Origin of the sequence: Klebsiella sp. JN_Kp122, assembly GCF_040062085.1 — a bacterium.
Lineage (GTDB): Bacteria > Pseudomonadota > Gammaproteobacteria > Enterobacterales > Enterobacteriaceae > Klebsiella > Klebsiella aerogenes.
Window position 1 is genome coordinate 1 of the sequence record NZ_JBEAHW010000023.1, and the last position, 56,038, is coordinate 56,038.

Annotated in this window: 54 protein-coding genes, 2 tRNA genes and 1 pseudogene; 28 read left to right on the forward strand and 29 right to left on the reverse strand. The window is 55.6% G+C overall.

Going from position 1 to position 56,038, the window contains the following annotated elements:
• Positions 1 to 104: 104 nt before the first annotated feature.
• Both ABLU78_RS10755 and dkgB read left to right on the forward strand, forming a co-directional pair.
• Positions 105 to 181: transfer RNA gene (locus ABLU78_RS10755), tRNA-Asp, on the forward strand.
• Between the two features lie 167 nt (positions 182 to 348).
• Positions 349 to 1,152 carry a 2,5-didehydrogluconate reductase DkgB gene (gene dkgB / locus ABLU78_RS10760; RefSeq protein ID WP_045366734.1) on the forward strand — a complete coding sequence of 268 codons (804 nt, stop codon included), beginning with the start codon at positions 349 to 351 and terminating at the stop codon, positions 1,150 to 1,152.
• Between the two features lie 48 nt (positions 1,153 to 1,200).
• Here the strand turns inward: dkgB and yafC are convergent, their stop codons facing one another.
• Positions 1,201 to 2,103: a DNA-binding transcriptional regulator YafC gene (gene yafC, locus ABLU78_RS10765; protein ID WP_015368133.1), complete on the reverse strand. Its 903-nt coding sequence runs from the start codon at positions 2,101 to 2,103 to the stop codon at positions 1,201 to 1,203.
• Positions 2,104 to 2,207: 104 nt separating this feature from the next.
• Between yafC and ABLU78_RS10770 the strand changes: the two genes are divergently transcribed.
• The 3 genes from ABLU78_RS10770 (at position 2,208) to ABLU78_RS10780 (ending at position 5,156) form a co-directional block, all read left to right on the forward strand.
• Positions 2,208 to 3,398, forward strand: coding sequence for an MFS transporter (locus tag ABLU78_RS10770; protein ID WP_015368132.1), 1,191 nt, complete (start codon positions 2,208 to 2,210; stop codon positions 3,396 to 3,398).
• Between the two features lie 103 nt (positions 3,399 to 3,501).
• Positions 3,502 to 4,299 carry an endonuclease/exonuclease/phosphatase family protein gene (locus ABLU78_RS10775; RefSeq protein ID WP_015704463.1) on the forward strand — a complete coding sequence of 266 codons (798 nt, stop codon included), beginning with the start codon at positions 3,502 to 3,504 and terminating at the stop codon, positions 4,297 to 4,299.
• A gap of 86 nt (positions 4,300 to 4,385) precedes the next feature.
• Entirely contained in the window at positions 4,386 to 5,156 is a 771-nt protein-coding gene (locus ABLU78_RS10780) for a class I SAM-dependent methyltransferase (RefSeq protein WP_032707483.1), read from the forward strand.
• A 54-nt stretch (positions 5,157 to 5,210) separates the two neighbouring features.
• On the opposite strand, the gene mltD is transcribed toward ABLU78_RS10780, so the two are convergent.
• Both mltD and gloB read right to left on the reverse strand, forming a co-directional pair.
• On the reverse strand, positions 5,211 to 6,578 hold the full coding sequence (mltD, locus tag ABLU78_RS10785) for a murein transglycosylase D (protein ID WP_032705449.1): 1,368 nt from the start codon (positions 6,576 to 6,578) through the stop codon (positions 5,211 to 5,213).
• Between the two features lie 71 nt (positions 6,579 to 6,649).
• A complete protein-coding gene (gene gloB, locus ABLU78_RS10790) occupies positions 6,650 to 7,405 on the reverse strand; it encodes a hydroxyacylglutathione hydrolase (RefSeq protein WP_032712668.1) in 756 nt (251 codons plus the stop codon).
• Positions 7,406 to 7,438: 33 nt separating this feature from the next.
• Between gloB and ABLU78_RS10795 the strand changes: the two genes are divergently transcribed.
• Entirely contained in the window at positions 7,439 to 8,161 is a 723-nt protein-coding gene (locus ABLU78_RS10795) for a class I SAM-dependent methyltransferase (protein ID WP_015704466.1), read from the forward strand.
• Here the strand turns inward: ABLU78_RS10795 and rnhA are convergent.
• Positions 8,158 to 8,625, reverse strand: coding sequence for a ribonuclease HI (rnhA, locus tag ABLU78_RS10800; protein WP_015368126.1), 468 nt, complete (start codon positions 8,623 to 8,625; stop codon positions 8,158 to 8,160). The genes ABLU78_RS10795 and rnhA overlap by 4 nt on opposite strands.
• A gap of 64 nt (positions 8,626 to 8,689) precedes the next feature.
• Here rnhA and dnaQ point away from each other — a divergent pair, with 64 nt between their 5' ends.
• Both dnaQ and ABLU78_RS10810 read left to right on the forward strand, forming a co-directional pair.
• Positions 8,690 to 9,421 carry a DNA polymerase III subunit epsilon gene (gene dnaQ / locus ABLU78_RS10805; protein WP_015368125.1) on the forward strand — a complete coding sequence of 244 codons (732 nt, stop codon included), beginning with the start codon at positions 8,690 to 8,692 and terminating at the stop codon, positions 9,419 to 9,421.
• A gap of 133 nt (positions 9,422 to 9,554) precedes the next feature.
• Positions 9,555 to 9,631: transfer RNA gene (locus ABLU78_RS10810), tRNA-Asp, on the forward strand.
• A gap of 60 nt (positions 9,632 to 9,691) precedes the next feature.
• Here the strand turns inward: ABLU78_RS10810 and ABLU78_RS10815 are convergent.
• Positions 9,692 to 10,573, reverse strand: coding sequence for a LysR family transcriptional regulator (locus tag ABLU78_RS10815; RefSeq protein WP_048228393.1), 882 nt, complete (start codon positions 10,571 to 10,573; stop codon positions 9,692 to 9,694).
• A 103-nt stretch (positions 10,574 to 10,676) separates the two neighbouring features.
• Here ABLU78_RS10815 and eamB point away from each other — a divergent pair, with 103 nt between their 5' ends.
• A complete protein-coding gene (eamB, locus tag ABLU78_RS10820; RefSeq protein WP_032707488.1) occupies positions 10,677 to 11,267 on the forward strand; it encodes a cysteine/O-acetylserine transporter in 591 nt (196 codons plus the stop codon).
• Between the two features lie 30 nt (positions 11,268 to 11,297).
• Here the strand turns inward: eamB and ABLU78_RS10825 are convergent, their stop codons facing one another.
• Both ABLU78_RS10825 and fadE read right to left on the reverse strand, forming a co-directional pair.
• Positions 11,298 to 12,068 (reverse strand): amidohydrolase, encoded by a 771-nt coding sequence (locus tag ABLU78_RS10825; protein ID WP_032712938.1) that lies wholly within the window; start codon positions 12,066 to 12,068, stop codon positions 11,298 to 11,300.
• A 167-nt stretch (positions 12,069 to 12,235) separates the two neighbouring features.
• The gene (gene fadE / locus ABLU78_RS10830; RefSeq protein WP_032712669.1) at positions 12,236 to 14,680 is read right to left on the reverse strand and encodes an acyl-CoA dehydrogenase FadE; all 2,445 of its coding nucleotides are present in this window, start codon (positions 14,678 to 14,680) and stop codon (positions 12,236 to 12,238) included.
• Between the two features lie 240 nt (positions 14,681 to 14,920).
• Between fadE and lpcA the strand changes: the two genes are divergently transcribed.
• Positions 14,921 to 15,502, forward strand: a complete 582-nt coding sequence (lpcA, locus tag ABLU78_RS10835) for a D-sedoheptulose 7-phosphate isomerase (RefSeq protein WP_004099149.1) — start codon at positions 14,921 to 14,923, stop codon at positions 15,500 to 15,502.
• A 96-nt stretch (positions 15,503 to 15,598) separates the two neighbouring features.
• Complete coding sequence (locus ABLU78_RS10840) at positions 15,599 to 16,366, forward strand: class II glutamine amidotransferase (RefSeq protein WP_015368120.1); 768 nt, start codon at positions 15,599 to 15,601, stop codon at positions 16,364 to 16,366.
• Here the strand turns inward: ABLU78_RS10840 and dpaA are convergent.
• Positions 16,337 to 17,077: a peptidoglycan meso-diaminopimelic acid protein amidase gene (gene dpaA / locus ABLU78_RS10845; RefSeq protein WP_015704469.1), complete on the reverse strand. Its 741-nt coding sequence runs from the start codon at positions 17,075 to 17,077 to the stop codon at positions 16,337 to 16,339. The two genes, ABLU78_RS10840 and dpaA, sit on opposite strands and share 30 nt — an antisense overlap.
• A gap of 409 nt (positions 17,078 to 17,486) precedes the next feature.
• On the opposite strand from dpaA, the gene ABLU78_RS10850 reads away from it, so the two are divergent.
• The 7 genes from ABLU78_RS10850 to nqrM are packed head-to-tail and all read left to right on the forward strand — an operon-like array spanning position 17,487 to position 23,550.
• Positions 17,487 to 18,833 carry a Na(+)-translocating NADH-quinone reductase subunit A gene (locus ABLU78_RS10850; protein ID WP_045388399.1) on the forward strand — a complete coding sequence of 449 codons (1,347 nt, stop codon included), beginning with the start codon at positions 17,487 to 17,489 and terminating at the stop codon, positions 18,831 to 18,833.
• 3 nt (positions 18,834 to 18,836) lie between these two features.
• Positions 18,837 to 20,075, forward strand: a complete 1,239-nt coding sequence (locus ABLU78_RS10855; RefSeq protein ID WP_042895755.1) for an NADH:ubiquinone reductase (Na(+)-transporting) subunit B — start codon at positions 18,837 to 18,839, stop codon at positions 20,073 to 20,075.
• A complete protein-coding gene (locus ABLU78_RS10860; RefSeq protein ID WP_015704472.1) occupies positions 20,068 to 20,862 on the forward strand; it encodes a Na(+)-translocating NADH-quinone reductase subunit C in 795 nt (264 codons plus the stop codon). Before ABLU78_RS10855 ends, ABLU78_RS10860 begins: the two co-directional genes overlap by 8 nt.
• Positions 20,855 to 21,493 carry an NADH:ubiquinone reductase (Na(+)-transporting) subunit D gene (locus ABLU78_RS10865; protein ID WP_002889716.1) on the forward strand — a complete coding sequence of 213 codons (639 nt, stop codon included), beginning with the start codon at positions 20,855 to 20,857 and terminating at the stop codon, positions 21,491 to 21,493. The genes ABLU78_RS10860 and ABLU78_RS10865 overlap by 8 nt, the downstream gene beginning before the upstream one ends.
• Positions 21,494 to 21,499: 6 nt before the next feature.
• On the forward strand, positions 21,500 to 22,096 hold the full coding sequence (gene nqrE / locus ABLU78_RS10870; protein WP_015368115.1) for an NADH:ubiquinone reductase (Na(+)-transporting) subunit E: 597 nt from the start codon (positions 21,500 to 21,502) through the stop codon (positions 22,094 to 22,096).
• A gap of 12 nt (positions 22,097 to 22,108) precedes the next feature.
• A complete protein-coding gene (gene nqrF / locus ABLU78_RS10875) occupies positions 22,109 to 23,332 on the forward strand; it encodes an NADH:ubiquinone reductase (Na(+)-transporting) subunit F (RefSeq protein WP_015368114.1) in 1,224 nt (407 codons plus the stop codon).
• Positions 23,333 to 23,334: 2 nt separating this feature from the next.
• Positions 23,335 to 23,550, forward strand: a complete 216-nt coding sequence (nqrM, locus tag ABLU78_RS10880; protein ID WP_015368113.1) for a (Na+)-NQR maturation NqrM — start codon at positions 23,335 to 23,337, stop codon at positions 23,548 to 23,550.
• A 56-nt stretch (positions 23,551 to 23,606) separates the two neighbouring features.
• Here nqrM and ABLU78_RS10885 read toward each other — a convergent pair whose 3' ends face one another.
• Positions 23,607 to 24,467: a glycerophosphodiester phosphodiesterase family protein gene (locus tag ABLU78_RS10885; protein WP_045388405.1), complete on the reverse strand. Its 861-nt coding sequence runs from the start codon at positions 24,465 to 24,467 to the stop codon at positions 23,607 to 23,609.
• A 159-nt stretch (positions 24,468 to 24,626) separates the two neighbouring features.
• On the opposite strand from ABLU78_RS10885, the gene dinB reads away from it, so the two are divergent.
• Positions 24,627 to 25,682 (forward strand): DNA polymerase IV, encoded by a 1,056-nt coding sequence (dinB, locus tag ABLU78_RS10890; protein ID WP_015704475.1) that lies wholly within the window; start codon positions 24,627 to 24,629, stop codon positions 25,680 to 25,682.
• 2 nt (positions 25,683 to 25,684) lie between these two features.
• On the forward strand, positions 25,685 to 26,146 hold the full coding sequence (locus ABLU78_RS10895; RefSeq protein ID WP_032712674.1) for a GNAT family N-acetyltransferase: 462 nt from the start codon (positions 25,685 to 25,687) through the stop codon (positions 26,144 to 26,146).
• Between the two features lie 205 nt (positions 26,147 to 26,351).
• Here the strand turns inward: ABLU78_RS10895 and pepD are convergent, their stop codons facing one another.
• Entirely contained in the window at positions 26,352 to 27,809 is a 1,458-nt protein-coding gene (pepD, locus tag ABLU78_RS10900) for a cytosol nonspecific dipeptidase (protein ID WP_032712675.1), read from the reverse strand.
• A 257-nt stretch (positions 27,810 to 28,066) separates the two neighbouring features.
• On the opposite strand from pepD, the gene gpt reads away from it, so the two are divergent.
• From gpt to ABLU78_RS10920, 4 genes are all read left to right on the forward strand, one after another.
• On the forward strand, positions 28,067 to 28,525 hold the full coding sequence (gene gpt / locus ABLU78_RS10905) for a xanthine phosphoribosyltransferase (protein ID WP_002889733.1): 459 nt from the start codon (positions 28,067 to 28,069) through the stop codon (positions 28,523 to 28,525).
• Positions 28,526 to 28,632: 107 nt separating this feature from the next.
• Entirely contained in the window at positions 28,633 to 29,877 is a 1,245-nt protein-coding gene (gene frsA, locus ABLU78_RS10910; protein WP_015368041.1) for an esterase FrsA, read from the forward strand.
• A gap of 57 nt (positions 29,878 to 29,934) precedes the next feature.
• Positions 29,935 to 30,333, forward strand: a complete 399-nt coding sequence (gene crl, locus ABLU78_RS10915) for a sigma factor-binding protein Crl (RefSeq protein ID WP_015368042.1) — start codon at positions 29,935 to 29,937, stop codon at positions 30,331 to 30,333.
• A 410-nt stretch (positions 30,334 to 30,743) separates the two neighbouring features.
• Positions 30,744 to 33,008: an FdhF/YdeP family oxidoreductase gene (locus ABLU78_RS10920; RefSeq protein ID WP_048228395.1), complete on the forward strand. Its 2,265-nt coding sequence runs from the start codon at positions 30,744 to 30,746 to the stop codon at positions 33,006 to 33,008.
• Between the two features lie 77 nt (positions 33,009 to 33,085).
• Here the strand turns inward: ABLU78_RS10920 and ABLU78_RS10925 are convergent, their stop codons facing one another.
• The 4 genes from ABLU78_RS10925 to ABLU78_RS10940 all read right to left on the reverse strand — a co-directional run bounded on the left by ABLU78_RS10925 (position 33,086) and on the right by ABLU78_RS10940 (position 35,757).
• Positions 33,086 to 33,298: a DUF1471 domain-containing protein gene (locus ABLU78_RS10925; protein WP_045388411.1), complete on the reverse strand. Its 213-nt coding sequence runs from the start codon at positions 33,296 to 33,298 to the stop codon at positions 33,086 to 33,088.
• A 157-nt stretch (positions 33,299 to 33,455) separates the two neighbouring features.
• Positions 33,456 to 33,872 (reverse strand): SRPBCC family protein, encoded by a 417-nt coding sequence (locus tag ABLU78_RS10930; RefSeq protein ID WP_047042456.1) that lies wholly within the window; start codon positions 33,870 to 33,872, stop codon positions 33,456 to 33,458.
• A gap of 32 nt (positions 33,873 to 33,904) precedes the next feature.
• Positions 33,905 to 34,702 carry an SDR family oxidoreductase gene (locus ABLU78_RS10935; RefSeq protein ID WP_015704492.1) on the reverse strand — a complete coding sequence of 266 codons (798 nt, stop codon included), beginning with the start codon at positions 34,700 to 34,702 and terminating at the stop codon, positions 33,905 to 33,907.
• A gap of 44 nt (positions 34,703 to 34,746) precedes the next feature.
• A complete protein-coding gene (locus ABLU78_RS10940; protein WP_015704493.1) occupies positions 34,747 to 35,757 on the reverse strand; it encodes an aldo/keto reductase in 1,011 nt (336 codons plus the stop codon).
• A gap of 149 nt (positions 35,758 to 35,906) precedes the next feature.
• Between ABLU78_RS10940 and ABLU78_RS10945 the strand changes: the two genes are divergently transcribed.
• Both ABLU78_RS10945 and ABLU78_RS10950 read left to right on the forward strand, forming a co-directional pair.
• Entirely contained in the window at positions 35,907 to 36,800 is an 894-nt protein-coding gene (locus ABLU78_RS10945; RefSeq protein ID WP_048228397.1) for a LysR substrate-binding domain-containing protein, read from the forward strand.
• A 180-nt stretch (positions 36,801 to 36,980) separates the two neighbouring features.
• A complete protein-coding gene (locus tag ABLU78_RS10950) occupies positions 36,981 to 37,277 on the forward strand; it encodes a hypothetical protein (protein ID WP_226925546.1) in 297 nt (98 codons plus the stop codon).
• 1 nt (position 37,278) lies between these two features.
• Here ABLU78_RS10950 and csiR read toward each other — a convergent pair whose 3' ends face one another.
• The 12 genes from csiR to ampR form a co-directional block, all read right to left on the reverse strand.
• Positions 37,279 to 37,971: a DNA-binding transcriptional regulator CsiR gene (gene csiR, locus ABLU78_RS10955; protein WP_015368060.1), complete on the reverse strand. Its 693-nt coding sequence runs from the start codon at positions 37,969 to 37,971 to the stop codon at positions 37,279 to 37,281.
• Between the two features lie 45 nt (positions 37,972 to 38,016).
• On the reverse strand, positions 38,017 to 39,417 hold the full coding sequence (gene gabP, locus ABLU78_RS10960) for a GABA permease (RefSeq protein WP_015704496.1): 1,401 nt from the start codon (positions 39,415 to 39,417) through the stop codon (positions 38,017 to 38,019).
• Positions 39,418 to 39,530: 113 nt separating this feature from the next.
• Entirely contained in the window at positions 39,531 to 40,814 is a 1,284-nt protein-coding gene (gene gabT, locus ABLU78_RS10965; protein WP_015368062.1) for a 4-aminobutyrate--2-oxoglutarate transaminase, read from the reverse strand.
• A 14-nt stretch (positions 40,815 to 40,828) separates the two neighbouring features.
• Complete coding sequence (gabD, locus tag ABLU78_RS10970) at positions 40,829 to 42,277, reverse strand: NADP-dependent succinate-semialdehyde dehydrogenase (RefSeq protein ID WP_015368063.1); 1,449 nt, start codon at positions 42,275 to 42,277, stop codon at positions 40,829 to 40,831.
• A gap of 22 nt (positions 42,278 to 42,299) precedes the next feature.
• Positions 42,300 to 43,568 (reverse strand): L-2-hydroxyglutarate oxidase, encoded by a 1,269-nt coding sequence (gene lhgO, locus ABLU78_RS10975; RefSeq protein ID WP_032712685.1) that lies wholly within the window; start codon positions 43,566 to 43,568, stop codon positions 42,300 to 42,302.
• A 27-nt stretch (positions 43,569 to 43,595) separates the two neighbouring features.
• Complete coding sequence (gene glaH, locus ABLU78_RS10980; protein ID WP_032707504.1) at positions 43,596 to 44,573, reverse strand: glutarate dioxygenase GlaH; 978 nt, start codon at positions 44,571 to 44,573, stop codon at positions 43,596 to 43,598.
• Between the two features lie 261 nt (positions 44,574 to 44,834).
• The gene (locus ABLU78_RS10985) at positions 44,835 to 45,539 is read right to left on the reverse strand and encodes an EAL domain-containing protein (RefSeq protein ID WP_015704499.1); all 705 of its coding nucleotides are present in this window, start codon (positions 45,537 to 45,539) and stop codon (positions 44,835 to 44,837) included.
• Positions 45,540 to 45,548: 9 nt separating this feature from the next.
• Positions 45,549 to 46,589 (reverse strand): fimbrial protein, encoded by a 1,041-nt coding sequence (locus tag ABLU78_RS10990; RefSeq protein WP_015368067.1) that lies wholly within the window; start codon positions 46,587 to 46,589, stop codon positions 45,549 to 45,551.
• A gap of 19 nt (positions 46,590 to 46,608) precedes the next feature.
• Entirely contained in the window at positions 46,609 to 49,134 is a 2,526-nt protein-coding gene (locus tag ABLU78_RS10995) for a fimbria/pilus outer membrane usher protein (RefSeq protein ID WP_048228399.1), read from the reverse strand.
• 90 nt (positions 49,135 to 49,224) lie between these two features.
• On the reverse strand, positions 49,225 to 49,908 hold the full coding sequence (locus ABLU78_RS11000) for a molecular chaperone (protein WP_045388707.1): 684 nt from the start codon (positions 49,906 to 49,908) through the stop codon (positions 49,225 to 49,227).
• A gap of 55 nt (positions 49,909 to 49,963) precedes the next feature.
• Entirely contained in the window at positions 49,964 to 50,491 is a 528-nt protein-coding gene (locus ABLU78_RS11005) for a fimbrial protein (RefSeq protein WP_015368070.1), read from the reverse strand.
• Between the two features lie 444 nt (positions 50,492 to 50,935).
• A complete protein-coding gene (ampR, locus tag ABLU78_RS11010; protein WP_045413093.1) occupies positions 50,936 to 51,826 on the reverse strand; it encodes a LysR family transcriptional regulator AmpR in 891 nt (296 codons plus the stop codon).
• A 142-nt stretch (positions 51,827 to 51,968) separates the two neighbouring features.
• Between ampR and ampC the strand changes: the two genes are divergently transcribed.
• Positions 51,969 to 53,114: a CMY2-MIR-ACT-EC family cephalosporin-hydrolyzing class C beta-lactamase gene (gene ampC / locus ABLU78_RS11015; RefSeq protein ID WP_048228401.1), complete on the forward strand. Its 1,146-nt coding sequence runs from the start codon at positions 51,969 to 51,971 to the stop codon at positions 53,112 to 53,114.
• A gap of 686 nt (positions 53,115 to 53,800) precedes the next feature.
• The gene (locus ABLU78_RS11020; RefSeq protein WP_048228402.1) at positions 53,801 to 54,427 is read left to right on the forward strand and encodes a helix-turn-helix domain-containing protein; all 627 of its coding nucleotides are present in this window, start codon (positions 53,801 to 53,803) and stop codon (positions 54,425 to 54,427) included.
• A gap of 27 nt (positions 54,428 to 54,454) precedes the next feature.
• On the opposite strand, the pseudogene ABLU78_RS11025 reads toward ABLU78_RS11020, so the two are convergent.
• The 3 genes and pseudogenes from ABLU78_RS11025 to ABLU78_RS11035 all read right to left on the reverse strand — a co-directional run.
• Positions 54,455 to 54,589, reverse strand: a pseudogene (locus ABLU78_RS11025) (IS3 family transposase); the annotation flags it as partial.
• 149 nt (positions 54,590 to 54,738) lie between these two features.
• Positions 54,739 to 55,065 carry a DUF1493 family protein gene (locus ABLU78_RS11030; protein WP_015704508.1) on the reverse strand — a complete coding sequence of 109 codons (327 nt, stop codon included), beginning with the start codon at positions 55,063 to 55,065 and terminating at the stop codon, positions 54,739 to 54,741.
• A complete protein-coding gene (locus ABLU78_RS11035) occupies positions 55,059 to 55,523 on the reverse strand; it encodes an STM2901 family protein (protein ID WP_015704509.1) in 465 nt (154 codons plus the stop codon). The genes ABLU78_RS11030 and ABLU78_RS11035 overlap by 7 nt, the downstream gene beginning before the upstream one ends.
• Between the last annotated feature and the right edge of the window lie 515 nt (positions 55,524 to 56,038).

Consider the following 56,038-nt stretch of genomic DNA (forward strand, 5'->3'; position numbering starts at 1 on the left):
CGATGGTAGTGTGGGGTCTCCCCATGTGAGAGTAGGGAACTGCCAGGCATCAAATTTGCAGTAAAACCGGGGCATTAAACCGGTAGATGTAGAAAAAATTCGGTGGAGCGGTAGTTCAGTCGGTTAGAATACCTGCCTGTCACGCAGGGGGTCGCGGGTTCGAGTCCCGTCCGTTCCGCCACTTATTAAAAGCCCTGAGCATTTGCTCAGGGCTTTTTTGTTTTATCCATTCCAATTATTGCTAAATCAGCAAAAATCCTCTGCATTTATCGATCTTTTTCCCAACCCAACCTTCACCCATAATGGCCTCAGTTAAGCGAAACGAATAATTAACGAGGAACATCAATCATGACAATCCCTGCATTTGGTCTTGGCACTTTCCGTCTGCAAGACGACGTAGTCATCAACTCTGTAAAAATGGCGCTGGAGCTGGGCTATCGTACTATCGATACCGCACAGATCTATGAAAACGAAGCCGCTGTTGGCCAGGCTATCGCGGAAAGCGGCGTGCCGCGTGATGAACTGTTCATCACCACCAAAATCTGGATCGAAAACCTGACTAAAGACAAGCTGATCGCCAGCCTGAAAGAGAGCCTGCAGAAGCTGCGCACCGATTATGTTGATCTGACGCTGATTCACTGGCCGTCGCCGAACGATGCGGTTGCTGTTGAAGAGTTTATGGCTGCGCTGATGGAAGCGAAGAAGCTGGGTCTGACCCGACAGATCGGTATCTCTAACTTCACTATTCCACTGATGGAACGTGCGATCGCTGCCGTTGGCGCTGAAAATATCGCGACCAACCAGGTTGAACTGTCTCCGTACCTGCAGAACCGTAAAGTGGTCGATTGGGCGCGTGAACATGGGATCCACATCACCTCTTACATGACGCTGGCCTACGGTAAGGCGCTGAAAGATGAAGTGATTGCCCGTATCGCGGCGAAACATAATGCGACCCCGGCACAGGTTATTCTGGCGTGGGCGATGGGAGAAGGTTATGCGGTTATTCCATCTTCCACCAAGCGTGAAAATCTGGCGAGCAACCTGAAAGCGCTGGATCTGAAGCTGGATGATGAAGATCGTAAAGCGATTGCCGCGCTGGATTGCAACGACCGTCTGGTAAGCCCGGAAGGTCTGGCGCCGAAGTGGGATTAATCCACCGATTCCGGCAGGCGGTTGACGCCGCTGCCGGACGATAGTTTCTTACAGCTCCTTCGGGAGCTGTTTGACGTGCTCACTCAGAAAGTCAATAAATGCCCTGATACGCGTGCTGACGGCTCTGTCGCTGTAATACACCGCACTGAAAGGCATCTCCACCGGCAAGCGCTTGTCGGCAAGTAGCTCCACAAACTCCCCGCTGGCAATCTCTTTATCCACCATATAATCCGATAGACAGGCAATACCATTGCCGCCAAGACAGAGCTGTTTTAGCGTTTCGCCACTGTTAGAGGTAATTTCGCAACCGACTTCCAGTAATTGGCCATCGCTGGCGGCAATAGGCCAGGTATTTAACGAGACAGGCTCGGTGAACCCCAGGCAGAGATGATCCGCAAGATCTTCCGCATTCACCGGCGTGCCGTAGCGGGCGATATAATCAGGCGAGGCGATGATCTTGCGATAGCTGGTGAACAGCGGGCGGGCGCGCAGGCTGGAATCGGTTAGGGTACCCACGCGGATCGCGACATCGACTTTACGTTCTATAAGATTAATGAAGGTTTCCGAGGAGACCAGCGAGAGCGTCATTTCTGGATAACGTTCGCGAAACGGTTTTACCAGCGGCATTAAAAAATGCAGCATCACCGGGGTGGCGGCATCAACGCGAAGCAATCCGCGAGGGGTGGTGCGCGTCTCCAGAAGCTCGTTCTCAGCAGCCGCCATCTCCTGCAACACCACCTGCATGCGGCGGAAATAACGCTCGCCTTCTTCTGTCAGGCTCAGCTGGCGCGTGGTCCGGTTTAACAAACTAACGCCTAGCTTTGATTCCAGCTTTTTGACTGCCCGGCTGACGGCAGAGTTTGCCTGCCCGAGCTGCTCGGCCGCCCGGCTAAAACTGCCGCTTTCCACTACGGCGACGAAGATAGCGATCTCTTCTGACGTGGCTCTCATTGTTGCACCTATAGCAAAATTCTATTGAGATTTTGATGGTTTTTGTTATTTAAACATCCCTTCATACTACGTGTCATCTTAATCCTGATGCTACGGAGTAAATTATGCCACTGGCGCTACTTGCATTAACCATCGGTGCCTTTGCTATTGGCACTACCGAATTTGTGATCGTCGGTCTGGTACCGACCATCGCCGAACAACTGGCTATCTCGCTGCCGTCTGCGGGCCTGCTGGTTTCCATCTATGCGCTAGGCGTGGCGATTGGCGCCCCGGTGCTGACCGCGCTAACCGGGCGCATGCCGCGTAAGCAGCTCCTGCTGGCGTTAATGGTGTTGTTTACCGCCGGTAACCTGCTAGCGTGGCAGGCTCCGGGTTATGGCACTTTGATTATGGCCCGCCTGCTGACCGGCCTGGCGCATGGCGTATTCTTTTCTATCGGCTCGACGATTGCCACCAGCCTGGTGCCAAAAGAGAAAGCCGCCTCGGCCATTGCTATCATGTTCGGCGGCCTGACGGTCGCGCTGGTAACCGGGGTGCCTTTCGGGACGTTCATCGGTCAGCATTTTGGCTGGCGGGAAACGTTCCTCGCGGTATCGATTCTGGGCGTCATTGCGCTTATCAGCAGCCTGATCCTGGTGCCGAATAATATTCCGGGCCGCGCCGGCGCCAGCCTGCGCGATCAGATGAAAGTCTTGACCCATCCGCGCCTGTTGATGATCTACGCGATTACCGCGCTGGGCTATGGCGGCGTGTTTACCGCATTTACTTTCCTCGCGCCGATGATGCAGGAGCTGGCTGGCTTTAGCCCGTCTGCGGTCAGTTGGATCCTGCTGGGTTACGGTATCTCTGTCGCTATCGGTAACGTGTGGGGCGGTAAGCTCGCCGATAAACATGGCGCCGTCGCCGCGTTGAAATTTATCTTCGCTGCGTTGGTGGTGCTGTTGCTGGTCTTCCAGTTCACGGCCAATCTGCACTACGCCGCTCTGGCAACGGTACTGGTGATGGGCATTTTCGCCTTCGGCAACGTTCCGGGTCTGCAGGTCTATGTGGTGCAAAAGGCTGAACAATACACGCCGGGCGCCGTTGATGTCGCCTCTGGTTTGAACATCGCTGCCTTCAATATTGGTATTGCCCTCGGTTCGGTCATTGGTGGACAGACGGTCGAGCTGTACGGTCTGGCGCAGACGCCGTGGATTGGCGCGCTGATTGTGCTGGTTGCTTTGCTACTGGTCGTACTGAGCGGTCGTTTAGATAAATCTCCACGCCGTTCGGCAGCCGTTTCTCTCGAAGGATAAGGCTTTCTCGCAAATTGCATTGAAAGTGTATGGGAAAATCCCTATAACAGAAGAACCAGCCGCAGTCGGGCTGGTTTCCTGTTATCGAGGTTGAATGCCCAAATTGCGAAAGAATACCTATGCCATGCGCTATGTCGCCGGACAACCCGCGGAGAGAATCTTGCCTCCGGGGGCGTTTGCGGGCGTCAGTCCGGTTTATCCCGCCGGCGCGCCATTAAGCAGCGATGAGAAAATTCGCGTGCTGGTGTGGAATATCTTTAAGCAGCAGCGTGCAGAATGGCAGTCAGTGCTCAAAAATTTCGGCAAAGACGCGCATCTGGTCCTGTTGCAGGAGGCGCAAACCACCCCAGAACTGGTCAGGTTCGCGACTTCAAACTATCTGGCCGCCGATCAGGTGCCGGCGCTGGTATTGCCGCAGCATCCTTCCGGCGTGATGACGCTGGCCTCCGCTCACCCCATCTATTGCTGTCCCTTGCGCGAGCGCGAACCTATTTTACGTTTGCCTAAATCGGCGTTAGTGACCGTTTATCCGCTGCCCGATGCACGGCTGTTAATGGTGGTGAATATCCATGCGGTTAATTTTAGTCTTGGCGTCGATGTCTATAGTAAACAGCTGCTGCCAATTGGCGATCAGATTGCCCATCACAGCGGGCCGGTAATCATGGCTGGTGATTTCAACGCCTGGAGCCGCCCGCGGATGAATGCGTTGTACCGCTTTGCGCGTGAGATGTCGTTACGCGAGGTTCGTTTCTCTGACGATCAGCGCCGCCGCGCGTTTGGTCGCCCGCTCGATTTTGTGTTCTACCGCGGCTTAAGCGTGCACGATGCCTCCGTGCTGGTGACCCGCGCCTCCGATCACAACCCGCTACTAGTCGAATTCAGTCCCGGCAAGCCTGATTAATTAAGGTATGTCAGGCCTGCCATCGGGCAGGTCTGCGTTCAGCACGATGCTGCCCTTTATTACTCAAACCACCGAAGGACAACACAATGACAACACGCTCTCATCATGACAACGTCGAAAAGCAGTTTGGCTCACAGGCAAGCGCCTATCTGACCAGCGCCGTACACGCCTCCGGGCGCGATCTGCAGCGTCTGGCGGAACGGCTGGCGGATTTCCCGCAGGCAACGTTGCTGGATATGGGATGCGGGGCAGGGCACGCCAGTTTTACCGCTGCCGGCCAGGTAGCGCAGGTTACCGCGTATGATTTATCGAGCCAGATGCTGGAGGTTGTCGCTCAGGCGGCAAAAGACAAAGGCTTTACCAACATCGTCACTCAGCAGGGATATGCTGAAATGCTGCCGTTTGCCGACGCCAGTTTTGATGTGGTGATTAGCCGCTACTCCGCTCACCATTGGCATGATGTCGGCCAGGCGCTGCGCGAGGTGAAACGCGTGCTGAAGCCGGGCGGGGTGATGATCATGATGGACGTAATGTCTCCGGGGCATCCGGTACGTGATGTCTGGCTGCAGACCGTAGAGGCCCTGCGCGACACCTCGCACGTGCGTAATTACTCCAGCGGCGAGTGGCTGGCGCTGGCCAACGACGCAGGCCTGGCGATCAATCATTTATTGACCGATCGTCTGCCGCTGGAATTTAGCTCCTGGGTCGCGCGGATGCGCACGCCAGAAGCGCTGGCGGAGGCGATTCGCTTATATCAGCAGAGTGCATCGGCGGAGGTTAAAGCCTACTTCGAATTACAGCAGGATGGATCGTTTACCAGCGATACCATCATGTTTGAAGCGCATAAAGCAGTGTAGCGCTGGCAATAAAAAAGGCACCGGGGAATCGGTGCCTTTCTCATTATTCTGAAATCAGGATTCAGGTCTGTCGTTGTTCTTCACAAACAGCGTTAGCTGATCCCCAGGCTTCAGGTTATCGGTATCGCTGTTCCAGCGCATAACGTCGCGGATATTGACGCCGTGGCGTTTTGCGATGCTCGATAGCGAGTCGCCCTTACGAACACGATAGGTGATGCTATCATTGTTGTTCGCCAGACGTTGCGCGCTGCTGCCTGCGCCGACAACCAGATTCTGTCCAACTTTCAACCCTGAACCGCGCAGGTTGTTCCACTGCTGCAGATCCCGGGTGGTGACGCCGAGACGCGAAGCAATCCCGGAAATCGTATCGCCAGAACGTACCTTGTAGCTATGGCTGGTCAGCGGCGTATTGTCAGCTAGCTGCGTCGGCTGTACGGCGGCAATGTCGCCAGAGGCCAGAGACTCACGCAGTTGAGCCGCGTGCTTCTGAGGCACCATAACGTACTTTGGCCCGCTAGCGCCAAGCGTTGAACCCTTTACGCCGGCGTTAAAGGTTTTCAGCTTGCTGACCGGCATTCCTGCCATGTCCGCGAGCTGAGAAATCTCAACCGGACTATCGAGGCGAACGCGCGCCAGCGCACGGCTTTCATCAGCCGTTGGCAGCTTCACGCCGTAACGCTTGCTGTTTTTGAGAATATCGCTCAAAGCCAGCATTTTTGGCACGTAGACCTTGGTTTCACGCGGCAGCGAGAGCGACCAAAAATCGGTGGGTTTACCACGCGAACGGTTCGCCTTCACGGCCTTCATTACCCGGCCTTCGCCGCTGTTATATGCCGCGACGGTCAGTAACCAGTCGCCGTCGAACATTTTGTTCAGACGTTGCATCATGTCCAGCGCCGCGGTAGTAGACGCAACGACATCACGACGCGCATCGTAACTGCGGGTCTGTTTTAAACCATAATTGCGCCCTGTGCTCGGAATGATCTGCCAAATGCCTGCGGCATTGGCGCCAGACGTCGCGTGTGGGTCAAAAGCGCTCTCCACTATGGGTAGTAATACCAGTTCCATTGGCATGTTACGTTTCTTAACTTGCCCGGCTATCCAGTACATATACGGTTCAGCCCGTAAAGTTACATCGTGGAGATAGCTCTTATTACGTAAGTACTTCTGTTTCTGTTCGCGAATCCGGGGGTTTTCCGGAATTCCCATCTTTAGCTCGTCGCTTATGGAAGTCCACAGATCCTGGTCTTGCGCGTAGAGGGTTCCATCATCTAACCATCGCGCCTGACTTGTGAACTTGCCTGCTTCCCCTTGACCAGCTGCAGAAAGGCTCTGTGCTCGCTGTTCTACGGTGCCGTCGTGCTTCGACGCCTGGCACCCTACCAGCAGGACAGAGGCGAGTAATATCGCTCGTGCCTTCATGTGTGTGTCAATAGTTGCTTAAAAGACGAGCAAGGATAACGGTGAAGGCCGAGGATGACAAGCGTTAAATCTCAGAAGTCATCTTTCTTTGACCTTAACCATGCAAATCTCTGCGCTGAGTGTTGCAAATTTGTTTCTTTGGATATTTCTTTAATTAAATCATTGTCATCCGTACGTAAAAATAAATTTATACGGCGTTCATTTTTCAGAGTAACGGGTAGTGTCTTTTGGTTTTTTGCGCGTAACTCCTTAACTTTATGGTAGTAATCCTTTATATCCATATCATCTGGCAGGATACTCAATGCAAACTTCATGTTTGCTAAAGTGTACTCATGTGCGCAACAAATTAGGGTGTCAGCGGGAAGGGCATTTATTTTCATAAATGATTGATACATTTGATCTGCTGTACCTTCGAACAGCCTGCCGCAGCCGCCGGAAAACATTGTATCGCCACAAAATAGATAAGGTTTGCTGTAGAAACAGATATGTCCTAATGTGTGACCTGGCGTGGCGAAAATAGAAAATTCGTGACCCAAAAGAGTAATGCTATCGCCATCAGATACAATATCCGTGCTTCCCTTATCCTGGGTTTCTGCCGGCCCGTAAACCACAAGTTGCGGAAATTTTTGCCGCAGTTCTTTCACGCCGCCAACATGATCATGGTGGTGGTGGGTTAACAAAATCGCTTCTGGCTGCCAGTTGTTTTCTTCAATGGCCGCGAGTACCGGCGCGGTTTCACCGGGATCGACTATCACACAACGACGGCTATCGTCGCTAACAACCCAGATGTAGTTGTCCTGAAATGCAGGAATACTGATAAGATTCATAAATTACCTCTCAAAGCGTTGCGGAAGGTTGCGATGAAGCCGGCAAGGATACCTCATACAATTACAGCTCCAGAGCATTGGTCCAGTATGCCGTGGGGTGAATACTATCGCGAGTCGCTGGAACGGCATATGAAACCGTGGCTGGCTAAATTATATGGCTTTCATCTACTTAAGATTGGCAATCTGAGCGCGGAAATCAATACCGAAGCCTGCGCGATCTCCCATCAGGTGAACGTTTCGCTGGGGGGAAGTCCGATCCAGGTCAAAGCCGACCCGCTGTCTCTTCCTTTCGCCGCCAAATCGGTGGATGCCTGTTTACTGGCGCATACTTTGCCATGGTGCAGCGATCCGCACCGGCTGTTGCGCGAAGCTGACCGCGTGCTGATTGACGATGGCTGGATGATTTTGACTGCTTTTAACCCGCTGAGCCTGATTGGATTGCGCAAAGTGACGCCGGTTCTGCGAAAAACTATCCCCTATAACAGCCGGATGTTTACCATGACGCGACAGCTTGACTGGCTGGCGCTGCTCAATTTTGAGGTGCTGCACTACGGTCGCTATCAGGTGCTGCCCTGGTCGAAGCAGGGGGGAAAAATGCTAAGTACTCATCTGCCTGCTTTGGGATGTTTGCAAATGATCGTCGCGCGGAAAAGAACCATTCCGTTGACGCTAAATCCGATGAAGTCCGGGAAGGCGAAGACGCAGCTGCGTCCGGCCGTTGGCGCCACCAGGCAGTGGCGCGACGGGGGGAATTAGCTTTCCGGCTGGTAGCCGACGTCGTCCAGCGTGGGGTTAGACGCAGCGGCGCGCGCAAGTTCGTCGCAGCGTTCGTTTTCCGGGTGTCCGGCATGGCCTTTGACCCATTCCCATTTAATCTGATGCTGGCCGAGAGCGGCATCAAGGCGTTTCCACAGATCGACATTTTTAACCGGCTTTTTGTCCGCCGTTTTCCAGCCGCGTTTCTTCCAGTTATGGATCCACTGGGTTATCCCCTGGCGGACGTACTGGCTATCGGTACTTAGCACCACTTCGCAGTGCTCTTTAAGCGCTTCGAGAGCGACGATGGCAGCCATCAGTTCCATGCGGTTGTTAGTCGTCAGGCGGTAGCCCGCGCTGTAGGTTTTTTCATGCTGGCGATAGCGCATAATAGCGCCGTAGCCGCCAGGCCCTGGATTCCCCAGGCAAGAACCATCGGTGAAAATTTCTACCTGTTTGAGCATCTCTGGTAGACTTCCTGTAATTGAAATCGATATGTAAACGACAAGTCTGACATAAATGACCGCTATGAGCACTGCAATTACACGACAGATTGTTCTCGATACCGAAACCACCGGTATGAACCAGATCGGCGCCCACTATGAAGGGCATAAGATCATCGAGATCGGCGCCGTAGAGGTGATCAACCGTCGCCTCACCGGTAATAACTTCCATGTTTACCTGAAGCCCGACCGGCTGGTGGACCCTGAAGCCTTCGGCGTTCACGGTATTGCCGATGAATTCCTCATGGATAAGCCGACATTTGCCGACGTTGCCGATGAGTTCATGGAGTATATCCGCGGCGCGGAGCTGGTCATCCATAACGCATCGTTCGATATCGGCTTTATGGATTATGAATTCAAAAAGCTGAACCGCGGCATTGAGAAAACGGAAACCTTTTGTAAGGTCACCGATAGCCTGGCGCTGGCGCGTAAGATGTTCCCCGGCAAGCGTAACAGCCTTGATGCGCTCTGTTCACGTTATGAAATAGACAACAGCAAGCGTACGCTGCACGGCGCGTTGCTCGATGCCCAGATTCTGGCTGACGTCTATCTGATGATGACCGGTGGGCAGACCAGCATGGCGTTTTCGATGGAAGGAGAAGGCCAACAGCAGGCCGGCGATATTGGAATACAGCGCGTTGTCCGCGCCGCCAGTAAATTACGCGTGGTTTATGCCTCTGATAGCGAGCTGGCGGACCATGAATCGCGTCTCGACCTGGTGCAAAAGAAGGGCGGAAGCTGCCTGTGGCGCGCCTGATTGCCGGTAATATGCGCTAAAAATAGGCGGGCGGGCTAATTTTGCAGCAAACGATTCAAAAGTGAAGAAAAAGCGTTGACGGCGATGTAGGGAAACCGTAATATTCGCCTCGTTCCCAACGGAACAACAACGCGGAGCGGTAGTTCAGTCGGTTAGAATACCTGCCTGTCACGCAGGGGGTCGCGGGTTCGAGTCCCGTCCGTTCCGCCACTATTCAGAAGGCCTGAATCAGCAATGATTCAGGCCTTCGTCGTTTGGGGGAATTATCATTTAATCCGCCCCTAACGCCTCCTCAACACACTGCATAAATACCCGCATTGCCGGGCTAATCACTTTACCGGCGTGATGGGCGCATATCGCGTTAATAGTGAGTGGAATATCGCTGAACGGGAGTTCAACCAGCGTACCGCGCTTAAGCTCTTCCTCAACGGCGAAACGCGGCAGATAGCTGACGCCAAGATTGCTCGCCACGCACTGCTTAATACTTTCGATACTCCAGAGCTCAATAGTATTTTCCAGGGTAATGGCGCGCTGGCGCAGCGTGCTTTCAAAAATTTGCCGAAATACGCACTGTGGCTCATTGATAACAAAGCTCAGCGGAATATGTTGCCCGCAGCGGGTAAAATCGACCGCCGGATGCTGCGGCGAGGCGACCAGCGTCAGCGACTGCTGGCCAAAGCTTGTCATGGTTAACGCGTCATCGTTGCCAACCCGATAAAACACGCCCAAATCGGCGCTATCGTTGAGTAGTGCATCGCGGATGACATAACAGTTGAGCGACTGCAGCGATAAGCGTACCTGCGGCGCCCGTTGTTTAAAGCGCTGTAGCACCTGCGGCATTTTATAGGCCAGCAGGGTTTCCCCACAGGCAACGCGTAGCTCGCCAGCCGGTTCGCCATCCTCGCGAGCCGCCTCACGAATAGTTTCCATCACCCTCGCCAGTTCATGGACGTGCGGCAGCACCTTTTTACCGGATTCGGTCAGGCACATGCGGCGACCAATTTTTTCAAACAGCTGAACGGCAAGCTCTTGCTCAAGCTGTTGAATATGAAAGGTCACGGTGGATTGCGTACAGCATAGTTTTTGCGCCGCGCGTAAAAACGAGCCTTCTTCCACTACCGTCTTGAGAGTAATAAAACGCCGCAGATCCATTTCGCCACCAACTATCGAAATTATCGAATTCAGAGTCAGAAAACATTCATTTTTTTAAATGAATGGCTTCGGGTACTGTCTGCCAAAACGAAGGAGAAGACAAGTGACCCCAGCTTTGATTAGTGCTTTTTTGACTTATACCCTGATAACCGCGCTGACTCCCGGCCCCAATAATATTCTTGCCCTCAGCAGCGTCACCGCCCATGGCTTACGCCGCAGTCTGCGGGTGCTGGCGGGGATGAGCATTGGTTTTATTATCACTATGCTGATTTGCGCGGCTTTAACCTTTTCGCTGGTGGAACTCGACTCGCGATTTACCCGGATATTGGGATGGATTGGCGCGGCGTATATCCTGTGGCTGGCCTGGCAGATAGCCAAAAGCAAACCGGGGGCAGGCGCGCTGAGTACAGAGCCGGTGGGTTTCTGGGCGAGCCTGGGCCTGCAGTTCGTCAACGTAAAAATTATTCTGTATGGCATCACCGCGCTCTCTACCTTTGTCCTGCCTGTTACCCGCGAGCCGATTTGGCTCATTAGCGTGAGTCTGCTGCTGGCGGCGATTGGCGCGCTGGGAAACCTGTGCTGGGCTCTGGCGGGGCATCTGTTTCAGCGCCTGTTTTTGTTGTACGGGCGGCAACTGAACTGGGTATTGGCAGCGTTATTGGTCTACTGCGCTTTGCGGATCGTGGTGGAATAAAAAGGGAGCGCAGCGGCTCCCGAAAAGTGTTTAGCCGATCGTGAAAGGATCGGCATCCTGCCAGGCCGGAAATTTCTCGCGATACTCCTGCAGCGCGGCCAACGACAGATCGGCATCGAGCCGCGTCGCCTGATGCGGTTCGGCGGTGGCGATAATCTCTCCCTGCGGGCTGATGATACGGCTATCGCCCCGATAGTGGTGGCCGTTGCCATCGGTGCCGACGCGGTTGCAGCCGGCGACGTAGGCCTGGTTTTCAATAGCTCTGGCGACCAGCAGCGATTGCCAGTGCAGCGAACGCGGGGCAGGCCAGTTAGCAACATACAGCGCCAGATCGTAATCGTTGTGGTTACGCGACCATACCGGGAAACGCAGGTCATAACACACCAGCGGCAGAATCCGCCAGCCGCGCCATTCAAAGACCACTCGCTCAGTACCTGCCTCATAATGGTGATGCTCATCCGCCATGCGGAACAGGTGACGCTTATCGTAAAAGTGCGTTTTACCGCCGGGCTCTACCAGCAGAAAGCGGTTCACCGGGCCACGTTCGGTCTGCAAGGCCGCGCTACCGGCAATCATCGCGTTGGTCTGCTCCGCTTTCGCCAGCATCCACTCAACGACCTCTCCCTGCGGCATCGACTGCTTCGCCGCTTCCATGGCAAATCCGGTAGTAAACATCTCAGGCAGCACAATGATGTCGCGCCCGCTCACTTCTTCCAGCTGACGATCGAAATGGCGCAGGTTGGCGGGACCATCCATCCACACCAGCGGTTGCTGCAACAGCGTAATTTTCAAGCCAGACACAGTGGTGAACTCCATTATGAAGAGGGCATAAGCTAATTTTAATACCATATCAGCAGCGGGAAGCAGCATGGAATATTTTGTTAAAGAAATGCTAACTTCGGCGAGTAACAATAAAAGAAAGGCGGGGAAATTCCCCGCCTTCGTCGTGATGTGGAGTATTGCTGCTATTATGCCGCTTCAATCTTGCGGATTTTTTCCGGCAGCTTTACCGGTTTGGTCGCCAGTTCATCCGCCGCGAAATCATCAACGTTAATACTGCGCAGACGGCTAGTTTCCGCACGGGTCAGAATCGAGGCTTCCTCCTGATTAATTAACCCTTTGGCCAGCGCATTAGTGGCCAGCTCATCCAGGCGGGTGAACGGCAGATTTTTACCCAGCTCTTTGCAGATGCGCTGGTGGATTGGGTCCGCCGCCATCACATCCAGCAGCGCCTCTTCCAGCAGGCCAACCGGGTTATGTTCGCTTGGCGTCAGGTACTGGCCGCGACCGATACGAGAGCGGGTCGCGCTCGGAACCTGCAGAATTTTCGCCACTTTATGATCCAGCTTGTCGGACGGCGCATCGTAGTGACGGCCGGTCGGGAAGATGGCGAGACGCAGCGCGCCGGCGACAAAGCGGTTCGGGAAGTTCTTCAGCAGGTCATCGATAGCCTGCTCTGCCTGATACAGCGCATCTTGCACGCCCCAATGGACCAGCGGCAGATCCGCTTCATTACGGCCTTCATCGTCATAACGTTTCAGCACCGCCGATGCCAGGTAAAGCTGGCTCAGCACGTCGCCGAGACGCGCGGAGATACGTTCGCGACGCTTCAGGCTGCCGCCCAGTACCGCCATTGATACATCCGACAGCAGGGCCAGGTTGGCGCTCAGGCGATTCATGTGCTGATAGTAGCGGCGTGTAGTATCACGGGTCGGCGCGCTGCTGGTGCGGCCGCGAGTCAGGCCCAGCCAGAAGCTGCGTATTTTGTTGCTACCGACATGGCCGATATGTTTAAACAGCAGCTTATCGAAGGCGTTAACGTCATTGTTCTGCGCGGCGGCCATCTCATCCAGTACATACGGATGGCAACGAATCGCCCCCTGACCAAAGATCATCATGCTGCGGGTGAGGATATTCGCCCCTTCAACGGTAATGGCGATCGGCGCGCCCTGATAAGCGCGGGCAAGGAAGTTGCCTTCGCCCAGCATGATGCCTTTACCGCCGGTAATATCCATAGCGTCTATGATTGAACGCTGGCCGCGGTGGGTACAATGATATTTAACGATCGCCGACAGCACCGCCGGTTTCTCGCCAAGCATAATCCCGTAGGTAATCAGCGAAGCGGCGGCGTCCATTACGTAGGCGTTGCCTGCGATACGCGCCAGCGGCTCTTCGATACCTTCCATTTTACCAATCGAGATTTTGAACTGACGGCGAATGTGGGCGTAGGCGCCGGTCGCCATAGCGACGGATTTCAGGCCGCCGGTGGCGTTGGACGGCAGAGTAATACCGCGACCCACGGACAGGCACTCAACCAGCATACGCCAGCCCTGGCCGGCCATGCTCGGGCCGCCGATGATGTAATCGATCGGTACGAAAATATCTTTACCACGAGTGGGGCCGTTCTGGAACGGTACGTTCAGCGGGAAGTGACGACGGCCAATTTCCACGCCCGGCGTTGAGGTGGGGATCAGCGCGCAGGTGATACCGAGTTCTTCCTCGCCGCCCAGCAGACGGTCCGGATCAGAGAGTTTGAAAGCCAGGCCCAGTACGGTGGCGATTGGCGCGAGGGTGATATAGCGCTTGTTCCAGGTCAGGCGCATCCCCAGCACCTGCTGACCCTGCCAGTCGCCCATACAGACTACGCCGGTATCCGGGATCGCGCCGGCGTCGGAGCCCGCTTCCGGGCTGGTCAACGCGAAGCATGGGATCTCCTGACCACGCGCCAGGCGCGGCAGGTAGTGATTTTTCTGCTCTTCGGTACCGTAATGTTGCAGCAGTTCGCCCGGCCCTAAGGAGTTAGGCACGCCGACGGTGATCGCCAGGATCCCGGAAACGCCGGACAGCTTTTGCAGTACGCGAGACTGGGCATAGGCGGAAAACTCCAGGCCGCCGTACTCTTTCTTAATGATCATCGCAAAGAAGCGATGCTCTTTCAGGTACGCCCACAGCTCCGGCGGCAGATCCGCCATCTCATGGGTAATTTCGAAGTCGTTCGCCATGCGGCAGGCTTCTTCTACTGGGCCGTCGATGAAAGCCTGCTCTTCGGCGGTGAGGCGCGGCTGCGGATAGTTATGCAGCTTGTGCCAGTCCGGGTTGCCGCGGAACAGATCGCCTTCCCACCAGGTGGTGCCGGCATCGATGGCTTCTTTTTCCGTACGCGACATCGGCGGCATTACTTTGCGGAAGGCGCGGAATGCCGGGGCGGAGAAAAGGGATTTACGCATCGGCGCAAAGTTGAACGGCAGCAGGATAATCGCCAGCGGCAACAGCAGCCAGATATTCCACAGCCCCGCCACGCTGAGCGCCGCGGTCCAGGCGAGCAAAATCACGCTGCTGAGAAGCAGGCTGACTCGGTGATAGAAGAGCACGCCGAGTAACACTACGGTTGCAACAATACTCAAAATCATCATAGAGAAATGCTCCCTTATCTTGTAGGAGGTCTGACCACTTGTGATGTATTGGTTGTAGTGGATGTAATTTGTTTTAGCAATGTGTTTACAAAATAATTACAACCTTGCTCACATTGTTGGCTGGAAAAGCGGCACGTAAAATCAAAAGGACGAGGGATAACGTTGCCTGCTGCTTCTCGCTTCGGCGGCTATCCGGTACACTGCCAGGGTTATTCCAACCAATACTGAAGGATTATCCTCATGTACCAGGATCTTATTCGTAACGAACTGAACGAAGCCGCGGAAACGCTGGCCAACTTTCTGCAGGACGAGGCCAACATTCACGCTATCCAGCGCGCGGCGGTACTGCTGGCGGATAGCTTCAAAGCTGGCGGTAAAGTGCTTTCCTGCGGCAACGGCGGTTCTCATTGCGATGCGATGCATTTTGCGGAAGAGCTGACCGGGCGTTATCGCGAGAACCGCCCTGGTTATCCGGCGATCGCTATTTCTGACGTCAGCCATCTGTCCTGCGTGAGTAATGATTTTGGCTATGAATATGTCTTCTCCCGCTATGTTGAATCTGTTGGCCGCGCAGGCGATGTTCTGCTGGGCATTTCCACCTCCGGCAACTCCGGCAACGTGATCAAAGCGATTGAAGCCGCGCGTGCGCAGGGAATGAAAGTGATCACCCTGACCGGTAAAGACGGCGGCAAAATGGCGGGTTCCGCCGATGTGGAAATTCGCGTACCGCATTTCGGTTACGCCGATCGCATTCAGGAGATTCACATTAAGGTGATTCATATTCTGATTATGTTGATCGAAAAAGAGATGGTTAAAGCTTAACTTGCCATGATGACGGCGCCGTGGCTTCCATGTTGAGGAGCCGCGGCGACAAGGCTTTAGCGGCAGGATATTTTGTGCAGTGGTATGAGGTGATCTATGTGCGAATTGCTCGGGATGAGCGCCAATGTGCCGACCGATATCTGTTTTAGCTTCTCCGGGCTGGTTCAGCGCGGGGGCGGCACCGGGCCGCATAAAGACGGCTGGGGTATTACCTTTTACGAAGGGAAAGGGTGTCGCACATTTAAAGATCCGCAGCCGAGCTTTCAGTCGCCAATAGCCAAACTGGTACAGGATTATCCCATTAAATCCTGTTCCGTCATTGCCCATATCCGTCAGGCCAACCGTGGCGAAGTGGCGCTGGAGAACACCCATCCGTTCACCCGCGAACTGTGGGGCCGCCACTGGACCTACGCCCATAACGGGCAGCTCAAGGGTTATAAATCGCTGAAGACGGGAAATTTCCGCCCGGTGGGCGAGACCGACAGCGAAACGGCTTTCTGCTGGCTGTTGCACCGTTTAACCGAGCGCTATCCGCGCACGCCTGGCAATATGGTCGGCGTGTTTAAATACATCGCGACGCTGGCGGGCGAAATGCGCGAGAAGGGCGTGTTTAATATGCTGTTATCGGACGGGCGCTATGTGATGGCGTACTGTTCAACCAACCTGTACTGGATCACCCGTCGGGCGCCGTTTGGCGTGGCGAAGCTGCTGGATCAGGATGTGGAAATTGATTTTCAACGTGAGACCACACCAAACGATGTGGTCTCCGTTATCGCCACTCAGCCGCTGACCGGCAATGAGGCCTGGAATAAAATCATGCCAGGCGAGTGGGCGTTATTTTGCCTCGGGGAGCGTATAGTTTGAGGCCAGCTGCGGCTGGATAACCTCGTGGCTGAGCGGCTTGCTGACGATATAGCGGCCATCCATCACCGAAACCACCGGCGGTTTGTGGGTCTGCTGGAAGTAGTCATAGCCTGGCTTCAGCTGCTTCCAGAAATCCGCATAGTACGAGAACTTATGTCGCGCCATGTTGGCGTCGGTCATGCGGAACGGGTAGATGCTGACCTGCACGCTTGGCTGGCCAAATACCAGCGCGCCGGTGACAAACTGGAAGATCTCGTCAATGCCGGTATCGGTCATCGCGTAGCAGCCGACGGAAACGCAGGCGCCGTGGATCATCAGGTATTTACCTTCATAGCCGTGCGCGCGATCGTAGGCATTCGGGAAGCCGATATTGATCGCTTTATAAAAGCGGCTGTCTGGTTTTAGCTGACTGCGGGAGACGTTATAAAACCCTTCCGGACTTTTGAAATCGCCCTGGCGTTGCTTCGGCCCGAGGCCGCCGGAGTAGTTACAGATCCGGTAGCTATCGAGAAGCTGGTAGGTTTCGCCCATTTTGACGTAGAGATCGAGCATCCGCTCTTCTTTGAAGATCTCGATATAAACGGGAGAGCCCATTAACTGCTGTTTATATTCTTTGCTAACCGGCGTTGTCGGGCTGTTACTGCTGAGTAACCCAGCAAATGACACGCACGGCAACAGAAGCATCGCAATAAAGAATGCGATTTTGCGCATACTGCTTGTTCCTTGATAAAACAAAAAACCACATGCCAGGACGGCAAGAGATACCCGAAATCAGAGTTTTCTGGATTTAGAGCGCTCACATTAGCATCACGGCAGTTTTTCGCAAGCACGGTGTGGCTGCGTTTACAATTTAATGTTCCTTTATAGCGAATATTGCCGCAAAGCGCAGTGAGAACTTTGCGCAATAGCTCGCATTTTAGAAGCACTTATTGGCGCTTTTCCTACTTCTGCCACTCACAAAATGTTACACTCCCGCCGTTTATGACCAGGGTAAGAAAGGATGCTTCTCTCCCGTCTTGTGCCCCCGTGGCACCGCTATTCCTTTCTTATTCTGATATTCCATCAATAATGCTGGCCTCGGCTTGAGCCGGGGTTTAGGTTACGGATACCTGCTAACGATATGATTAAAATCACGAAAGGGCTGGATTTGCCCATAGCTGGCATGCCATTACAGCAGATCTCGCCCCGGCCTGCGGTGAAACGCGTCGCGCTGCTCGGCGAGGAGTACGTCGGCATGCGCCCCTCGATGGCCGTGAGCGAAGGCGATCGGGTGCAAAAAGGCCAGGTGCTGTTCGAAGATAAAAAGAACGCCGGGGTACGTTTTACCGCGCCAGCCAGTGGGGTGGTCAGCGCCATTCATCGCGGCGAGCGCCGGGTGCTGCAATCGGTGGTGATTGATATCGACGGCAGCAATGAGGCGGTGTCGTTTACCCGCTATGCATTAGAAGATCTTAACGATTTGCCACGGGAAGCGGTGCAGCAACAGCTGCTGGAATCCGGGCAGTGGACGGCGTTTCGTACCCGTCCTTTCAGCAAAATTCCCGCGCCGGGTAGCGTTCCGGCGGCTATTTTCGTCACTGCTATCGATACCAACCCGCTGGCGGCTGAACCGCAGCCGATTATCCTGGCCCAGCGTGAAGCCTTTGATGCCGGTCTGACGGTGCTAACGCACCTGACGGACGGTAAAGTCCACGTCTGTCAGGCCAGCGGCGGCAAGCTGGGCGGCCATCCCGCCGGGCAGGTGACATTCAACCAGTTTAGTGGCCCGCATCCGGCAGGGCTTGCCGGTACGCACATTCACTTCCTTGAGCCGGTCAGCCTGACCAAACAGGTCTGGCATCTCAACTATCAGGAGGTCATCGCCATCGGCAGACTGTTCCTCGACGGCGAGCTGTACAGCGAACGCGTCATTGCCCTTGGCGGCCCGCAGGTAAAACAGCCGCGGCTGCTGCAAACCTGTCTTGGCGCCAGCCTCGATGAACTGCTGGCGGGCGAGCTGGTGGATGATGAAAACCGGGTAATTTCCGGTTCAGTCTTGAGCGGCACTCACGCCTGCGGCCCTCACGCCTTCCTCGGGCGCTACCATTTGCAGGTCAGCGTCGTCAGAGAAGGCCGCGAAAAAGAGCTATTTGGCTGGGTGATGCCGGGCAAAGAGAAGTTCTCGATTACCCGTACCACCCTTGGTCATTTCTTTAAGCGCAAGCGCTTTAATTTCTCCACTGATACTAACGGCGGCGAGCGGGCGATGGTGCCGATCGGCAACTATGAGCGGGTGATGCCGCTGGATATTCTGCCGACCATATTGCTGCGCGATCTGCTTGCCGGCGATAGCGATAGCGCCCAGGCGCTGGGCTGTCTGGAGCTGGATGAAGAAGATCTGGCGCTCTGCACCTACGTTTGTCCGGGCAAATATGAATACGGCCCGGCGCTGCGCAGCGTGTTAACCCAGATTGAGCAGGAAGGATAAGAGATGGGCTTAAAGCACCTGATTGAGAAACTTGAGCCGCATTTCACGCACGGCGGCAAGTTAGCAAAATATTACCCGCTGTATGAAGCGGCGGCGACGATCTTCTACACCCCGGGTTTAGTCACCCGCGGCGCGGCGCACGTACGTGACGCCATCGACCTCAAGCGGATGATGATCCTCGTCTGGTTTGCGGTGTTCCCGGCGATGTTCTGGGGCATGTATAACGTCGGCTTGCAGACGATTCCGGCGTTGCACAAGCTATACGGCGCCGAACAGTTACAGCAGGTAATAGCCAACAACTGGCACTATAGCGTTGCCCAGTGGTTAGGGGTGAGCTTCAACGCCGATGCCGGGTGGCTCAGCATGATGACGCTGGGGGCGGTATTTTTCCTGCCTATCTACCTGACCGTATTCATCGTCGGCGGTTTTTGGGAAGTGCTGTTCGCGATTGTGCGCAAACATGAGATCAACGAAGGCTTTTTCGTTACCTCGATTCTCTTCGCGCTGATTGTGCCGCCAACGATGCCGCTATGGCAGGCGGCGCTGGGGATCTCCTTCGGCGTGGTGATTGCCAAAGAAATTTTCGGCGGCACCGGGCGCAATTTCCTCAACCCGGCGCTGGCGGGGCGCGCGTTTCTGTTCTTTGCCTACCCGGCGCAGATTTCTGGCGACCTGGTATGGACGGCGGCGGACGGTTTTTCCGGCGCGACGCCGCTCTCCCAGTGGGCCAGCGGCGGCGGTGAAGCGCTGGTTAACGTCGCCACCGGCATCCCGGTGAGCTGGATGGACGCCTTCCTTGGCAATATTCCCGGCTCGATTGGCGAAGTGTCGACGCTGATGATCCTCATCGGCGGCGCGTTCATTATCTTTGCCCGTATCGCCTCCTGGCGCATCGTCGCCGGGGTGATGGTCGGTATGATCGCCACCGCCACGCTGTTTAATTTCATCGGTTCCGATACCAACCCCATGTTCTCGATGCCGTGGTACTGGCATCTGGTGCTCGGCGGTTTCGCCTTCGGCATGATGTTTATGGCGACTGACCCGGTATCGGCTTCCTTTACCGATAAAGGTAAATGGAGCTACGGCCTGCTGATTGGCGTGATGTGCGTGCTGATTCGCGTCGTCAACCCGGCCTATCCGGAAGGGATGATGTTGGCGATTCTGTTCGCCAACCTCTTTGCGCCGCTGTTCGATTACCTGGTGGTGCAGGCCAATATCAAGCGGAGGAAGTCGCGTGGCTGAGAAGAAAAGTAACGATAGCATCGGCAAAACGCTGCTGGTGGTGCTGGTGCTTTGTCTGGTGTGCTCCATTGTGGTTGCTGGTTCCGCCGTGGGCCTCAAGTCGCGTCAGCAGGAACAACGCGCGCTGGATAAACAGCGCAATATCCTGGCCGTCGCCGGCCTGATGCAGCAGGGGATGGATGCTGACGCGGTGGCGGAAACCTTCGCCGCGCGCATTACCCCTCGGCTGGTCAATCTGGCGACCGGCGAACTGCTGGATAAAGACCCGGGCAAATTTAATCAGGCTCAGGCGCTGAAAGATCCGCAGCAGAGTATCGCGCTCGACGCCAGCCAGGATCCGGCCGGGATTAAACGCCGCAGCAACCTGGCGGAAATTTACCTGGTGCGTGACGCGCAGCAACAGATTCAGGAAGTCGTGCTGCCTATCTATGGCAATGGCCTGTGGTCAATGATGTACGCCTTCGTGGCGCTGGACGTCGATGGGCGTACGGTGAAAGGCATTACTTACTACGATCAGGGCGAAACGCCGGGGTTGGGCGGCGAGGTGGAAAACCCGAACTGGCGTCAGCAGTTTGTCGGTAAGCAGGTGCTGGATGACAACGGCATGCCGTCGTTGAAGGTGGTAAAAGGCGGCGCGCGCGCAGGCGATCTCCACGCGGTTGACGGTTTATCCGGCGCCACGCTGACGTCAAACGGCGTGCAGCATAGCTTTGATTTCTGGATGGGCGAACTGGGCTTTGGTCCGTTCCTGAAAAAGGTTCGTGAGGGAGAGCTGAATAATGGCTGAACAGAGCGATATGAAAGAGGTGAAGCGCGTGCTGGTGGGGCCGCTTATCGCCAATAACCCCATCGCCCTGCAGGTGCTCGGCGTCTGCTCCGCGCTGGCGGTGACCACCAAACTGGAAACCGCCTTCGTGATGACCATTGCGGTGACGCTGGTAACGGCGTTCTCCAGCATGTTTATCTCTATGATTCGCCACCATATTCCCAATAGCGTGCGCATCATCGTGCAGATGGCGATCATCGCCTCGTTGGTTATCGTGGTGGATCAGCTGCTGCGGGCTTTCGCCTATGAGACCTCTAAGCAGCTGTCGGTGTTCGTCGGGCTTATCATCACGAACTGTATCGTGATGGGGCGTGCCGAAGCTTATGCCATGAAATCGCCGCCGCTGGCCAGCTTTATGGATGGTATCGGTAACGGTCTCGGTTACGGCGCGATCCTGATTATCGTCGGTTTCCTGCGCGAGCTTATCGGCAGCGGTAAGCTGTTCGGTATCACCGTACTGGAAACGGTGCAGAACGGCGGCTGGTATCAGCCGAACGGCCTGTTCCTGCTGGCGCCGAGCGCGTTCTTCATTATCGGTTTGCTGATTTGGGCCCTGCGTAGCTGGAAGCCTGAACAGCAGGAAAAGGAGTAACCGATCATGGCTCATTACATTAGCCTGTTTGTCCGCGCGGTGTTTGTTGAGAACATGGCGCTGGCGTTCTTCCTCGGGATGTGTACCTTCCTCGCGGTGTCGAAAAAGGTCTCCACCGCGTTTGGCCTCGGCGTTGCGGTCACGGTGGTGCTGGGTCTTGCCGTACCGATCAACAACCTGGTCTATAACCTGGTGCTGCGCGACGGCGCATTGATGGAAGGCGTAGACCTCAGCTTCCTTAACTTCATCACCTTTATCGGGGTGATTGCGGCGCTGGTGCAAATACTTGAGATGATCCTCGATAAGTACTTCCCGGCACTCTATAACGCGTTAGGGATCTTCCTGCCGCTTATCGCCGTTAACTGCGCTATTTTCGGCGGCGTGTCGTTTATGGTGCAGCGCGATTACAACTTCCCGGAATCGATTGTTTACGGCTTTGGTTCCGGCATCGGCTGGATGCTGGCGATTGTCGCGATGGCGGGGATCCGCGAAAAAATGAAGTACGCCAACGTGCCCGCCGGTCTGCGCGGGTTAGGGATCACCTTTATCACCACCGGACTGATGGCGCTCGGCTTTATGTCATTCTCCGGTGTGCAGCTATAAGGGCGGAAAAGTATGGAAATTATTCTTGGCGTGGTGATGTTCACGCTGATCGTGCTGGTCCTGTCGGGGCTTATTCTGGTGGCGCGCTCGAAGCTGGTGAACGCGGGCGACGTGGTTATTGAAATCAATAACGAAGCGGATAAACAGATCCGCACGCCGGCGGGCGACAAACTGCTGAACACGCTCTCCAGCAACGGTATCTTCGTCTCTTCCGCCTGCGGCGGCGGCGGCTCCTGCGGCCAGTGCCGGGTGACCATCAAAGAAGGCGGCGGCGATATTCTGCCGACAGAGCTTTCGCATATCACCAAACGCGAAGCCAAAGAAGGGTGCCGCCTGGCCTGCCAGGTGGCGGTGAAGCAGAATATGAAAATTGAGCTGCCGGAAGAGATTTTCGGCGTGAAAAAATGGGAGTGCGAGGTTATCTCTAATGATAACAAAGCGACCTTCATTAAAGAGCTCAAATTACGGGTGCCGGATGGTGAAGCGGTGCCGTTCCGCGCCGGCGGTTATATTCAGATCGAATGCCCGTCGCATAAAGTGGCCTATGCCGACTTTGATATTCCCGATGAATATCGCTCAGACTGGGACAAGTTCAACCTGTTCCGCTATGTCTCTGAGGTGAAAGAGCCGACCCTGCGCGCCTACTCGATGGCTAACTATCCGGAAGAGGAGGGCATCATTATGCTCAACGTGCGTATCGCCACGCCGCCGCCGAAGGTTCCGGATGCGCCGCCGGGGATTATGTCGTCCTATATCTGGTCGCTGAAGCCTGGCGATAAGGTGACGATTTCCGGGCCGTTTGGCGAGTTCTTTGCCAAAGAGACCGACGCCGAGATGGTGTTTATCGGCGGCGGAGCGGGCATGGCGCCGATGCGTTCACACATCTTTGACCAGCTTAAGCGCCTGCACAGCACGCGTAAAATCAGCTTCTGGTACGGCGCGCGTTCGCTGCGCGAAATGTTCTATGACGATGAGTTTGAACAGCTGGCGCGCGAAAACCCCAATTTTACCTTCCACGTCGCGCTCTCCGATCCGCTGCCGGAAGATAACTGGACCGGGCATACGGGCTTTATCCATAATGTTCTGTATGAAAACTATCTGCGCGACCATCCGGCGCCGGAAGATTGCGAGTTCTATATGTGCGGGCCGCCGGTGATGAACGCCGCTGTGATTAAAATGCTCAAAGATCTGGGCGTCGAAGATGAGAACATCATGCTCGATGACTTTGGAGGCTGATGATGTGGACGGTATTTGTCGCGACCTTTGTGATTTTTGCGCTGGTGATCCTCGGCATGTCCCTGGGCTACCTGGTGAAGCGTAAGAGTATTCAAGGCAGCTGCGGCGGGATCTCCTCGCTGGGGCTGGAGAAAGTCTGCGACTGTCCGGAACCGTGCGATGCGCGTAAGAAACGTCTCGCCCGCGAGGCGCAGCGCCAGCAGCAGCGCATTCTCTAATGCGCCGACGGCGCTACGCTTGCGTTTTTCAGGCCGCTTTCGCGGCCTTTTTTATCTTACTGCCAGTTTTTCGCCTGCGCCGGAGAATCCACCATCACGCCGTCGGCGCCTAATTCTTTCGCCGTTCGATAATTTTCCGCGCTATTGATGCCGAAGAAAATGATGTGGGCCTGGCCCTGCGAGCGGAAGCAATCCATCGCCTCTTTATCCCAGGTGAGCGTCGCCGGAGAAACGCCTTCACCAAGGGTAAACTTCTCGACTACCTCCACCTTGCGCTTTAGTTCCAGCCCGTACCACTTATCGCCGTCGCGCTGGCTGTCTTGCTGGCACTGGTGGCTGAGCGAAACGTTTGCAAGCCTGGTTCGGGTTTCGCTGCGGCTAACAAAGCGGGGGATCGGTTGCGGCAGAGCGGCGATATAGCGGTCTTCGGTGGAATAAACCCGTACCCGGTCGAGGCTATGGGTATTTTTTAACACCTCCAGCAGGCGTTCGCCCATCACTGCCGGATCGGCATCCGGTGATTTTATATCGATGTAGAAGAAGGTCTGCGGCCACTGCTGCAGCACGCTTTGTAAGGTCGGGATCGTGGCCTGCTTGCCGCGCCACGGATGGTTGTCATCGCCCCATTTCCAGCCGGCATCGACTTTTGCCAGCTCGGCGGCGGTTAAGCTTGAGACCTTGCCCTCGGCGTTGGTCAGGGCGGAGAGATCGCTTGAGCGATAGAGTACCGGTACGCCATCGCGGCTTAGCTGTACCGTGACCCAGATGGCCTGCGCGTGGTTTTCCAGCGCCAGTTTGATGGCCGGTAGGGTGTTTTCCGGCGCATCGCCGGTACCGCCGCGGTGGGCAATCAGCTGCGGATTGGCGAAAACGCTGCCGGTCGCCAGCAGACAGAGTACCGTGAGTATTTTCTTCATGATTGTATCTTCCTGATTCATTATTTAAATGTATGAAAATAAAGGTGATTTGTTTCACTTTTATGTTGTAACAGCTTTTTTGGCGGTTGAATTAAAAAAAGAATAAAATTTGCGTGTAGTTTTGCTATGCTGTATGGGTATACAGTGTTGGGCAAGGCGATGCGTAAAATTATCCATGTCGATATGGACTGCTTCTTCGCAGCGGTGGAAATGCGTGACAACCCGGCGTTGCGCGATATCCCCATTGCAATCGGCGGCAGTCGGGTACAACGTGGCGTGATTAGTACCGCGAACTATCCTGCGCGTAAGTTTGGCGTGCGCAGCGCGATGCCGACGGCGACGGCGCTTAAACTGTGTCCGCACCTCACGCTGCTGCCGGGGCGCTTTGATGCCTACAAAGAAGCCTCGAACCACATCCGCGAAATTTTCTCCCGCTATACCTCGTTAATCGAGCCGCTGTCGCTGGATGAAGCCTACCTTGACGTGAGCGACAGCGTACACTGCCACGGCTCTGCCACGCTGATGGCCCAGGAGATCCGCCAGACCATCGAGCGTGAACTGAATCTCACCGCTTCAGCGGGCGTGGCGCCGGTAAAATTCCTCGCTAAAATTGCCTCAGATATGAACAAGCCGAATGGCCAGTTCGTCATTGCCCCGCATCAGGTGGCGGAGTTTGTGCGCTCTCTGCCGCTGGCGAAAATTCCCGGCGTCGGGAAGGTGTCGGCGGCGAAGCTGGAAAATATGGGGCTGCGTACCTGTGGCGACGTGCAAAACAGCGATCTGGCGATGCTGCTTAAACGTTTTGGTAAGTTTGGCCGTATCCTGTGGGAGCGCAGCCACGGCATTGACGAGCGAGAAATCCATAACGATCGTCAGCGTAAATCGGTCGGCGTCGAGCGCACTCTGGCGGAAGATATTCACGAGTGGTCAGACTGCGAAGCGATTATCGAAAATCTCTATCCCGAGCTGGAACGCCGTCTGGCGAAGGTAAAACCGGATCTACTGATCGCGCGTCAGGGCATCAAACTGAAGTTTAACGATTTCCAGCTCACTACTCAGGAGCACGTCTGGCCGCGGTTAAACAAAGAGGATTTAATCGCGACCGCGCGCAACGCCTGGCTTGAGCGTCGGGGCAGCCGCGGCGTGCGGCTGGTGGGGTTACACGTGACGCTGCTCGACCCACAGCTCGAACGACAACTGGTACTTGGACTATAACGATGTTAACGATCAGGGCGTATTTAGAAGATGATTTTCCGGCGCTATGCGCCATTTTTTTGCGTGCGGTTAAAGAGACCGCCAGCCGGGATTATTCTCCCGCGCAAATTGCCGCCTGGGCGCAGGTTGATGAATCCCGCTGGCGGCAGAAATTTGCGCATTCGCAAGTGCTGGTTGCGGTTATTGATAATCAGCCGGTTGGATTTATCACTGTTGTTAATGATTATATCGACCTCTTTTTCGTCTCGCCGGATTATACCCGTCGTGGAATCGGTCATGCGCTCATCGGGGCGGTCTGCGCCAGCCTTCCGGGAAAGATATTGTCGGTTGATGCGAGCATAACGGCACGATCCAGTTTTCTTCGTCAGGGGTTTTGTGTCGTTGCTGAGCAGCGAGTTGAATCGCGTGGGGAGTGGTTCACCAACTATCGAATGGAAAAACGCGGTTCGGGGAAGGCTGAATAGATACTGTTATCGGTTTGCGACTTTTTTAGCTTGAGAAAAGCCTTTATCTCATAACGCTAAGAGTCTGTTGCGGTCCAGTCGCCGCCAGGGATTTTCCCGGAGACTACCAAACTGCACATTACTGTAGCCCCGGTAAGCGGTAGCGCCACCGGGGATTTTGAGGCGGCGTGGTGAACAAATTAACGGTAGGCCGCCGGTGTATGGCTTACTTCGCCGGAATGGCTTTCAGCAGCTCGGTCAGCAGCGTCCAGTACTGGCCGACGCTCTCGATATGAACCTGCTCATCCGGAGAGTGCGGGCCGGTAATGGTTGGGCCGATGGAGACCATGTCCATGTCCGGATACGGTTTTTTGAACAGACCGCATTCCAGACCAGCATGGATAATCTGGATGTTCGGCGTCTTGTTGAACAGACGCTGATAGGTCTCGCGCACCAGGTGCATAACCGGAGAGTTGGCATCCGGCTGCCAGCCTGGGTAAGCGCCTTTGGCTTCGGTTTTCGCCCCGGCCAGTTTGCCCAGCGAATCCAGCATGCTGACGACGTAGTCTTTACCGCTGTCGATCAGCGAGCGAATCAGGCAGTGGATCTGTACGTTGTCGTCGGTCATGGTGACAACACCGACGTTCAGCGAGGTTTCAACCACGCCTTTGGCGACGTCGGAGTTGCGGATCACGCCGTTCGGCGTCGCGTTCAGCAGGTGGATGAAACCGTCGCGGGAAGCCTTAGCCAGCGCCGCTTTGCCGTTATCGACCGCTTCCAGCAGCACCACCAGGTTCTTCTCTTTGGCCTCCAGCTCGTTTTTCAGCAGCGCCTGATAAGTACTCACCAGCGCTTTCAGCGCATCGGCTTTATCCGCAGCCACGGCGACGGTCGCGTATGCTTCACGCGGGATGGCGTTGCGCAATGTACCGCCGTTGAAATCGACCAGACGCAGATCCAGCTCATCGGCGTGGCCGGCGAGGAAGCGCGACAACAGCTTGTTGGCGTTGCCCAGACCAAGGTGAATGTCACCGCCGGAGTGTCCGCCTTTCAGCCCTTTCAAGGTCAGTTTAAAGCTCTGGAAACCGGCAGGAATCGCTTCGCGAGTCAGCGCCAGGTTAGAGGTGAAATCGATACCGCCGGCGCAACCCATGTAGATTTCGCCTTCTTCTTCCGAATCGGTATTGATCAGGATATCCGCCTGCAGCCAGTTAGCCTGCAGACCGAACGCGCCATCCATGCCGGCTTCTTCGGTCATGGTCAGCAGCACTTCCAGCGGGCCGTGGGCAACGCTATCGTCGGCCAGCACCGCCAGCGCGGAGGCCATACCGATGCCGTTATCCGCGCCCAGGGTGGTGCCCCGCGCTTTAACCCATTCGCCGTCGATGTACGGCTGAATCGGGTCTTTGGTGAAGTCGTGGACGGTATCGTTATTTTTCTGCGGCACCATATCGAGGTGCGCCTGCAGAACTACCGGCTTGCGGTTTTCCATACCGGCGGTCGCGCCTTTACGAATCAGAATGTTGCCAACCTGGTCGCGTTCCGCGTGTAAGCCTTTCTCTTTTGCCCAACCCATGATGTGCTCGGCGAGCTGTTCTTCGTGATAGGACGGGTGTGGGATGGAGCAAATTTTGGCAAAAATATCCCAAAGCGGTTGCGGGGATAATTGAGACAATTCAGACACGATGAGTCTCCTTACAGTCACCTGCAAAAGTCGTTTACAGGTCGAGGGTTAGCAATAAGATTCACTACAAGCTCGGGCTTGCGCGATGTGGTTGAGAATACCACTTTCCACGCGCTCTGCTAGTGTAAAGCACGCAAAAAGCGTTGCCGGAGGCGCTTAATACTGGTTTTTAGCGCGTCAGGTCTCTATAATCTCGCGCAACCATTTTCCCCCTCGAACAATATTTAAGCCGTTATACACAGGCTGGGACAATTCACATGAGCGAAAAATACGTCGTCACCTGGGACATGTTGCAGATTCACGCCCGCAAACTGGCAAGCCGTCTGCTGCCGGTTGAACAATGGAAAGGCATCATTGCCGTTAGCCGTGGCGGTCTGGTACCGGGAGCTTTACTGGCGCGTGAACTGGGTATTCGTCATGTTGATACCGTATGTATCTCTAGCTACGATCACGACAACCAGCGCGAACTGAAAGTACTGAAGCGCGCTGAAGGCGATGGCGAAGGTTTCATCGTTATTGATGACCTGGTCGATACCGGCGGCACCGCCGTCGCTATCCGCGAAATGTATCCTAAAGCGCACTTTGTCACCATTTTCGCTAAGCCGGCGGGCCGTCCGCTGGTTGATGATTATGTGGTTGATATCCCGCAGGATACCTGGATTGAACAGCCGTGGGATATGGGCGTCGTCTTCGTCCCGCCAATCGCTGGCCGTTAATTCCCGCCAATGGTGAATAATTACCACGCCCGGTTATGCCGGGCGTGGTTTTTTTTACCCTGACGCGGGTTACAATAGCGAAAGCAGCAACATGATGGAGGCGGCACATGTCACAGGCTAACCTTAGCGAAACGTTGTTTAAACCCCGATTCAAATATCCGGAAACCTCAACGCTGGTCCGTCGGTTTTCATCCGGCCAGCATCAGGGCATGCAGACCGCGCTGAGCGGTAATCACGTCGACCACTGGTATCGCTTAATCAATCGCCTGATGTGGATCTGGCGCGGCGTCTCGCCGCAGGAGATATGGGATGTCCAGGCGCGCATCGTGATGAGCGATGCCGAGCGCTCCGACCCGGAGCTCTACGATACGGTGATTGGCTATCGCGGCGGCAACTGGGTGTATGAGTGGACTAAACAAGCGATGATGTGGCAGCAAAAAGCGACTCAGGAAGCCGATCCTTTGCAGAGCGGTCGCCACTGGCTGCACGCCTCCAACCTCTATAGCATCGCCGCCTACCCGCATATCAAGGGCGATGGGCTGGCCGATCAGGCGCAGACGCTGGCCAATCGCGCCTATGAAGAGGCGGCGCAACGTCTGCCGGGCGAGCTGCGGGAACTGGAATTCGCTATCCCCGGCGGCGCCCCGGTGACGGGCTTCCTGCATATGCCGAAAGGCGAAGGCCCGTTTCCGACGGTGCTGATGTGCGGCGGTCTGGATTCGCTGCAAACCGATTATTACAGCCTGTATGAGAAGTATTTTGCCCCGCTGGGTATCGCCATGCTGACGCTCGACATGCCGTCCATCGGTTTCTCAACCAAGTGGACGTTGAGCCAGGACACCAGCATGCTACATCAGTACGTGCTACAGCATCTGCAGAATGTCCCCTGGGTTGACCATACCCGTGTGGCGGCATTTGGTTTCCGCTTCGGCGCCAATATTGCGGTTCGTCTGGGGTATCTGGAGTCGCAGCGGCTGAAGGCGGTAGCCTGTCTGGGGCCGGTGGTGCATAACCTGCTGGTGGATCCGCAGCTGATGGCGCGGGTGCCGGAGATGTTCCTCGATGTGCTGGCATCGCGTCTTGGCATGCACGATGCTTCCGACGAAGCGCTGCGCGTCGAACTTAACCGTTATTCATTAAAAACTCAGGGCTTGCTGGGCCGCCGTTGCCCTACGCCGATGCTCTCCGGCTACTGGAAAGATGATCCCTTTAGCCCCGAAGAGGAGTCGCGGTTAATCACCTCCTCCTCGGCGGATGGCAAGCTGCTGGAGATACCGTTTAAGCCGGTTTACCGTAATTTCGATCACGCATTGCGTCAGATTGCCCGCTGGATCAACCATAGATTTGGTTAATATATTGCTAAATTTTATTGGTTTGGTAAAACAGTTGCATCACTAAAGGAGATCGCAATGACGTTACCGAGTGGACACCTGAAAAGTAAGCTGATTAAAAAATTCACGGCGCTAGGCCCCTATATCCGTGAAGGGCAGTGTGAAGAGAACCGCTTTTTTTTCGACTGCCTGGCAGTTTGCGTCAACGTTAAACCAGCGCCGGAGAAGCGGGAATTCTGGGGCTGGTGGATGGAAATGGAAGCACAGGAATCTCGTTTCACTTATAGCTACCAGTTCGGCCTGTTTGATAAAGAGGGTGACTGGCAAGCGGTCGACATCGACGATCCCGAGGTTCGTGAAAGACTCGAAAAAACGCTGCGTGAGTTCCACGAGCGCGCTGCGGCGCTGCTGGCAACGTTCAATCTGAAACTCGAACCGGCTGACGATTTCAGCGAACCGGTTCGCCTGCGCGCGTAATTTCTCCCCGGTGCCTGTTGCCGCAGGCACCGTCCGATAAAAATCGATACCAATTGTAAATAACCGCCGCACCAATCCGCCTCTCGTTATACGAGGCGGCAATATAGTAGGTAGTTAAACGAAAATATTATTTACCCCTTCCTGGGGGGCTAATGCTGTGGTTTTACGTTCTGTTTACCATGTAATGATATTTGGGTGACATATTACAGCCTGAATCAATGCTTTAAATAAATATAACCATTTGTTTATTAATGGTTAATTCGTATTTTATTAATGCTGGACGCTATTCGAATTATAATTCTACTTCTTTTTTATTATTTATCCGCTTACCGTTACTCCATGGTGGGAATCAGCACATCAGAAACGCTGTGTTAATAAAGAGCGATTGAAAATAACGCTGATGTATTCTGATGACTAATAATACCCGAGGCCTGAAACAATACGCCGGAGCCGCCGGCGGATGGGGGGCCGTTAAAGCTTGTACCACCCACGTTTTGGGGCAAAAAACGCCGCTGCGCGATACCATCGCGCTATTTAAAATGAACCAGGTTAAAGGGTTTGACTGCCCTGGCTGCGCCTGGCCGGACCCGGAACACCGCTCGCCGATGGAGCTGTGCGAAAACGGCGTCAAGGCCGTGTCGTGGGAGACAACGTCAAAGAAAGCGACGCCTGAATTCTTTGCTCATCATACGCTTGCGGAACTGTGGCAGCGCAGTGATTATGAGCTGGAAAATTACGGTCGTCTCACTCATCCGATGAAGTACGACATCATCAGCGATACCTATCAACCGGTCGCCTGGGAACAGGCCTTTGCCGAAATCGGCGAGATCATGCGTGGTTTTGCGCCGGACGAGATGGAGTTTTATACCTCGGGGCGCACCTCCAACGAAGCGGCGTTTCTCTATCAACTGTATGCCCGGGAATATGGCAGCAACAATTTCCCTGACTGCTCCAACATGTGCCATAGTCCCACCGGCACGGGGCTGGGCTCGTCTATTGGTATTGGTAAAGGAACCGTTGAACTTAGCGATTTCGAGGCGGCCGATCTGGTGATTTGCGTGGGTCATAACCCCGGTACAAACCATCCGCGAATGCTCTCTACGCTACGGGAAGTGGCGCAGCGCGGCGGTAAAATCATCTCAGTTAATCCGCTACGCGAGCGTGGTCTGGAACGCTTTAGTTTTCCGCAGTCGCCGTCCGATATGTTGTTAGGTCAGCATACCGACCTTTCCAGCGACTATTTCCAGATCCGCGTTGGCGGCGACGCCTGGTTCTTCCGCGGGGCGATGAAAGCGCTGCTGGCCTTAGATGCGCAGCATCCGGTCATTCATCACGACTTTATTGCCGGGCACACTTCGGGCTATCCGGCGCTGTTGGCCGATCTTGAAGCGCTATCGTGGGACGATATCGAGCGCGGTGCGGGGGTTAAACGCGAAGTGGTCGAATACTTCGCCGGGATCTACAGCCGTCATCAGCGGGTGATCATTAGCTACGGTCTGGGTATCACTCAACATCGCAACGGCACGCAGAACGTACAACAACTGGTTAATCTACTGTTGATGCGCGGTAATATGGGGCGCAAAGGGGCGGGCATCTGTCCGTTGCGCGGTCACTCCAACGTGCAGGGCGACAGAAGCGTCGGCATTAACGAAGCCCCGAGTGAAGAGTTTAATCTGCGACTGGAGAGCTACTTTGGCATCAAGGCGCCGCGCCAGCATGGCCGTTCCTCGGTCGAAAGTATCAAAGCGATTGAGGATAAACGCGCGCGCGGGCTGATCTGCATGGGCGGTAATTTGGCGGTAGCGATGCCGGATCCGCTGCGTACGTTCCCGGCTATGCGCCGCCTGGAACTGCAGGTCCATATCGCCACCAAGCTGAATCGCTCGCATCTGTTGGCGGGCAAAGATACCTTTTTATTCCCGGCGCTTGGCCGCAGCGAACGCGATCTGCAAATCTCGGGCGTACAGTCGATCACCGTCGAAGATTCAATGAGCATGGTACATGCCTCTACCGGTTCGCTGAAACCTGCTTCTCCGCATCTGCTTTCCGAACCGGCCATTGTCGCCGGACTGGCCCGCGCGACGCTGCCGGATAGCCCAGTCTCCTGGGAGCGGTTGGTGGGTGATTACCGTCTGATCCGTGACGCGATTGAAGCGGTGATCCCGGAATTCCATCAGTTTAATGCGCGCATTGCCGCGCCGGGCGGCTTCCGCCTTGATAACCCGGCTTCGCGTGGCGAATACCGTACCGAATCGGGTAAAGCGACGTTCCACGTCTGCAATCTGGCCGCCGTTGATGATGCGCTACCGGTGGATAGTCTGGTATTGACTACCATCCGCAGCCACGATCAATACAACACCACCATCTACGGCATGGATGACCGCTATCGCGGCGTAACCGGCCGTCGCGATATTATCTTCCTCAGTGAGGAAGAGGCGCGTAAGCGTCAGTTGAGGCAGGGGGATCGGGTCAATATCATGGCGCTGGATGCGCGGGGCGAACCGGACGGCGAGAAAGCGCTGTTGAATCAGACGGTGTTTATCGTACCGATGGCGGCGTCGTCGATTGCCGCTTATCTACCGGAGGCCAATATTTTGCTGTCGTTGGATGCGGTCGATAAAGAGAGCCTGACGCCGGCTTATAAGAGCGCACCGGTACTTATAATCCGGGCGTGAGGAATAACGGAGCCGAAAGTTGGCCCCGGTTCTGGGATATCATTTTTTATGAATTCCTGCCAGGAATACAGAAGTAATTACTTATCTAACACAGCGCTCATCGTCACTTTATTCCCCATATGGGCGCTGGTGATTTTATAATCAGTCGCATTCAGCTCTTTCGCTTTTTTGGCAATCACCGCTTCAGCGGAGTCAAGGGTATTACCGGTTGCAGTCACGCTATGCGCGGAAGCGGTAAAGGCAAAAAGTGAAAGAGCGGCTGCGGAAAAAATAGTCGATACGGTTTTCATGTTCATAATCCTGGTAAGTTGTTTCGTTAACGTTGCCCGTTGCAACGTGATGGCGTAAAGGATATGTCCCGCCCGTTGTCTGAAAAAGAGGGCAACGGGCAATAGACTTTTCTTCTTTTGTTCATAAAAGGAATGGCCAGGCCATTCCTGGCAACAATCAGGCGCTAAAGTTATTTTTCAACGCCTGCAGGCCGTCGCGATAAATACCGCTGAACAGCGCTTCGGCATCCGCGTCGCTGACGTTAACCGGCGTGAAACTGCCGGACCACTCAACGCGGGTGATATTGCTATCGGCAGTTGCCACTACCGCGATAGTGGAGAGGTAATCCACGACCGGGAACGGCGCCTGGATGATCGAGTAGCTATAGCTGCGCTGGCGGTTATCAAACGCTTCCAGACGTTCAATGACCGTGCCGCCATCGGATGTGGCCAGCGTACGCACGCGTCCCCCTTCGCTCACCACGCTTTTCGGGATGAACGGCAGCCAGTCGGGCAGCGAGTCAAAGCCGCCCATCAGTTGCCAAACCTGGTCGACAGAAGCCGGGATTTCGATAGATACAGTGGTAGTAGCCATTTTATTTCTCTCTTTATTTCAGATAATTAGAATTACATTGCCAGGGTGTCGACGACGCCGCCATCGACGCGCAGCGCCGCGCCAGTGGTGGCCGACGAGAGCGGCGAGGCGAGATATACCGCCAGGTTCGCCACTTCGTCGACGTCCGCCGCCCGCTGGATAATCGAGCTTGGGCGTGCGGTCTTCACAAATTCATCAGCCTGCTCACGCGGGCTGCGGCCAGATTGCGTAGCGGCTTCCGCCAGCATCTCCTGCAAACCTTCAGTGAAGGTGGGGCCAGGTAGAATGGCGTTAACGGTGACGCCGGTACCGGCGAGCCGTTTCGCCAGTCCGTGGGAGACCGCGAGGTTGGCGCTTTTGGTCACGCCGTAGTTGATCATGTCGGCAGGAATCGCGACGCCGGATTCCGAGGAGACGAAAATAATGCGTCCCCAGCCGTTATCGATCATCCCCTGCGCGTAGTGGCGCGACAGGCGCACGCCGGAAAGCACGTTGACGTTATAAAAGTGCAGCCACTCGCTATCCGGCACGCTAAAGAAATCTTTATCGTTAAAGATGCCGAGGTTGTTAACCACCACATCAGCATGCGGCTCGGCGGCGAGTAGCGCGCTGACGCCTTCTTCAGTGCTGAGGTCGGCGACCACCCCGCGCAGCTGCGCATCGGGGTATTCGGCATTAATCGCCGCTATGGCGGTATCAACACCGCGCCGTTGACGGCCGACGATGACCACGGTCGCGCCCGCCCTGGCAAGGCCTTTAGCGATGCCCAGTCCGATGCCGGAAGTGGAGCCGCTCACCACGGCGACTTTATGGGTTAGATCCAGTTTCATGTTGTCTCTCTTGTTTTAAGAGGGGCCCTGCGGCCCCGCTAAAATTAACGAATCGGCAGCGGCGCGTTATCAGCCACCAGATTCTGGCTGCGCATCTCATCCCAGAAAGCGGCTGGGATGGTCGCTTTCAGCGCGGCCAGATCTTCCGCCATACGGCCCGGACGGCTGGAGCCTGGGATTACGGCGGCCACCGCCGGATGAGCCAGGGCAAACTGCAGCGCAGCGGCTTTCACATCCACCTGATGACGGGCGGCAATGGCCTTGATCTGCGCCACCTGCTGGTGGATCGCCGCAGAGGCTTTCTGGTATTCGAAGTGTTCACCGCCGGCGAGAACGCCCGAGCTGTAAGGGCCGCCGACGACAATATCGACATTCTGTTCCAGCGCTTCCGGCATCAGGCGCTGCAGGGCGCGTTTGTGGTCCAGCAGCGAGTAGCGGCCAGCCAGCAGGAACGCATCCGGCTTCGGCTCGTCGAGCGCTAAGGTCAATTCGCAAGGTTCGACGCGGTTCACGCCCAGCCCCCATGCCTTTATTACGCCTTCTTCACGCAGGCGGGTCAGCGCGCGGAAGGCGCCGGTACGGGCGATGTTGAACTGCTCCAGCCAGCTGTCGCCGTAGAAATCTTGCGCCGGATCGTGGATCCATACGATGTCGAGATGGTCGGTTTTCAGCCGTTTTAAACTGTCTTCAATAGAACGCAGGGTGGCGTCGGCCGAGTAGTCGTTGAGGATTTTGTTCTTCAGGCCGTATTCGAAAAGACCGCCTTTCTCACCAAAATCACGCGTCGCCGGGTCTTCCATTTCATCAAGCATGATGCGGCCGACTTTGCTGCTCAGAACGAACTGGTCTCGAGGGTATTGCGAGAGCGCTTCGCCCATCCGGATTTCAGAAAGACCGGACCCGTACAGCGGTGCGGTATCGAAGTAACGAACGCCCAGATCCCAGGCGGCGGCGACGGTGGCGTGCGCCTCGTCTTCCGGGATGTTACGGAACATGTTACCCAGCGGCGCGCCGCCTAAACCAATGTTGCCTGGCAGAATATGTTTGATGCTCATCTAAGATGTCCTCGATATTGGGTTCCCGTCTGGGAAGGGTTCTGTGCGGGCGATTTGTGCTGTCGCCCTGTGACGGAGATCACAATACCTTGCGGTGTTATGACTTGATAGGACATAATTCGTCTGACTTAAGTCCTTTGAGGTCTCACATGATTGATTTACGCCAGTTGAAGTACTTTGTGGTGGTAGCGGAAGAGGAGCATGTTGGCCGTGCCGCCGAACGCTTACATATTTCACAGTCGCCGCTCAGCCGCCAGATAGCCCAGCTGGAGGAGCGCCTAGGGCTGATGCTGTTTGAACGTAACCAGCAGCGTATTCGCCTGACGGCGGACGGGCAGACGTTTCTGGCCGAAACGCGCTCGTTGCTGACCCACGCCAACCGTCTCGAATCATTAGGTAAACGGCTGGGGCGCGGCGAAGATGGCGGGTTGTGTATCGGTTATATCGAAAACGCCATGCACTCGGGCGTGCTTTCTACCGCGCTGCGCACCCTGCGAACGTCGCGCCAGGACGTGCATATTGCGCTGTATAGCCAGCCGCCCGCCACGCAGATTGAGGGCCTGCGCCAGCGCAGCCTGGACTTCTCGCTGGTGGACATGCCGCCTTCGGCGGGCGAACAGGATCTGGAGTATACCCAGGTGCTTGATGACCGGATGCTGCTGGCTTTGCCGCAGAACCATCCGCTGGCCGCGGCGGAAAACTTGCAGCCGGCGCAGCTGGCCGATCAGCAGTGGATCGCGGTTATCCATAACGACGATGCCCATTCGCGCGATGATTTTGTCGCCGCCTGCGTACGTGCGGGCTTTAATCCGGATATTCGTCTGGAAGCCGGAGAGCCATTAACTGCCCTGGGGCTGGTGGCGGCGGGACTGGGCGTGGCGCTGATCCAGCACAGCCTGCGGCATAACGCCCCTGAGGGGGTCGTGCTGCGGGAAATTCCGTGGATGAGCTATTCGACCCAGCTGTGGGCGGTATGGCACAAAGCCAACCAGCGCCCGCTGGTGATGCACTTTCGCGAGGTGCTACGCGGCGAGAATAATTAGGAATATTCCTGGAATAGGGCGCGGCGGCAAGAAAATCCGCCGCGATCCCTGTCTGCGCAGGAAAATCATGTTACCGTCAAATATTGACCCTAAAATTATAAGACCTTCATGAAATTTCTATTATCTATCAGTTTATTAAGCTTCTTTCTTTCACCGGCTTTCGCCGGCACAGCGGTAAAATTGTCCTGTTCTTTACGTAAAAACGTGACCATCTCGCGTTTTCATTACCAGCTATCGACCATGAAGTGGGGCGACCATTTCCAGGTGGCTTCCGGCATGCGTCAGGCGCAGACCAAAAATCATATTCCCTATCGGGTAACCAGCTTTCGCAACGGCGACGATCTGGTCTTTTTCCCGGACAGTCAGGAGTACTTTTTCTTCTACTCGGGAATGGCGACGCCGGACCGTTGCGTGGTGGAGGAACACTACGAGTATCCGGTCACACAACTGCCGTATTATAAAAAGCCCGCTGCCTGAATCAGGATTGCTGCGACAGCAGTTTGCCGGCCATCGCCTGTTGGATAATCGGGATGGGGGTAAGTAAGTGCTCGCGCATGAGCGCGCTGGCTCGCTCGGCATCTCGCGCCAGAATGGCTTCCAGCAGCGTCTGGTGCTGGACATGTTTATCTTCCAGCATTTCTACCGACAGCACCGTGGTGCGCAGCCAGATGAAGCGGTAGCGCGCCGCCAGATCGAACAGCCGTTCGCGCATCTGCAGTAAATACTGCGAACCACAGCCGGCGACAATGGCGGTATGAAACGCCTGATGGCGCTGATCCCATTCATCGAGTAAGCGCTCACTTGCTTCGCTGGATTCCAGCTTATTAAGCAGATGCGCGCGGGCCAGCAGCTCGGCTTCCCACTCATCGCCGCCGCGCTCAATGGCGAGGCGCACCAGCATGGCTTCCATATTGGCGCGGGCATCGAAAATATCGAGGAGTTCCGCCTCGGACATCGAGGCGACGCGATAGCCTTTTTGATTGACCACCGTCACCAGCCGCTCGGCCACCAGCTGCGAGAGCGCTTCCCGCAGCGGCCCGACGCCAAGCTCATAGCGCGACGTCAGCAGGCTCATACGCAGTTTTTCATCAGGCTGATAAACGCCGCGGATGATGTCGTTCTTCAACCAGCGGTATCCATCAATGGCCGTCGCTTGGGGAATGGCGGTCATAGTCTTGCTCCTGAATACATTTCCCGGCCTGCGCCGGGAACAGGGTTAACGCGTATTTTGTAGCGGCAGTTTTTGCCACAATAGCAGCTTTTTCCAGCGCGACATAATCGGCACCGTACAGATGATAGCGATCGCCAGCGCGCCGGTGGAAATCACCTCCAGCTGCTGTGCCGGACGGAACAGCATCACTACCAGTACGAAGGTGATAAAGGCGATAACCAGCCAGGTGAGCCACGGATAGAGCCACATCTTAAGGCGAATTTCACCGCCTTTCGCCAGCAGGATTTTGCGCATCCGCAACTGAGATACGGCAATGACCAGATAGACCAGCAGGGCGATGGCGCCGGAGCTATCTATGAGGAATTTAAATACCTTCGCCGGGGCATAGTAGTTCACCACTACGGTTAAGAAGGCCGCGCCGGTGGAGAGCAGCACCGCCACATACGGCGTTTTACTGCGGTTGGTTTTGCCCATTATGGCTGGCGCATCGCCGCGGCGGCTCAGGGAATAGAGCATTCGCGAAGCGGTATACAGCGCCGAGTTCAGGCAACTGGTCACCGACAGCAGGATCACGCCGTCCATAATCAGTTTGGCGTAGGGGATATGCAGTAACTCCAGTACCGAACGGTATGAACCGACGTTCTTCAGCCCCGGCATGTTCCACGGAATCAACGAGACGACCACGAAAATGGAGCACAGATAGAAGATAGAGATGCGCCAGATTACGGAATTTGTGGCGCGAACGATATGTTTATCCGGGGTATCCGATTCGGCGGCGGCAATGGTGACTATCTCCGCGCCCATAAATGAGAACATGGTAATGAGCATCGCGCTGAGCACCGCGCCGAAACCGTTAGGCATAAAGCCGCCGTGATCCCACAGGCGCGAAATCCCGCTCACTTCGGCATAGGGATAGAAGCCGGTGATGGCCACCGCGCCCAGCACGATAAAGGCCAGAATGGCGATAACTTTGCAGATAGCCAGCCAGAACTCGAATTCGCCGTAGTTCTTGACGCTCAGCAGATTACTGCCGGTGAGGGCGAGGGTGATGACCAGCGAGAATAGCCATACCGGTACGCCGGGGATCCACGAGTTGAGAATGATGGCGGCGATATTGGCTTCCAGGGGAATCACCAGGACCCAGAACCACCAGTATAGCCAGCCGATGGTATAACCCGCCCAGCGGCCGATCGCTTTGTCGGCGTAGGTCGAAAAGGAGCCCGTATCCGGGGTGGCGACGGCCATTTCGGCCAGCATACGCATAATCATCACCACCAATAACCCAGCGAACAGGTAGGAGAGCAGCACCGCCGGGCCCGCTTCGGCAATGGCGACGCTGGAACCGACAAATAAACTTGCGCCGATAACGCCGGCAATAGATAACATGGTGACGTGGCGTGATTTCAGCCCGCCCCCTAAATCATGTGATTGCGACAGTTGCCCCATCATTAACCCCTTTTATTGTTTTTTGGCACCGTTTGCCGGATGGCGATTGCGCCCAATCCGACCGACAGGCAACCGGACGGGGCGCGTGAGCGTCGCCATCCGGTGCAGGAGTGTTAGCCTTGTTTAGCTTCGTTAAAACAGTCGGCGATAATCTTCAGTCCCTGCGCGATCTGCGCATCTTCGATAGTCAGCGGCACCAGAATACGCAGCACGTTGTAGTACGGCCCGCAGGAGAGCAGGATCAGGCCTTTATCCCGCGCGCGGGCGACGATATCCGCCGTCAGTTTGGCGTTGGGTTTGCTGTGATCGCCCTCTTCAAAGAGTTCAATGGCGATCATCGCCCCCAGGCCGCGGACGTCGCCGATTTCGCGATGTGTTTCGGCGATATTGAGCAGGCCTTTACGCAGCTTGTCGCCGAGCTGATTGGCTTTTTCCAACAGGTTTTCCTGTTCGAAAACCTTGAGTACCGCCAGCGCGGCGGCGCAGGCAATCGGGTTGCCGGCATAGGTGCCGCCCAATCCGCCCGGCGCGATGGCGTCCATGACTTCCGCCCGTCCGGTGACGCCCGCCAGCGGGAAACCGCCGGCGATGGATTTGGCAAAGGTGGTGATATCCGGCGCCACGCCCATCTGCTCCATCGCGAATAGCGTGCCGGTACGGCCCGCGCCGCTCTGGACTTCATCGGCGATCAGCATGATGCCGTGCTCGTCACACAGCGCGCGCAGGCGCTGCATAAAGGCCGGGGAGGCGGCGTAGAAACCGCCTTCGCCCTGGACGGGTTCGATGACGATAGCGGCGATATCTTCCGGCGCGGCGTCATTTTTGAAGATGCGATGGATGCTGGCGATCGCGTCATCATCGCTGATACCGTGCAGCGCGCACGGGTAGAGCGCGCGATAAACGTGGCCCGGCATTAACCCCATGCCCGCGGAGTAAGGGTTCACTTTACCGGTTAACGAGAGGGTGTAATGGGTACGGCCATGATAGGCGCCGGTAAAGGCGATGGTGCCGCTACGCCCGGTCGCCGCGCGGGCGATTTTGACCGCGTTTTCCACCGCTTCCGAACCGGTGGTCACCAGCAGGGTTTTCTTGGCGAAATCGCCGGGCACTTTCTGGTTCATCATTTCGCACAGCTGCAGGTAGGGCTCGTAGGCCAGCACCTGGAAGCAGGTGTGGGTCAGCTTCTTCAACTGGCCTTCCACCGCGGCGATCACCTCAGGGTGCAGGTGGCCGGTGTTCAGCACCGCGATACCGCCGGCGAAATCGAGATATTCACGGCCTTCAACGTCCCATACCCGGCAGTTCTCCGCACGGTCGGCAAAGATAGGGTGAATTTGTCCGACGCCGCGCGGCACCGCGTCGCTACGGCGCTGCATTAACGCTTTATTGCTGGTCATGTCCTGCTCTCCTGTTAAAGGCCGATACACATATATTTGATTTCTAAATAATCTTCGATGCCGTACTTCGAACCTTCGCGGCCCAGACCGGAGGCTTTAATGCCGCCGAATGGCGCGACTTCGTTGGAAATAATGCCGGTATTGATGCCAACGATGCCGTACTCCAGCGCTTCGCCGACACGGAAGACGCGGCTCAGGTCGCGGGCGTAGAAATAGGCGGCGAGGCCGAATTCGGTATCGTTGGCCTGGGCAATGACATCGGCTTCATCTTTAAAGCGGAACAGCGGCGCCAGCGGGCCGAAGGTCTCTTCTTTCGCCACTTTGGCGCTGCTCGGGACGTTGACCAGGATGGTGGGCTGGAAGAAGTTGCCGCCCAGCGCGTGCGGTTTGCCGCCGGTGACGATGCGCGCGCCTTTCGCAAGGGCGTCGGCAATATGTTCTTCGACCTTAGCTACCGCTTTATCATCGATCAGCGGGCCGGTGGTGACCCCGTCCTGCAGGCCGTCGCCGATGCGCAGCTTTTCCACCGCCTGCTGCAGTTTCTCGGCGAAACGGTCATAGACGCCGTCCTGTACATACAGACGGTTGGCGCAGACGCAGGTCTGCCCGGCGTTGCGGAATTTCGACGCCAGCGCCCCTTCGACGGCTTTATCGAGGTCGGCGTCGTCAAAGACGATAAACGGCGCGTTGCCGCCGAGTTCTAACGACACTTTTTTGATGTCTTTCGCACACTGCTCCATCAGCTGGCGGCCAATTTCGGTGGAGCCGGTGAAGGAGAGTTTGCGTACCAGCGGGTTGCTGGTCAGTTCGTTGCCGACAGCCCCGGCAGAGCCGGTGACCACGTTAAATACCCCGGCGGGAATACCGGCGCGATTCGCCAGTTCGGCCAGCGCCAGCGCGGAAAACGGCGTCTGGCTCGCGGGTTTCAGAACCATGGTGCAGCCGGCGGCCAGCGCCGGGCCCGCTTTACGGGTGATCATCGCCGCCGGGAAGTTCCACGGGGTGATGGCGGCGGTAACGCCGATGGGCTGCTTGATGACGATCAGGCGCTTGTCGGCCTGATGACCGGGAATGGTATCGCCGTAAATGCGCTTACCTTCTTCGGCGAACCACTCAATAAAGGAGGCGGCGTAGCTGATTTCGCCTTTGGCTTCCGCTAGCGGTTTCCCCTGTTCGAGGGTCATCAGACGGGCGAGATCGTCCTGGTTCTCCATCATCAGATCGAACCAGCGGCGCAGAAGCGTAGCGCGCTCTTTGGCGGTCAGGGCACGCCAGGCTGGCAGGGCGCGGTTGGCGGCTTCAATCGCTTCGCGGGTTTCGTCGGCGCCCATTTTCGGCACGCTACCCAGCTGCTGGCCGTTGGCGGGGTTGGTCACCGCAATCACGTCGCCGTTTTGCGCATCGCGCCACTGGCCATCAATTAGCGCCTGCTGGCGAAACAGAGTTGCATCTTTAAGTTGCATAATCGCTTCCTGTCTTAAGGGGTTAACGAATAAAAGCGGCGTGTAGTGTCTCCACGCTACGTGCCGCACGCAGCGTGCGTCCGGGATTGCTCTGGCTTGCCAGCAGGGTTTGCACCTTGCTGACGATGTGCGCGCCGATCGGGATAGCCGACGTGGCCGCCGGCGACGGCGCGTTACAGGTGTGGATGGAACGCGCGGTAGTAACAAAAAGGAAATCGTCGATCAGCTTGCCCTGCGGCGATACCGCCTGTGCCCGCACGCCGGCAGGCCACGGGCGCAAATCGCTTAATGTCAGGCTCGGGCAGTATTTCTGCACCAGCCGCAGATAGCCGCTTCTGCACAGCGAATTCTTCATTTCGCCAAGCCCGGAGCGCAGGTTGTTTTGTAGTACCCGGCGAATGCCGGGCGAGGTCAGGATCTCAAGGGTATCGGTCAGCGAGATATCGCGCTTGCGATAGCCTTCGCGCTTCAGCGCCAGCACCGCGTTAGGGCCGACGGTGACGCTACCGTCGATCATGCGGGTCAGGTGGACGCCGAGGAACGGCATCGCCGGATCGGGGATCGGATAGATCAGATGATTAACGATCTGGTTGTGCTGCGGCGCCAGTTGGAAATATTCGCCGCGGAACGGGCAGATGATAAAGCCGGGATCGACGCCGATCATTTTCACCAGCCGGTCGGCCATCAGCCCGGAGCAGGTGATCAGCGTCGATGCCTCATATTCGCCGCCCTGGCGGGTGTGGACGACCACGCCGCTGGCGTGCTCTTTCAGGGCGCTGACTTCGGCGTCGTAGACGATCGTTCCGCCTTTGGATTCGAAGATCTTCGCCATTGCCGCCGCTACTTCACGATAGCTGACAATGCCGCTCGAAGGAACGAAGATCCCTCCCAGTCCGCTGATGTTCGGCTCGCGTTCGCGCAGCTCGCTCGCGCTCAGCCATTCGCGTTGCAGGCCGTTAGCGGCGGTGCGATCCCACAGCGCGCGCATCCGCTCCATCTCCAGCGGCGAGGTGGCAACCAGCATCTTGCCGCAGACGTCGTAGCGAATCGCATTCTGCTCGCAAAAGGCTTTAGTAGCGCGGTTGCCGGCGAGGCAAAACTGCGCCTTGAGGCTGCCGGGAGTATAGTAAACGCCGGCGTGGATCACTCCGCTGTTGTGACCGGTCTGATGGCAGGCCGGACCGGACTCTTTTTCCAGCAGGGCAATGCGGGCATCCGGGTAAATCTCAATTAACTGCATGGCGGTCGACATGCCGATAATGCCGCCGCCGATAATCACGAAATCATACATCCGCTCAATTCCTTCGCCTGAGAATCTTTATTGATGAGTCTGGTAATGATTCGTGGAATACGCAAAGTAGCCGCGCTGGCGCATCAGTTCGCGACGTAAATCCGGATGCGGTGTAAAGCGGTCGCGACCGTGCAGCCAGAACAGGTTGTTTATCAACAGGAATTTCCCCACCGGCACCGGTACGGAAAGAATGTTTTTACTGGTTTCCAGCGCATCGGAGAGGCGGCTCAGCCAGGTGCCTTCTTCGAAATCTTTCGGCTGCACAAACTGGTCGATATAGCGCATTACCGGGCGGCCCTGCTGGTCGACGTCGAAAACCGGATGATAGACATCTTTGCTGACGTTTTTGCTCGGCGGCGCTGCCCAGCGCATAGGACGGCGGGCCAGCGGATCGCGGAAGAATTCGTCGAGATGTTCCCAGTCATCCAGATGCAGCAGCAGTGAATTGCCGCCCTGCATGTTCTGTTCATCGATCTTCATCATCAGCACGTAGTCGGTAATTTCTTCGACATAGGTACCGTCATTGTGCAGCTCCATCACGCGGTGCGGCTGACGCAGATAGCTGTCTGAGTTATCGACGTTTTTCACCACGAAGCGGGCGTAATACTGGCCGCTCATGGCATCAAAGTTGGAGCGTCCGATCAAATGCGCCACGGCGGTCGCCAGTTTGACCATCTCATCGGCCTGAGCGACGTTGTCAATGCCGATACCGTTTATCAGCAGCGCGCCCTCCGCGCGATTGAGCAGCGTCTTGATCAGCAGCGGCTGCAGCTGGTTGCCGCACAGATCGTCGAGGATCTTGCCGACCTGAAAGCGCAAGAAAGATTTGTATTCCAGCGCCTGTACCGGCCACTGCGCGACCTGTTGAAGAAATTGCGCGGTCGTTTCGGCGGTGAAGGTCAGCTCCAGCAGACGCGGCGATTGCGCAGAGGGAGCGAAGGAAAAACCGGTGTAGCTGTGGGCCAAATCATCAGCATGAGGTTTTACGGCGGTCAGTGCATTCATCAGAATCATTCCTCGGGTAGAGTCAGAGAGTCGGGGTGATGCTCATTTCGTAGCCATAAATTAAAAATATCTACATTTTTGAAAAATGCGTATGAAATAGCCATATTGTTTAATTTTTGTGATCACTAGCAACAATAAGTTAACAATATGAGTGGCGAGGACAGACGAGGTGGGAAAGGAAAAATGCCAGAAAATGAATAAGTTGAAGAGAGGACGGACAGCCCGGATAGCGGGGGAGTGGATATCCGGGGAAAAGCGGGGTTATTTCTCGACGCTGGCCACCAGGGCTTCAATGGTTTGTTCCCGCCAGAGGAGCCCCTGCAGGGCAAACCACGGCATGTTTTCCAGCCACTGAAGATGGGCTTCGGTTTCAATACCTTCGACGATCACCTGATACTGATTCGCCTGAAAATAGTGCAGCAGCGAGTCCATCAGTTGCTGGCCGTTTTTCTTTTCCAGCAGGCTCCATAACAGGTTCTTGTCGGTCTTGATAAAACGAAAGGGTTGCGCCGTCAGGGCGGCGAACCCGGCGTAACCGGCGCCAAAATCATCCAGCCAGAAGGAGTATTTGTCCGTCAGGGCGTCGATGGTCGGGGTGCGTTTCACCAGCGTGTTGGAAAATTCATTAACCTCAAAATGCAGGCAGCCGATGGTTTTCACACACTCGGCGATAAAATCATCATGTAGCATATGCAACGTCGACTCGTCGACGTTGAGCGTGACCATGACGTCGTTCTGGCGGAACCACTGCTGATGCTGCCTGACCAGCTCAATTTGTTCGAGCAGGATGCGGGCGCGCAGTGATTCCGATGCCTCACTGAAAAACCGTTCTATATCTTGCGGACTAGCAGGCTCGTGATGAGCAAACCGGGTCAAACATTCAACCGCGATCATTTTGCCTTCGCGGTTGAACATCGGCTGAAATACATAGCGTAACCCGGTCGGTTCGGTGTTGGTCAGCGGCATTTTGCTTCACTATTTAAAGGTAACGTCGATATTGGCCGTCGCATTAAAGGTGCCGATTTTGGGCTTAACGCTTAGCCATTTCAGGCTGGCCAGGAAGTTGCTTTCTACCACGCTGCCGTTAATCATGCCCAACTGCGTCGGGGTATTCATGGAAAGCCAGGTCGTCGGCGCATCGGCGCGCGAGAGCAGGATGCCAAAACCGCTATCGTTGGATGGCAGAATGGTGTTGGTGTCCTGAGTCGGCTGCTGGGTACTGAAGCTGGCCATTAAGGTCTGACCCTGGCAATCCTGGCCGGCGCCGGTCAGGTCGGCGCGGACGCTGAACGGAACCTGTTTTTCAATGGCGCCGACGACGGCATTGCGCGCCGGGATGCTGCCGAAGTTGACCGTTGAGCCATTGTTCGCCGAGACGGTGATTTTCGGGTTGCAGGCGATAAAGCGGATGTTGCCAAGCCCGGTGACCCACGCGCGGAAGTTACTATTCGGGCGGCTGTTGAGGCCGCCAACACCGTCAACCTGGAAGATAGCGTAGCGGTTGGTGTCGTTAATCACGCCGTTTGACGGCGGCGGATTGCCGGTGGCTTTAATATAAACCGAGTAGGTCACCGTGACGGTCTGCGGGGTCGCCGGAGACTGGCATGCACCGCCGGGACGGTTGCGGCGGCAGAGCGTACCTGGCCCGATATCCGTTTTCTGACCTTTTACCGGTTTAATATCGGTGCTGAGATAGGTTACGCCGACTTCCAGCGAGTTGTGGATATTCTGCATCCGGGTTTCCGGATCCCAGTACAGATACGCATCTTCACCATTGGGCATGTGATCCGTATCGGTACAGGTAAAGGTGGAGGTAAACGTCGGTGAACGCCACAGCAGGGTACCCGGCTTCAGGTTAGCGGTCGAAACGTTAATCTGATCGGTGAGCGCGATGGTCTGCGATACTTCGGTACCGTTCTTCTTACAGCTCAGCGCGAAGCTGCTGGTGGAGAACAGCGCGCTTGAGAGTACCAGCAGCGTCAGCCCGGTGCGGGATAAGAGGTTAAACTTCGACATAACTAATTGTCCTTTCATGTTATTTACAGGTCAGGGAGACGACCTGATAACCACCGGGTTGATCGGCTTGAATAGCAGGTAACTCTGGCACCGTCAGGCTGCAGGAGGCGTCGGCATCGTCGCCCCATTTCATCTGCAGACGGTCGCCGCTCTGAACGCCGGAAACGTAGGCTTCGCCGCGGGTACCGACCACGCCGACATGTTCGCCGTTCTGGCCGAAGATATTGGCGCCAATCACCGGCACGCTGCCGTCCGCCAGTTTGGCGTGGATAAGCAGGCTCTGGCCGAGATGCGTTTCAAAGGTCACGCGGCCGATGGCGCGCTCGGTCGGCACGATATCTTTCGCCGCCAGCGGAATTTCAAGGCCGTTGCCAATATCCGAAGTACGCAGCGCGACGCGGTTGTGGCGATACGGCATCGCAGAAGTGAGCACCGCGTAGCCGAAGCGGTCAATCGCTACCCCTGGCTGGTTTTCCAGACGCACGCCCTGCGCCCCTTTCGCTTTCACCACCACGAAGGTGTTCTGCAGCGGCTGCGACAGGGTGACGCCGCCGGAGTGCGCGACCACGCCGCCGGAGACGTTCAGCGAAGTCTGCTGATAGTTGTTGTTGTAGCTGTAGCCGAGATCGATGTTACCCATGCTGCCCAGATAACCCAGGTTGACCAGGCTGGTATCGCCGCCGTGCTGGGTGTGGCCGCTCTGTACGAAGTAATTCATACGGTTGTCATCAAGCAGCGTGCCGCTCATCCCGGCGCTGTAGCCGCTACCGCTCTGCTTGCTGTTAGAGGCGTTAAAGTTAACCGTGCTTTCGTGGTCCGGGCCAAAGATGTTGATTGGCACCGAGACGTTGAGGTTAACGCTGTTGTCGCTATAGCCGTAGTTACTGCGGCTGTTCTGGTAAAACACGCCGACGCTGACGCGATTCCAGGTGGTGTTGAAACCGGTCTGGATGGTGCGGTCGTATGCGGAGGTGTTCCAGTAGTTCTGACGGATAAAGGTCGCGTACAGCGAAGCGCCGGCGATGTGCTGGTTGACCGTCATCTCGACGCGCTGGCGTTTGTTGTTGTACTGCTGCGAGTCGTAGTAACGACGGCGCTGGTTTTGCGTCGCCCAATCCGGCGCGCCGGTTTTATCGTCGCTCTGATCGTAATACTGGGTGTGGTAGAAACCGTTCTGCCAGTTGTTACGTTCAGCTACCGCGTCGGAGAAGTCATAGAAGCCCGACGTCGAATAACGGTAGCCGGCGATCTGCACGTCGGTACCGAGGGTGTTGAGCGATTTGGAATAGAGGAAGCGTACGCTGGCGCCGCGTTTGTTCTCGCCGGAAGCCAGATCGGTATCAGACCATGAGGCGTCAACGGAGGCCGCCCCGTATTCGCCCATGTTTTTACCCAGCCCGACCACGCCGGAGCGATAGTGCTCGGCCATGATAATCCCGCCGTATGGCGTATAGTCGGAGCCGGCGCCGTGGGCCACGGTGCCCTGGATAAATTGCGGCTGATAATTATTGGTGCCGTCGTGGTATTTACCCGCGGTCACCTGATACTCCCAGATCCCGTCGCGCAGCATATTCGGCACGGAGGAGTAAGGGAGAGTGAAGCTATGGCGCGAGCCATCCGCCTCGATAACCGTCACGGCTAAGTCGCCGCTGAGGGTGCTTGGCGAAATATCGGTCAGCGCGAACGGTCCCGGCGGCACCACGGTGCTGTAGACGGTATAGCCGTTCTGGCGCACTTCGACGCGGGCGTTGGTATTGGCGACACCGCGTACGACCGGCGCGTAGCCGCGACGGCTGTCCGGCAGCATTTCCGGGACGCTGGAAATCTGCGCGCCGCGGAACTGGAAGCTATCGAACACGTTATTATTGGTGTTGCTCTGGCCAATCTGAATACGGCTGCGCCAGGAGGCGATATCGGTTTCCGCCCAGGTGGAAATCGGGTTCCACTGCTCTTTTTGCCCGGTCTGTTTTGACAGGGAAGAGTTGTTGCGAAAACGCCACGCGCCGACGTTAAGGCCGTTATTGAGGGTCAGGAAGTAGTAGTCGCTGTCCTGTTTGCCGCTGCCGCTGGAGAAACGGGAGTGGCTGCCGCTGAAAGCGTAGTTAACGAAACCGGCGTTGATGCCGTCGTCATAGACCAGCGGCGAAATCTCGCCCTGTGGTCGCGCTTCGAGTTCGGTTTGCGGTACGGAAATGTTCAGCTCCTGCAGCGCGGCGTTCCAGCTCACGCTACTGCCTGGAATATTTTTTACCAGATCGTAGCAGGCGCTGCTGCCGGCGGTGTCCGGTACCAGAACGCCGTATGAACGGTAGCTGTCGGCATCTAAACAGAAATAACCCGGGGTGTTAGGCGTATCTTTTTTAAATTCGATTTCCCGGTGATCGACGCGATTTTTATTCAGGTAAATATCGAAGGCATATTTACCCGGTAAAATATCGTCGCCGGTAGAGAGGTTTTGCACCAGCGAGGCGTTATTCGCCCCGCGGATGAAAGAGGTATTGAATTGCTCTTCGGCATTGACAAATGGTGTCGCCAGTAATGACATTGTCGAGGCGTAAACAGCAAAGCGAACGTGCTGCGCCAGACATCCAGGGATCGTCCTTATTTTATTATGGCTAGCCATTGTATTGCTCTCTTACTGAATGCGGATATCTTTAATTTCCGTATGTCCGCCAAAATCATTGATAAAAGTGAATGACATCTGATCCGCTGCCGCCGCGCCGGCTGGCAATTTGATGTTCAGAGAGTCCATGGGTTTAACCATGTCAGCATTCACTTTCCAGGTCTTCGCGCCGCTCTTCAGCGTAAGTACGCCGAAAGTCACGTGCAGCGGACCTTTGTTAGTCACGACCAGCTCGTTACCTTGTTTACGCCAGGTCAGGGCCTGCGCTTCCTTTTGTAAGGTGGTTTTCAGCGTGGTAGGGCGGTAGAACAGCTTCACGCGGGTACGGATCGCAATCTGCAGTACGTTTTCTTGTTTCGCCGAAGGCGGAATTTCCTGCACGTTAATCCAGTACACGGTTTCGCGGTCGGTCGGTAATCCACTGCCGGAATAAACAAAGCGCAAAATAGCGTCTTTATTGCCCGCCAGTTTTAAAATCGGCGGAATAGCCTGCATCGGTAAATTGGTTGGCGTTGCGGTGGCGTCACCGGTATCAAGCCAGGTCTGAACCATCCATGTTTCATCGGTATCATTGTGAATGGATAACGCCGCAGATTTTTCCCCGCCGTTATAAATAACCCGAGTCTGATCGACCTGAATACCCGCAAAAGTATCCAGCGAGACAAATAACAATAAAGCGGTTAATAACTTTTTCATTTCACGTTCCAAATAATGGTACCGGCCATCCATGGCCAAAAACATTTATCCGTAATTATTTGTACTCGATGGTAAAGGTGGCGTTTGCGTTAGCAGAGCCAGCTTCCACGGTTTTCAGGAAAGATTTGTAGCGAGCTTTCAGATTGAATACCGCAGTGCCGCTGTTGTCGTCAGACGCTGCAACGTTAACCCACGGGGAGTTGTCGTCTGCGCTCTGGTTGATCGGGACGATTTTTTCGTCGTTGGTCAGGATTTCGATACCTACGCCTTTCGCGTTATCAACGGACAGCAGGTTCGGGTTACCAGCAACGGTCGCACCGTCGAAGCGCAGGGAGTAATCACCGGCTTCACATTTTTCCAGGTTGATGGTGAACGCTTTAGAAGCGGTAACATCGCCAACAGCGTTGAACGCGGTAGTCGGGTATTTACCGATGAAAACGTCTTTGTTCTGGTCGGTAGAAGTCACAGTACAGGTTGACTGGATGATTTCACCGGTGAAGTTGACCTTGCCGTTAACTGCGTAAGCACTGGTGGCGGACGCGGACAGGATCAGTGCTACAACAGGCAGTAATTTCTTATTCATTTTAACTCCATGTACTTAAGGGGATAACCATAGTGGTAATCAAACACGGCAAGCGAATACCGTGCAGATGGGTATCCAGATAACCTATGTTGGCGTGTTGATCGCGATGAAATATACAGCAACAGTTTTCGCGTTTTGATTGCTTCGGTGACTTAATTACAGAAAATTAATAGACATAAACGATGCACTTGATCGGACTTATCTGATATTGGCAACCATAATAATTTTATGGTCAGCGGGTGGCTGGAGAGGATGTCATGGGGACGGGTAATTAATTAAAATGTTGTTTTTAAAGTTTTTATTGTTTTTTTTATCAGGGGGGAAAACGTTTCTGCGCAGGCCAGGGCAAATTAAAAACGCTGCATAATCCAGCGCTATGCATAATGTGTAAGCGTTATTTCCAAATGTTTCCTATTTCCTTCGGGAGCGTCTTCTGATGGCGCATTACTCCGCCGAATTAACCCCTTTTAAGGCCTCCGCCAGCCAGCGGGAAAAATGCAACATTGCCGGCGTTTCCGGACGCGATTGCAAACGTGTCAGCCAGTAGTTGCCGAGATCGATATGAATCTTAAACGGCTGCACAATGCGTTTTTCTTCCAGCAGATGGCTGAACATTTTTACCGGGGCAATAGCCACGCCTAAGCCTGCCTGCGCCGCTTCCAGCATGGTCACGGATGAGTCGAAGACAATAACCCGATGGGTTGGCGAAGGCGGCAATTCTCCCGCTGCCTGCATCCACGCCGACCATTCGTCGCGGCGATAAGAACGCAGCAGCGTGAACTGCAAAATATCCTTCGGTGTATTTAGCCGGGCAGCTAACGACGGGGCGCACAGCGCGGAGAGTGGGGCGGCGCACAGATACTGCGCGGCGGTATCATGCCAGGCGCCGCCGCCAAAGCGAATCACATAATCCAGCCCCTCGGCGGCGGGGTCGACGCGATTATTATGGGTGGATATCTGCAAATCGATATGCGGACACTCGCGCCAGAAGGCTGGCAGCAGCGGGAACAGCACACCCGTGGCGAAAGTGCCGACTACGCCGATCTTGAGCTTCTCCTGCGCCTGGTGACCGGTGAAACGGTCTAGCATCCCGGCAATCCTTTCAAACGACTCATTGAGTACCGGTAACAGGCCTTCTCCTTCGGTGGTGAGCTTGAGGCCGCGCGACACGCGAACGAACAGCTGACAGTTAAGATGTTCCTCCAGCGTCTTCACATGCTGGCTGATGGCGGAGTGGGTGACGTTAAGCTCAATCGCCGCGCGGGTAAAACTGAGATGCCGGGCGGCCGCTTCAAAGGCCCGTAGTGAATTAAGAGGAAGGTAGCTGCGCGTCATAACATTATCCGTTAGAAAAACTAAAGCCTGCTGCTAAATTTAACAGTTTGTCAGCGCAGTGCAAAACACCGACACTGAGCGCGTCTGAAGGGCCCGGACGAGAGTGGATATTGAGCGAGAACCGATAATGGAAATAAACTTCATGATGAAAAAATCCCTTACAGGCGTACTGCTGCTGGGCGCCTCATTTTCGACGTTTGCCGCGCCGCAAACGGCGGAGCAGCTGCGCGAACTGGTCAATCAGACCATCACCCCGTTAATGAAAGAACAGGCGATACCGGGCATGGCGGTGGCGGTGATCTATCACGGCAAACCCTACTATTTCACCTGGGGCCAGGCCGATGTCGCCGGCCAGCGTCCGGTGACGCGACAGACGTTGTTTGAGCTGGGCTCTGTTAGTAAGACTTTCACCGGCGTGCTGGGCGGCGATGCGGTGGCGCGCGGAGAAATTAAGCTCAGCGATCCGGCGCAGAAGTACTGGCCGCAGCTCACCGGCCAGCAGTGGCAGGAGATCTCGCTGCTGCATCTCGCCACCTATACCGCAGGCGGTCTGCCGCTGCAGGTTCCGGACGAGGTGACGGATGAAGCGGCATTACTGCGTTACTATCAGAACTGGCAACCGCAGTGGGCGCCGGGTAGTAAACGGCTGTACGCCAATGCCAGCATTGGCCTGTTCGGCGCGCTGGCGGTGAAACCTTCCGGCATGGGCTTTGAACAGGCGATGAGCCAGCGGGTTTTGCAGCCGTTAAAACTGAGCCACACCTGGATTAACGTACCGCCCGCCCAGAGCAAGGACTATGCCTGGGGTTATCGTGACGGTAAAGCGGTACATGTTTCGCCGGGGCAGCTGGACGCTGAGGCTTACGGCGTGAAGTCGAGCATTGAGGATATGGCGCACTGGGTGCTGGCGAATATGAACAGCGAAGCGGTGCAGGATAAAAATCTGCGGCAGGGGATCCAGCTGGCGCAGTCGCGCTACTGGCGGGCTGGGGAGATGTATCAGGGGCTCGGCTGGGAGATGCTGAACTGGCCGGTGTCGCCCGAGGTGCTGATTAACGGCAGCGATAATAAGGTTGCGCTTGCCGCGACGCCGGTAACGGCGGTCAAGCCGCCCGCGCCGCCGGTGAAAGCCTCCTGGGTACATAAAACCGGCTCCACCGGCGGATTCGGCAGCTACGTGGCTTTTATTCCGCAACAGGATCTCGGCATCGTGATGCTGGCGAATAAAAGCTACCCCAACCCGGAGCGGGTGAAGGCGGCGTATCATATTCTTGAGGCGCTGCAGTAAGGACGGTCGCGCCGCGCTTAGCGGGGCCAAGGTGGCGCTAACTGGTAGATACTGTTATCGGTTTGCAACCTTTTAGCTTGAGAAAAGCGTTTATCTCGTTTCGCTCCAGAGTATCTTGCGCTCCCGGTTAATTTTTCTGCAACATGTTTTCCGTGGCGCAGGGAGCGCACAGGGGGCGGCCAGTCGCCGCCGCCCCCTGTACCCCCGGGCTCTGGCCGCCAAAATCGCCACTTCGTGGTTCCTTCGACTTATCCCTACAGGCTACGGGTCGGGCCGAGGCAGCGTCCCTGCAAATCACGGCCCTCAGCCCGCATTCATGCGGGCTGTCCCGGTCTTCCGGTAACGTCTCAGCGATTTTGAGGCCACCAACACCGGCAGTTTCAGTCAGCATGGTGAATAAATTAAAGGCAGGCCGCACGGACCGTAGGCCGGATAAGGCGCAGCCGCCATCCGGCGTACAGGCGGCTCCCTACCTGTGCCCATGCCCGGCGGCGCTGCTTGCGCGGGCCTACAGATTCAGTGCAATGGGTGGGCCCAGTGCCATAGGTTGCCCGGATAAGGCGCAACGCGCCGCTATCCGGGAGAGCGCCCGCTTCATCATTGGCAAATTGCTCAATGCCGTTACTTGCGAATAGACGCAATCTGCTGAAAACTATCAGCGAGATGGTGAACCACAGGGAACGGCAATGGCTGGACGTATTGACTATCAGATTGAAAAATTTCAGTTCATCGAGCGCAACGAATCTCCGCGTATTACCCGCCAGTGGGCGGAAGTCATTGCTGAATGTCAGCAGGAAAAGGCAAACAGTGAAACGCGTTTGCGTACTGCGTTGCTGAATGTCGACTACGCCACCAGCTTCGAACTGCCGTTTCGTTTATTGCTTATCCGCGCCCCGCAACTGGTGGATCGCTTACGCCATGCGCTGGCGCTGAATCAAAAGAGCGTGGTGATTAATGGTAAGAAGCGCGGCTGCGTTTACAGCCTGAAAGCCGATCTCAGCACCGTTCCGGAGGAGTTTTGTTATCGCTTTGTGAGCCGGATTATTCGCAGCGGACCGGACGCGGTCTCTGCCGCGCCCTATCAACAGCTGGCAAAAGAGATAAAGGCGCCGCGCGAGCGGTTACGTCTGGCGCTGGAAAGTGGTTTGCAGGTCAATGCGCTGGATGGGCTGTTCTGGTTTGGCATCCAGCGTATCGCCGCGGATATTTCGGCGCTGCGTTCTGCGGGAATGGCGATTACGACTGCGGAAGTGGAGGTGGCGGATAGCCTGACCAGAACGACGCGAATGATAGCGGCGTATCAGGTGGGGTGATCTTACCCACGTAATATGGACACGGCGCTAAGCGAGGTTCTGATTTTCAAATTGTTCCGGGCTGAGTCCGCCACAGGCACTGTGACGACGCCACCGATTGTAATCGCACTCGATATAATTGAACACCATCGTTCGCAGCATTTCCCGACCGATAAAGCGCTCGGCGAAGATCTGGAGGTCATTAGTAAGATGTTGGGGCATCGCTCCACGAACACACACGCGCCTACCTGGGGATCACACAGGCCAAAGTAGACGCACTACGAACGAAGTATTCAACGGGCATTAAGAGAGGGACACGCGCTTGGGCATTCTTATTCGTACAACCATCTTCCGGCTTTAGCTGATTCGATCAGCATACCAACATTGAAATCTGGTACAGGAACAGGCTCTGTTTTCTTAAATGGATTCCATGAAACAGGCTGATCAGGATAGTAAGTTTCTATTTTAAAGTTTCCTCGTTCAACCTTGAACGCATCGAAAAACTTATCCATTAACTCACCAGCTTCAAGCTCATCAAGACTCAAGTCAGTATCAAGATCCGTTTCAGGTGTTAGCTCTACTTTCTTGAACTTGAATAGGTACGTGCCAGCGTAAGGCCGTACAAGCTCATAAACGCGCTGCTCAACATTGTTTACCATAACTTATCGTTACCCCGCGCTATAGCGTTGTAGTCTCGGATAGTGCGATAGGTGATTTGAGAGATATCAGAAGCTAAGATAACCCACCCCACGACAGGAATAGCCCTGCCCGTAAAGGTTCCAATGTTAGCTACCGCCCTGATTCTGATTGTAGAAGGTGGATAACCACCAATAACGGAAGGTAGTTTGATACCGAAAGGGAACTGCGCTTTTTTGAACACTTTTCGCGAGGCTTTAGACGCATAGGATGTTCCCTTTTCAGCACCGTTTGGTTTTGCCCTTGTAGGGAGAGTATTACGCCCAGATACAATGGCAACTACAGCACCGAAATCAACAAGACCTAAACCAAGTTGATCAACAACATTTTCACAGAAGACCATGAAAAATAGCTCGGAGGCGGTGAGGTTTGAACGCCCCGCATAGAAGTATGTTCCGTTAAGTTCCTCGACTGTATCCACGTCCCAATCCTTATGACTCTGAATGTATTGCAATCATAACGGCTGCTTTTCATACAGTCACCTCTAAAACATGTTGTTAGCCGCTCGTGCCAGCTTGATTTCCTCTAGCTCTTCCTGCTTCTTAGCAAGTCAGGCTTTCCCCTCTGGTGTTGCCAGGAATTTACGAGCGTGAATCTTACGGTTGTTGCGCTTCGTAGGTGCTTTTTAGTTAGCTTTTGACATGATATCCCCTCCGCTGAATCTGCCAGCGCTCAACGTACAGCAGAGAGACAGTACAACGAAAGTTTCAATGGTGCAGATTATAGATGACAATTACGTGCCGTGTTGGGCACATAAGAAAGGGCTGAGCGAAGCGACATCCGCAAGTAATATGATCCCTTCACAGGGACGTTAAAGCCTCAGCATGTTCTCTTATCAGGTAGCCGTTGTAATCCGGTGGCTGAAACCGTGGCAGAGCCGGATTCTTTCCCGATCCGGTTAGTCTTCCCAACATTACGCCTGTTTATTCTCTGCAA

Excerpts from the sequence above, each read along its gene's own strand:
- dkgB (WP_045366734.1), top strand. The coding sequence starts at position 349 with ATGACAATCCCTGCATTTGGTCTTGGCACTTTCCGTCTGCAAGACGAC.
- yafC (WP_015368133.1), bottom strand. The coding sequence starts at position 2,103 with ATGAGAGCCACGTCAGAAGAGATCGCTATCTTCGTCGCCGTAGTGGAA.
- ABLU78_RS10770 (WP_015368132.1), top strand. The coding sequence starts at position 2,208 with ATGCCACTGGCGCTACTTGCATTAACCATCGGTGCCTTTGCTATTGGC.
- ABLU78_RS10780 (WP_032707483.1), top strand. The coding sequence starts at position 4,386 with ATGACAACACGCTCTCATCATGACAACGTCGAAAAGCAGTTTGGCTCA.
- mltD (WP_032705449.1), bottom strand. The coding sequence starts at position 6,578 with ATGAAGGCACGAGCGATATTACTCGCCTCTGTCCTGCTGGTAGGGTGC.
- gloB (WP_032712668.1), bottom strand. The coding sequence starts at position 7,405 with ATGAATCTTATCAGTATTCCTGCATTTCAGGACAACTACATCTGGGTT.
- ABLU78_RS10795 (WP_015704466.1), top strand. The coding sequence starts at position 7,439 with ATGAAGCCGGCAAGGATACCTCATACAATTACAGCTCCAGAGCATTGG.
- rnhA (WP_015368126.1), bottom strand. The coding sequence starts at position 8,625 with ATGCTCAAACAGGTAGAAATTTTCACCGATGGTTCTTGCCTGGGGAAT.
- dnaQ (WP_015368125.1), top strand. The coding sequence starts at position 8,690 with ATGAGCACTGCAATTACACGACAGATTGTTCTCGATACCGAAACCACC.
- ABLU78_RS10815 (WP_048228393.1), bottom strand. The coding sequence starts at position 10,573 with ATGGATCTGCGGCGTTTTATTACTCTCAAGACGGTAGTGGAAGAAGGC.
- fadE (WP_032712669.1), bottom strand. The coding sequence starts at position 14,680 with ATGATGATTTTGAGTATTGTTGCAACCGTAGTGTTACTCGGCGTGCTC.
- lpcA (WP_004099149.1), top strand. The coding sequence starts at position 14,921 with ATGTACCAGGATCTTATTCGTAACGAACTGAACGAAGCCGCGGAAACG.
- ABLU78_RS10840 (WP_015368120.1), top strand. The coding sequence starts at position 15,599 with ATGTGCGAATTGCTCGGGATGAGCGCCAATGTGCCGACCGATATCTGT.
- dpaA (WP_015704469.1), bottom strand. The coding sequence starts at position 17,077 with ATGCGCAAAATCGCATTCTTTATTGCGATGCTTCTGTTGCCGTGCGTG.
- ABLU78_RS10850 (WP_045388399.1), top strand. The coding sequence starts at position 17,487 with ATGATTAAAATCACGAAAGGGCTGGATTTGCCCATAGCTGGCATGCCA.
- ABLU78_RS10855 (WP_042895755.1), top strand. The coding sequence starts at position 18,837 with ATGGGCTTAAAGCACCTGATTGAGAAACTTGAGCCGCATTTCACGCAC.
- ABLU78_RS10865 (WP_002889716.1), top strand. The coding sequence starts at position 20,855 with ATGGCTGAACAGAGCGATATGAAAGAGGTGAAGCGCGTGCTGGTGGGG.
- nqrE (WP_015368115.1), top strand. The coding sequence starts at position 21,500 with ATGGCTCATTACATTAGCCTGTTTGTCCGCGCGGTGTTTGTTGAGAAC.
- nqrF (WP_015368114.1), top strand. The coding sequence starts at position 22,109 with ATGGAAATTATTCTTGGCGTGGTGATGTTCACGCTGATCGTGCTGGTC.
- nqrM (WP_015368113.1), top strand. The coding sequence starts at position 23,335 with ATGTGGACGGTATTTGTCGCGACCTTTGTGATTTTTGCGCTGGTGATC.
- ABLU78_RS10885 (WP_045388405.1), bottom strand. The coding sequence starts at position 24,467 with ATGAAGAAAATACTCACGGTACTCTGTCTGCTGGCGACCGGCAGCGTT.
- dinB (WP_015704475.1), top strand. The coding sequence starts at position 24,627 with ATGCGTAAAATTATCCATGTCGATATGGACTGCTTCTTCGCAGCGGTG.
- ABLU78_RS10895 (WP_032712674.1), top strand. The coding sequence starts at position 25,685 with ATGTTAACGATCAGGGCGTATTTAGAAGATGATTTTCCGGCGCTATGC.
- gpt (WP_002889733.1), top strand. The coding sequence starts at position 28,067 with ATGAGCGAAAAATACGTCGTCACCTGGGACATGTTGCAGATTCACGCC.
- frsA (WP_015368041.1), top strand. The coding sequence starts at position 28,633 with ATGTCACAGGCTAACCTTAGCGAAACGTTGTTTAAACCCCGATTCAAA.
- crl (WP_015368042.1), top strand. The coding sequence starts at position 29,935 with ATGACGTTACCGAGTGGACACCTGAAAAGTAAGCTGATTAAAAAATTC.
- ABLU78_RS10920 (WP_048228395.1), top strand. The coding sequence starts at position 30,744 with ATGACTAATAATACCCGAGGCCTGAAACAATACGCCGGAGCCGCCGGC.
- ABLU78_RS10925 (WP_045388411.1), bottom strand. The coding sequence starts at position 33,298 with ATGAAAACCGTATCGACTATTTTTTCCGCAGCCGCTCTTTCACTTTTT.
- ABLU78_RS10930 (WP_047042456.1), bottom strand. The coding sequence starts at position 33,872 with ATGGCTACTACCACTGTATCTATCGAAATCCCGGCTTCTGTCGACCAG.
- ABLU78_RS10935 (WP_015704492.1), bottom strand. The coding sequence starts at position 34,702 with ATGAAACTGGATCTAACCCATAAAGTCGCCGTGGTGAGCGGCTCCACT.
- ABLU78_RS10940 (WP_015704493.1), bottom strand. The coding sequence starts at position 35,757 with ATGAGCATCAAACATATTCTGCCAGGCAACATTGGTTTAGGCGGCGCG.
- ABLU78_RS10945 (WP_048228397.1), top strand. The coding sequence starts at position 35,907 with ATGATTGATTTACGCCAGTTGAAGTACTTTGTGGTGGTAGCGGAAGAG.
- csiR (WP_015368060.1), bottom strand. The coding sequence starts at position 37,971 with ATGACCGCCATTCCCCAAGCGACGGCCATTGATGGATACCGCTGGTTG.
- gabP (WP_015704496.1), bottom strand. The coding sequence starts at position 39,417 with ATGGGGCAACTGTCGCAATCACATGATTTAGGGGGCGGGCTGAAATCA.
- gabT (WP_015368062.1), bottom strand. The coding sequence starts at position 40,814 with ATGACCAGCAATAAAGCGTTAATGCAGCGCCGTAGCGACGCGGTGCCG.
- gabD (WP_015368063.1), bottom strand. The coding sequence starts at position 42,277 with ATGCAACTTAAAGATGCAACTCTGTTTCGCCAGCAGGCGCTAATTGAT.
- lhgO (WP_032712685.1), bottom strand. The coding sequence starts at position 43,568 with ATGTATGATTTCGTGATTATCGGCGGCGGCATTATCGGCATGTCGACC.
- glaH (WP_032707504.1), bottom strand. The coding sequence starts at position 44,573 with ATGAATGCACTGACCGCCGTAAAACCTCATGCTGATGATTTGGCCCAC.
- ABLU78_RS10985 (WP_015704499.1), bottom strand. The coding sequence starts at position 45,539 with ATGCCGCTGACCAACACCGAACCGACCGGGTTACGCTATGTATTTCAG.
- ABLU78_RS10990 (WP_015368067.1), bottom strand. The coding sequence starts at position 46,589 with ATGTCGAAGTTTAACCTCTTATCCCGCACCGGGCTGACGCTGCTGGTA.
- ABLU78_RS10995 (WP_048228399.1), bottom strand. The coding sequence starts at position 49,134 with ATGTCATTACTGGCGACACCATTTGTCAATGCCGAAGAGCAATTCAAT.
- ABLU78_RS11000 (WP_045388707.1), bottom strand. The coding sequence starts at position 49,908 with ATGAAAAAGTTATTAACCGCTTTATTGTTATTTGTCTCGCTGGATACT.
- ABLU78_RS11005 (WP_015368070.1), bottom strand. The coding sequence starts at position 50,491 with ATGAATAAGAAATTACTGCCTGTTGTAGCACTGATCCTGTCCGCGTCC.
- ampR (WP_045413093.1), bottom strand. The coding sequence starts at position 51,826 with ATGACGCGCAGCTACCTTCCTCTTAATTCACTACGGGCCTTTGAAGCG.
- ampC (WP_048228401.1), top strand. The coding sequence starts at position 51,969 with ATGATGAAAAAATCCCTTACAGGCGTACTGCTGCTGGGCGCCTCATTT.
- ABLU78_RS11020 (WP_048228402.1), top strand. The coding sequence starts at position 53,801 with ATGGCTGGACGTATTGACTATCAGATTGAAAAATTTCAGTTCATCGAG.
- ABLU78_RS11030 (WP_015704508.1), bottom strand. The coding sequence starts at position 55,065 with ATGGTAAACAATGTTGAGCAGCGCGTTTATGAGCTTGTACGGCCTTAC.